The sequence below is a fragment of the Lacinutrix sp. MedPE-SW genome (genome assembly GCF_001874145.1).
Taxonomy (GTDB): Bacteria; Bacteroidota; Bacteroidia; order Flavobacteriales; family Flavobacteriaceae; genus Lacinutrix.
Map to the genome: position 1 here is coordinate 115,343 of NZ_MPCX01000007.1, position 57,671 is coordinate 173,013.

Annotated in this window: 47 protein-coding genes and 1 tRNA gene (2 of these 48 running past the window's edge); 31 read left to right on the forward strand and 17 right to left on the reverse strand. The window is 30.4% G+C overall.

Annotated features, from left to right (window positions below; genetic code table 11):
- On the reverse strand, positions 1-3,003 hold the 5' portion of the coding sequence (locus tag BM549_RS08450; RefSeq protein ID WP_290469871.1) for an MG2 domain-containing protein. 3,261 nt of this gene lie to the left of the window's left edge; the window shows 3,003 of its 6,264 coding nt (coding positions 1-3,003); the start codon lies at positions 3,001-3,003; its stop codon lies off the left edge, out of view.
- Between the two features lie 184 nt (positions 3,004-3,187).
- Between BM549_RS08450 and BM549_RS08455 the strand changes: the two genes are divergently transcribed.
- The 3 genes from BM549_RS08455 (at position 3,188) to BM549_RS08465 (ending at position 6,430) form a co-directional block, all read left to right on the forward strand.
- The gene (locus BM549_RS08455) at positions 3,188-4,144 is read left to right on the forward strand and encodes a tetratricopeptide repeat protein (protein ID WP_290469872.1); all 957 of its coding nucleotides are present in this window, start codon (positions 3,188-3,190) and stop codon (positions 4,142-4,144) included.
- A 147-nt stretch (positions 4,145-4,291) separates the two neighbouring features.
- Positions 4,292-5,647 carry a Mur ligase domain-containing protein gene (murC, locus tag BM549_RS08460; protein WP_290469873.1) on the forward strand — a complete coding sequence of 452 codons (1,356 nt, stop codon included), beginning with the start codon at positions 4,292-4,294 and terminating at the stop codon, positions 5,645-5,647.
- A 132-nt stretch (positions 5,648-5,779) separates the two neighbouring features.
- On the forward strand, positions 5,780-6,430 hold the full coding sequence (locus tag BM549_RS08465) for a hypothetical protein (RefSeq protein WP_290469874.1): 651 nt from the start codon (positions 5,780-5,782) through the stop codon (positions 6,428-6,430).
- 48 nt (positions 6,431-6,478) lie between these two features.
- On the opposite strand, the gene rodA is transcribed toward BM549_RS08465, so the two are convergent.
- The 7 genes from rodA to BM549_RS08500 form a co-directional block, all read right to left on the reverse strand.
- A complete protein-coding gene (rodA, locus tag BM549_RS08470) occupies positions 6,479-7,753 on the reverse strand; it encodes a rod shape-determining protein RodA (RefSeq protein WP_290469875.1) in 1,275 nt (424 codons plus the stop codon).
- Positions 7,754-7,760: 7 nt separating this feature from the next.
- The gene (mrdA, locus tag BM549_RS08475; protein WP_290469876.1) at positions 7,761-9,683 is read right to left on the reverse strand and encodes a penicillin-binding protein 2; all 1,923 of its coding nucleotides are present in this window, start codon (positions 9,681-9,683) and stop codon (positions 7,761-7,763) included.
- The gene (gene mreD / locus BM549_RS08480; protein WP_290469877.1) at positions 9,680-10,189 is read right to left on the reverse strand and encodes a rod shape-determining protein MreD; all 510 of its coding nucleotides are present in this window, start codon (positions 10,187-10,189) and stop codon (positions 9,680-9,682) included. Before mreD ends, mrdA begins: the two co-directional genes overlap by 4 nt.
- Positions 10,182-11,003 (reverse strand): rod shape-determining protein MreC, encoded by an 822-nt coding sequence (gene mreC / locus BM549_RS08485; protein ID WP_290469878.1) that lies wholly within the window; start codon positions 11,001-11,003, stop codon positions 10,182-10,184. Before mreC ends, mreD begins: the two co-directional genes overlap by 8 nt.
- A gap of 11 nt (positions 11,004-11,014) precedes the next feature.
- Positions 11,015-12,043 (reverse strand): rod shape-determining protein, encoded by a 1,029-nt coding sequence (locus BM549_RS08490; RefSeq protein WP_013870149.1) that lies wholly within the window; start codon positions 12,041-12,043, stop codon positions 11,015-11,017.
- Positions 12,044-12,402: 359 nt separating this feature from the next.
- Positions 12,403-13,935, reverse strand: coding sequence for a bifunctional phosphoribosylaminoimidazolecarboxamide formyltransferase/IMP cyclohydrolase (gene purH, locus BM549_RS08495; RefSeq protein WP_290469879.1), 1,533 nt, complete (start codon positions 13,933-13,935; stop codon positions 12,403-12,405).
- Between the two features lie 103 nt (positions 13,936-14,038).
- Complete coding sequence (locus BM549_RS08500; protein WP_290469880.1) at positions 14,039-14,494, reverse strand: GAF domain-containing protein; 456 nt, start codon at positions 14,492-14,494, stop codon at positions 14,039-14,041.
- 82 nt (positions 14,495-14,576) lie between these two features.
- Here BM549_RS08500 and xrtF point away from each other — a divergent pair, with 82 nt between their 5' ends.
- The 7 genes from xrtF (at position 14,577) to BM549_RS08535 (ending at position 23,731) form a co-directional block, all read left to right on the forward strand.
- Positions 14,577-15,128, forward strand: a complete 552-nt coding sequence (gene xrtF, locus BM549_RS08505; protein WP_290469881.1) for an exosortase family protein XrtF — start codon at positions 14,577-14,579, stop codon at positions 15,126-15,128.
- Positions 15,121-15,549, forward strand: a complete 429-nt coding sequence (locus BM549_RS08510) for an exosortase F system-associated protein (protein ID WP_290469882.1) — start codon at positions 15,121-15,123, stop codon at positions 15,547-15,549. Before xrtF ends, BM549_RS08510 begins: the two co-directional genes overlap by 8 nt.
- Before the next feature lie 61 nt (positions 15,550-15,610).
- Complete coding sequence (locus tag BM549_RS08515; RefSeq protein WP_365336394.1) at positions 15,611-16,015, forward strand: hypothetical protein; 405 nt, start codon at positions 15,611-15,613, stop codon at positions 16,013-16,015.
- 83 nt (positions 16,016-16,098) lie between these two features.
- Positions 16,099-16,818 carry a heavy-metal-associated domain-containing protein gene (locus tag BM549_RS08520; protein ID WP_290469883.1) on the forward strand — a complete coding sequence of 240 codons (720 nt, stop codon included), beginning with the start codon at positions 16,099-16,101 and terminating at the stop codon, positions 16,816-16,818.
- Positions 16,819-16,823: 5 nt separating this feature from the next.
- Positions 16,824-19,052, forward strand: coding sequence for a TonB-dependent receptor (locus BM549_RS08525; RefSeq protein ID WP_290469884.1), 2,229 nt, complete (start codon positions 16,824-16,826; stop codon positions 19,050-19,052).
- An 11-nt stretch (positions 19,053-19,063) separates the two neighbouring features.
- On the forward strand, positions 19,064-19,420 hold the full coding sequence (locus tag BM549_RS08530) for a heavy-metal-associated domain-containing protein (protein WP_290469885.1): 357 nt from the start codon (positions 19,064-19,066) through the stop codon (positions 19,418-19,420).
- Positions 19,421-19,723: 303 nt separating this feature from the next.
- Positions 19,724-23,731, forward strand: coding sequence for a LamG-like jellyroll fold domain-containing protein (locus tag BM549_RS08535; RefSeq protein WP_290469886.1), 4,008 nt, complete (start codon positions 19,724-19,726; stop codon positions 23,729-23,731).
- Between the two features lie 83 nt (positions 23,732-23,814).
- On the opposite strand, the gene BM549_RS08540 is transcribed toward BM549_RS08535, so the two are convergent.
- The 8 genes from BM549_RS08540 to miaB all read right to left on the reverse strand — a co-directional run bounded on the left by BM549_RS08540 (position 23,815) and on the right by miaB (position 33,032).
- Positions 23,815-26,163, reverse strand: a complete 2,349-nt coding sequence (locus tag BM549_RS08540) for a hypothetical protein (RefSeq protein ID WP_290469887.1) — start codon at positions 26,161-26,163, stop codon at positions 23,815-23,817.
- Between the two features lie 88 nt (positions 26,164-26,251).
- Positions 26,252-27,886, reverse strand: coding sequence for a chaperonin GroEL (gene groL / locus BM549_RS08545; protein WP_290469888.1), 1,635 nt, complete (start codon positions 27,884-27,886; stop codon positions 26,252-26,254).
- Positions 27,887-27,995: 109 nt separating this feature from the next.
- On the reverse strand, positions 27,996-28,274 hold the full coding sequence (locus BM549_RS08550) for a co-chaperone GroES (protein WP_290469889.1): 279 nt from the start codon (positions 28,272-28,274) through the stop codon (positions 27,996-27,998).
- A 162-nt stretch (positions 28,275-28,436) separates the two neighbouring features.
- Positions 28,437-28,793, reverse strand: a complete 357-nt coding sequence (secG, locus tag BM549_RS08555; RefSeq protein WP_013870160.1) for a preprotein translocase subunit SecG — start codon at positions 28,791-28,793, stop codon at positions 28,437-28,439.
- Positions 28,793-29,746 (reverse strand): tetratricopeptide repeat protein, encoded by a 954-nt coding sequence (locus BM549_RS08560; protein ID WP_290469890.1) that lies wholly within the window; start codon positions 29,744-29,746, stop codon positions 28,793-28,795. The genes secG and BM549_RS08560 overlap by 1 nt, the downstream gene beginning before the upstream one ends.
- Entirely contained in the window at positions 29,746-30,249 is a 504-nt protein-coding gene (locus BM549_RS08565) for an LptE family protein (RefSeq protein WP_290469891.1), read from the reverse strand. Before BM549_RS08565 ends, BM549_RS08560 begins: the two co-directional genes overlap by 1 nt.
- A gap of 39 nt (positions 30,250-30,288) precedes the next feature.
- Positions 30,289-31,551 (reverse strand): sigma-54-dependent Fis family transcriptional regulator, encoded by a 1,263-nt coding sequence (locus tag BM549_RS08570; RefSeq protein WP_290469892.1) that lies wholly within the window; start codon positions 31,549-31,551, stop codon positions 30,289-30,291.
- Positions 31,552-31,592: 41 nt separating this feature from the next.
- Positions 31,593-33,032 (reverse strand): tRNA (N6-isopentenyl adenosine(37)-C2)-methylthiotransferase MiaB, encoded by a 1,440-nt coding sequence (gene miaB, locus BM549_RS08575; protein WP_290469893.1) that lies wholly within the window; start codon positions 33,030-33,032, stop codon positions 31,593-31,595.
- 255 nt (positions 33,033-33,287) lie between these two features.
- On the opposite strand from miaB, the gene topA reads away from it, so the two are divergent.
- The 7 genes from topA (at position 33,288) to BM549_RS08610 (ending at position 42,885) form a co-directional block, all read left to right on the forward strand.
- Positions 33,288-35,813: a type I DNA topoisomerase gene (gene topA, locus BM549_RS08580; protein ID WP_290469894.1), complete on the forward strand. Its 2,526-nt coding sequence runs from the start codon at positions 33,288-33,290 to the stop codon at positions 35,811-35,813.
- A 6-nt stretch (positions 35,814-35,819) separates the two neighbouring features.
- Positions 35,820-36,986, forward strand: a complete 1,167-nt coding sequence (locus tag BM549_RS08585) for a formimidoylglutamase (protein ID WP_290469895.1) — start codon at positions 35,820-35,822, stop codon at positions 36,984-36,986.
- 164 nt (positions 36,987-37,150) lie between these two features.
- Positions 37,151-38,524, forward strand: a complete 1,374-nt coding sequence (gene gldK / locus BM549_RS08590) for a gliding motility lipoprotein GldK (RefSeq protein WP_290469896.1) — start codon at positions 37,151-37,153, stop codon at positions 38,522-38,524.
- A 59-nt stretch (positions 38,525-38,583) separates the two neighbouring features.
- Positions 38,584-39,219, forward strand: a complete 636-nt coding sequence (gene gldL / locus BM549_RS08595) for a gliding motility protein GldL (protein ID WP_290469897.1) — start codon at positions 38,584-38,586, stop codon at positions 39,217-39,219.
- 47 nt (positions 39,220-39,266) lie between these two features.
- Entirely contained in the window at positions 39,267-40,832 is a 1,566-nt protein-coding gene (gene gldM, locus BM549_RS08600; RefSeq protein ID WP_290469898.1) for a gliding motility protein GldM, read from the forward strand.
- Between the two features lie 37 nt (positions 40,833-40,869).
- Positions 40,870-41,769 (forward strand): gliding motility protein GldN, encoded by a 900-nt coding sequence (gene gldN / locus BM549_RS08605; RefSeq protein WP_290469899.1) that lies wholly within the window; start codon positions 40,870-40,872, stop codon positions 41,767-41,769.
- 75 nt (positions 41,770-41,844) lie between these two features.
- Positions 41,845-42,885 carry an FAD-binding oxidoreductase gene (locus BM549_RS08610; protein WP_290469900.1) on the forward strand — a complete coding sequence of 347 codons (1,041 nt, stop codon included), beginning with the start codon at positions 41,845-41,847 and terminating at the stop codon, positions 42,883-42,885.
- Here the strand turns inward: BM549_RS08610 and BM549_RS08615 are convergent.
- On the reverse strand, positions 42,869-43,273 hold the full coding sequence (locus BM549_RS08615; protein ID WP_290469901.1) for a DUF983 domain-containing protein: 405 nt from the start codon (positions 43,271-43,273) through the stop codon (positions 42,869-42,871). The genes BM549_RS08610 and BM549_RS08615 overlap by 17 nt on opposite strands.
- An 86-nt stretch (positions 43,274-43,359) precedes the next feature.
- Between BM549_RS08615 and BM549_RS08620 the strand changes: the two genes are divergently transcribed.
- From BM549_RS08620 to BM549_RS08685, 14 genes are all read left to right on the forward strand, one after another.
- Entirely contained in the window at positions 43,360-45,267 is a 1,908-nt protein-coding gene (locus BM549_RS08620; RefSeq protein WP_290469902.1) for an ABC-F family ATP-binding cassette domain-containing protein, read from the forward strand.
- A gap of 79 nt (positions 45,268-45,346) precedes the next feature.
- Entirely contained in the window at positions 45,347-46,483 is a 1,137-nt protein-coding gene (locus BM549_RS08625; protein WP_290469903.1) for an HlyD family efflux transporter periplasmic adaptor subunit, read from the forward strand.
- Entirely contained in the window at positions 46,483-49,680 is a 3,198-nt protein-coding gene (locus BM549_RS08630; RefSeq protein WP_290469904.1) for an efflux RND transporter permease subunit, read from the forward strand. The genes BM549_RS08625 and BM549_RS08630 overlap by 1 nt, the downstream gene beginning before the upstream one ends.
- Complete coding sequence (locus BM549_RS08635) at positions 49,670-50,989, forward strand: TolC family protein (protein ID WP_290469905.1); 1,320 nt, start codon at positions 49,670-49,672, stop codon at positions 50,987-50,989. The genes BM549_RS08630 and BM549_RS08635 overlap by 11 nt, the downstream gene beginning before the upstream one ends.
- Positions 50,990-51,123: 134 nt before the next feature.
- Entirely contained in the window at positions 51,124-51,942 is an 819-nt protein-coding gene (locus BM549_RS08640) for a Two component regulator three Y domain protein (protein ID WP_290469906.1), read from the forward strand.
- A gap of 79 nt (positions 51,943-52,021) precedes the next feature.
- Positions 52,022-52,204, forward strand: a complete 183-nt coding sequence (locus BM549_RS08645; RefSeq protein ID WP_290469907.1) for a CPXCG motif-containing cysteine-rich protein — start codon at positions 52,022-52,024, stop codon at positions 52,202-52,204.
- 119 nt (positions 52,205-52,323) lie between these two features.
- Positions 52,324-52,396: transfer RNA gene (locus BM549_RS08650), tRNA-Met, on the forward strand.
- Between the two features lie 53 nt (positions 52,397-52,449).
- Positions 52,450-53,805, forward strand: coding sequence for a site-specific integrase (locus BM549_RS08655; RefSeq protein WP_290469908.1), 1,356 nt, complete (start codon positions 52,450-52,452; stop codon positions 53,803-53,805).
- Positions 53,806-54,774, forward strand: a complete 969-nt coding sequence (locus BM549_RS08660) for a hypothetical protein (protein ID WP_013870180.1) — start codon at positions 53,806-53,808, stop codon at positions 54,772-54,774. It abuts the gene before it with no gap.
- Positions 54,775-54,973: 199 nt separating this feature from the next.
- Positions 54,974-55,204: a hypothetical protein gene (locus BM549_RS08665; protein ID WP_290469909.1), complete on the forward strand. Its 231-nt coding sequence runs from the start codon at positions 54,974-54,976 to the stop codon at positions 55,202-55,204.
- A complete protein-coding gene (locus tag BM549_RS08670; RefSeq protein WP_290469910.1) occupies positions 55,197-56,231 on the forward strand; it encodes an AAA family ATPase in 1,035 nt (344 codons plus the stop codon). Before BM549_RS08665 ends, BM549_RS08670 begins: the two co-directional genes overlap by 8 nt.
- Positions 56,232-56,235: 4 nt before the next feature.
- Positions 56,236-56,436 (forward strand): hypothetical protein, encoded by a 201-nt coding sequence (locus BM549_RS08675; protein ID WP_290469911.1) that lies wholly within the window; start codon positions 56,236-56,238, stop codon positions 56,434-56,436.
- A 61-nt stretch (positions 56,437-56,497) separates the two neighbouring features.
- Complete coding sequence (locus BM549_RS08680) at positions 56,498-57,367, forward strand: DUF6371 domain-containing protein (RefSeq protein WP_290469912.1); 870 nt, start codon at positions 56,498-56,500, stop codon at positions 57,365-57,367.
- A 98-nt stretch (positions 57,368-57,465) separates the two neighbouring features.
- Positions 57,466-57,671 carry the beginning of a hypothetical protein gene (locus BM549_RS08685; RefSeq protein WP_290469913.1) on the forward strand. It continues 427 nt past the right edge of the window, so only the first 206 of its 633 coding nucleotides appear in the window; it begins with the start codon at positions 57,466-57,468; the stop codon falls past the right edge of the window.

A 57,671-nucleotide genomic window follows, 5' to 3' on the forward strand; every position in this document is an offset into this window, starting at 1 on the left:
TTCAATTTCTACGGTAACTAAAATATTTTTAGCCGAAGTAGCAAGCGTTATTTCTGCTGTATCGTTAATAGCATATTGTTCTTTATTTGTAGTTATTTGAAACAATTGATTATCTGCTAGAACTTTATCTTTTTCGCTAAAAACACGTGTTCTAGCTTCATCTTTAACGGCTTGACCAAATTTATCTTTAGTTTCTAAAACAATACTATATTGTCCAGAATTCCATTTTTTAATGTTTTTTAAAGTGATAGTTTTAGACTTTTCTGTATCAAACGTTTCATTAAAAACAAGTTCGCCTTTTTTCCAGTGTTCCGGATTATGTTCTTTTTTATAAGCCTCATGAGGGAATAAGGTTTTAAATTCCTCTTTTGTGAAATTTTGATAGTCTGGCGCTTGCCAAGGTCTTGATCTTAAAACATGTTCTGGAGCTTTTAATTTGTAAATTTTAAGTGTGCCTTGCGCAGCAACAAACTCGCCATTTAAATTTTTTGTTTCTATTATAATTTCATGATTTTTTTCAGCTTTATCTAAAGTACTATTTATACTTATTGATGCTGTTAATGCATGATACCCAACATTAACTGTTGTGGTGGTGCTTCGTGTTTCTCCATTTATATCTGTAACGTCTGCAGTCACTTCATATTTAAAAATAGGTAGTCCTTTTTTATCTGCGCTTTCGTCTGGTATGGCTTTAAAAACAACTTTGTAGTTTCCGTCACTATCGGTTGTAGTTTCACCATGTGTAATTTCTTGGCCTTGGTCTTGAAACATTGGACGACTCCAAGAATACCAAAGCGGATATTGCACATTACGTTTAACGCGATAAACAACTTTAGCGTTGCTAATTTTAGAGCCTGCAAAGGCTAACGCTTCACCGTTTACGGTAACACTGTCGTTAACCTTTATTGTTTCGGTTATTGGTTTAAAGTTAGTTTCAAATTTTGGTCTCTTATATTCTTCAACCGAAAAATTAGTATGACCTCGTAAGTTGTTTTTTCCGTTTATTTCAATTTCAAAATCACCTGTTAATCCATTGTTTGGTAAAATAAATTCTCCAGCGACAGATCCAAATGCATTAGTTTTTAAGTTTAAGGTTTTAACTGTTTCGCCATTTACATTATATAAAACAACATCTACCGTAACATTTTCTAAAACTGAAGACTTCTCGTCTTTAGTTTTAATTGCTATGCCTTTAAAATAGACTGTTTGTCCAGGTCTGTAAATACTCCTATCTGTAAATAAAAAGGCGTTATACCTTGTAGTATTTTTATTATTATTAGAACTGTAATAACTGTTTATGTAAAGGTTGTTGAAATAAGCAACATCTCCAGAATTAGTTATTTTTATATTAGCATTATTACGTTTGTTTCGAGCTTTATTAATTGTTATTTTTCCAAACTCATTGGTAGTTTTTGTAGTAGATTCTGTTAATTTATTTCTATAATAATATTCTATTTCAACTTTAGCATTAGTAATAGGTTTACCATTATTTCTATCTATAAATTGTATGTGTTTTTTTTGAGAATCGTCATACTCTGTAATAGCAATGTTTGTAACTAGAATAGTTGTATGTGCAGTGAAATTTTCTTTTAACTCATTAGATTTAGCATAAATTAAATAGCGACCATTATCAAGTTTGGGTATTAAAACCTCGGTAGTATGTGTTTGGTAATCTTGTTCGTTTTTAAGTGTTGCTTCCCAGTTTTTTGTAGCTTTTAGTTTAGCTATAAAGTCTTCTTTTTCGTTTTGTCTGTAAATTTTAGAAAAAGTTTTGTGCTGTTTTTCGGTTAGCTTAAAGATTGAAAATTCTAAATTATTTAAGGCTTTGTAAGTAACTAATACGCGATTATTTGTATTAATTGGCAAAAAGCCTTCAGTAGTTAACTGTAAACTTGGATTTTCAATTTGCTGTTTTAAAACACGACATTTTTGGGCACCTTTACTATTTGGGAACTTATTAATTGTTGTATTACAAATGCTAATAGCATCTTTAATTTTCCATCTTACTTCAGTATTAGTTTCAGTATTATATTCATTACCTTGAGTATTATAGATAGAAGCTAAGTTATAATTGTATAAAGCAGAAACTTCGTGAGTTTTGTTTTTTTCAATTTCAGTTTTAAGTGTATTAATGTAAATAGAATCCTTATCGATAAAAGTAGCATGATTATGTACAAAATTTAAACGTTCAATATTTACATTGGTTAAAGCAAAAGACTCTGTATCTTTTAAATGAAATTTTATAAGTTCTTGATATAGTTTTAATGCATTTAGAGTAAGTGAACTTGAGTCTTTAGAGGTTATGTTTAAATTCGCAAATGTATTTGCTGGAGCTAAATAATTAGTGTCATCAACAATAAATTTGTAAGCAGGTTTGGCAATGTTGTTTTCTTGATGCTTATAAAAATCTAGGGCATTGTGTGCTAATAAATCAAATACAGTAGGTCTGTAAATTTTAGAGTCTTTTTGTGTGGTTAAAATAACATCAAAATCTTTTAAATCTGTTTGCTGTAATATTAAACCATTAGCCAGTGAGTTTTTGTAGTGTAAATTAATTTCTTGAAATAAAGTTTCTAAATCCCAGGTTCTAAAATCTTCGGTATCAACTTTTTCGTTGGTTTTTGTACGGTTATAAAACTTCCAACGGTTTTGTTTAAAATACTGCCAGTACAACGTGGCTAATATATTTTCTAGTACATTTTTAGTGGGAGCCTTACTTGTTTTTATTTCGGTTTTAAAAGTGTTAATAATGTTAAGTTGGGCTTCTTCTTCAAGCACTAACATAAACTTACTTTTAAAAAGTAGCGTTTTAATTACCTGTGGCGAATTGCTTTCTGCCTTCGCTTTATTTTCAATAGTTTCAACAATTTTTAATGCCGATTTTGGCAAACCTTCAATTTCTAGCTTTTCTACATCATTCCATAATTTGGAATAATTATTGGTTTGAGAGAAAGAAGTATTTGCAAAAAGTATAATCATTAATAGGCTAACTAATTTGTTCATTTTATCAATTTTTTAAGCAATTTAAATACATGGTTTTAAAAATAAAACACTAAATATGTAAGGTAAGCGTTTTATTGAGTAAACGATACTAATTTAAAAGTAAAGCTTTTATTTTTGTTTTTTAAATCAAAATTTATACCATTAAAATAATATTACATTAGCTATAATTTAATAAAAATCTTCAATGAAACATATTACATATTTTTTATTATTTCTTCCTTTTTTTTTAATTGGACAAACAGCTGTTAATCAGGCAGAAATATATATAAATAATAAGCAGTTTTCTCAAGCAGAAAATAGTTTAAAGCCTTATGTCGAAGAAAATCCAAATAATTTAAAAGCTATAGAACTGTTGGGCGATGCTTATGGGCATCAAAAAAAATGGGATGATGCAATTACATATTATAAACAATTAGTAGTGCAAAAACCTAATGTAGCAAATTACCATTATAAATACGGTGGTGCATTAGGTATGAAAGCGTTAACAGTTAGTAAAATCTCTGCTTTAATGATTATTGGAGATATAAAAACTTCATTTTTAAAAGCAGTAGAATTAGACCCAAAACATATAGACGCACATTGGGCTTTAGTAGAATTGTATATGCAATTACCAGGCGTTGTTGGTGGTAGTAAAAATAAAAGTTTAAAATATGCAGATGCTTTACAAAACCTCTCTAAAGTTGATGGGTATTTAGCAAAAGGCTATATTTATGAATACGATAATGAACCAGAATTAGCCGAAAAATTTTACAAAAAAGCCATACAAACTGGAGGCTCTGTAACTTGTTACGATAAGCTTACAAAGCTTTACGAAAAAGAAGGAAAAACAAACCTAGCAATATCTAATTTAGAAGCTGCAAACCTTAAACATAAACGAAACGCTATGCATTATCAAATAGGCAAGGTATGCGCAGATTATAACGTGCAACTCGAAAAAGGAGAGTTTTGTTTAAAAATATATTTAGAAAATTATAGCGCTAAAGATGGTGTCCCAAAAGCTTGGGCTTATTATAGATTGGCTCAAATTTACAAGCATAAAAATAATAAAACCGAAGCTTTAAAATGGATAGATAAAGCCATTGTAGATTTACCTAAAATAGAAGTTTTTAAAACCGAAAAACAAAAAATAAATATGCTTTAAATCTTGGGCGTTACCTAAAGGTCGCGCTCGCGCAAGTCGCTATCAAAGATGAGCTCCAACAATTGCTTGATCCCTAACGCATAAATCTCAAATCCATATAAAAAATAGTATTACAATTACTATCTTTGACTACTTCAAAAAAAAACCATGAATGTACATTTTATAGCTATTGGCGGTAGTGCAATGCATAACCTAGCATTAGCCTTACATAATAAAGGATATCAAGTAACAGGAAGCGACGATACTATTTTCGAACCTTCAAAATCAAGATTGGAAGCAAAAGGATTACTTCCAGAAAACTTTGGTTGGTTTCCAGAAAAAGTAACTTCAAATTTAGATGCAATTGTTTTAGGCATGCATGCTAAAGCAGACAACCCAGAATTATTAAAAGCACAAGATTTAGGTTTAAAAATATACAGTTATCCAGAGTTTTTATACGAGCAATCTAAACACAAAACAAGAGTTGTAATAGGAGGAAGTCATGGTAAAACAACAATAACCTCCATGATTTTGCATGTTATGCATTACCATGATCGTGATGTAGATTACATGGTTGGCGCTCAACTAGAAGGTTTTGATGTTATGGTAAAACTAACCAAAGACAATGACTTTATTGTATTAGAAGGCGATGAGTATTTAAGCTCACCAATAGATCGCAGACCAAAGTTTCACTTATACAAGCCAAATATTGCATTATTAAGTGGTATTGCTTGGGATCATATAAATGTGTTTCCAACCTACAAGAATTATGTAGAACAGTTTAAAATATTTGTAGATTCTATAGTTCAAGGCGGAAGTATTAACTATAACGAAGAAGATGCCGAAGTAAAAAAAGTAGTAGAAGCAAGCGAAAACCCTATAAGAAAAATTGCATACCAAACACCAGAATATACTGTAGAAAATGGTGAAACCTTATTAGAAACACCAGAAGGACCTTTACCAATAGAAATTTTTGGGCAACATAATCTTAATAACTTAGCAGGTGCAAAGTGGATTTGTCAACATATGGGAATCGATGAAGACGATTTTTACGAAGCCATTTCAAGTTTTAGCGGTGCAAGTAAAAGACTTGAAAAAATTGCCGAAAATACTAACAGTGTCGCCTATAAAGATTTTGCACATTCACCAAGTAAAGTAGAAGCTACAACAAAAGCAGTAAAAGAACAGTATAAAGACAAAACTTTAGTCGCGTGTTTAGAGTTACATACATACAGTAGTCTAAATGCTGAGTTTTTAAATGAATACAAAGGCGCTTTAGATGCAGCAGATGTGGCCGTTGTATTTTACTCACCACAAGCTGTTGAAATAAAAAAATTAGAAAAGGTTACACAAGAGCAAATAGCAAATGCTTTTAAACGTGACGATTTAATTGTTTATACAAATCCAGAAGCATTTAAAGATTTTTTATTCTCACAAGATTTTAATAATAAAGCATTATTGTTAATGAGTTCTGGAAATTATGGAGGTTTAGATTTCGATGAGGTTAAAAAGTTAATCCAGTAAATTTTCTGTTTCTAATTTAGGTTTTAGATTATACAATAAAAATTTTAGCGTAACGTTTTAAGGTTGAGTAACTTTAAAGCTTATTTTTTTTGAAAAAAATTACGTTCTATTAATCAATTAAAACCAATTTTTATGAAACGTATTATTTTTTCATTATGCATTGCTGCATTCTTATTTTCTTGTGCTTCAGACGATGACACTCAACAAGTAACACAACAACCACCAGTTTCTAATTTTTATGCATTAACCGTAGGTAATACTTGGGTATATAAAAGTTTTGAGTATAACAGTAATACAATGGAGTATGAAGATTCGGGTATTGTAGATACAGTGACAATTATTAATACAGAAATGCTTAATGGAGAAACGTATTTTAAATTTAAAACAGTAACAACAGGTAACGACTCACAAAACCCTCATTTTAATCAAAACGGAGAACAATTTAATCTATATCGTGAAACAGAAGGCAATTTAGTTAATAATACAGGAGATACAGTGTATACAAATAATAATTATCAAGAACGGTTAGTAGCTACAAATACTTGGGGAAACATTTACGATAAACTTAAAGAAAACACTGTAACTATTACTGTTAATGCAGGTAATTTTACATGTTTAGACATGGAACGTTATGCAAAATCGCCAGATAACTCAGAGGTTTTTCCAGGTTTAGACCATATTTATTATTCAGATGGAATAGGTTTAATATCAGAATCAATATCGTTTGTATCTCAAAATTATCCAATAGGAATAAGACGATTAGAATCTTATACCTTACAATAACTAATAAAGCTTCTATTAATTTAGGAGCTTTTTTTAATTAAACACTAACTACCATTCGTTAATTCTATTACTATCTAGCTTTATAAATATAAACAGTAAAATAGTAAATCCCCAAAGTCCAGAACCACCATAACTAAAAAAGGGTAATGGTATTCCAATAGTGGGAATTAAACCCATAACCATCCCAATATTAATCATGAAATGAAAAAAGAATATAGCAGCTACGCTATAACCATATACGCGACTAAACTGTGATTTTTGAAGTTCGGCAAGATGTAGAATTCGTATAATTAAAATTACAAATACAAGAACAACTGCAAAACTTCCTAAAAATCCCCATTCTTCACCAACAGTTGTAAAAATATAATCGGTGTCTTGTTCTGGTACAAATTTCCCAGTTGTTCTAGTGCCTTCCAAAAACCCTTTTCCTTTTAATCCGCCAGAGCTAATTGCTTTTTCAGATTCATTAAGGTTATAAGCGAATGTTTTTTTCATTCGTTCTAATTTTTCAGGATCTTTTTCTAAGCGTAACCAAAGGCTAATACGATCTTGTTGGTGTGGTTGTAAAATGTTATTATAAAAGAATTTTACACTAAAAGACAATGCTAAACAAAGTAATAATAAACCAATAGGTAGCGATATTTTAACCTTTTTTCGCTTAAAAAAGTAAAACCCAAATAGTAAAATAGTGACTACTAATATTGTTGGTAATACATTAAATTTTAATGCTGAAATAGATACAACAGCAATAAATATAATAATCCATAAATAGTACTTAGGTAAACCTTCTCGATATAAAACAAAGAAAAATGCACCATAAACTAACATACTTCCAGTGTCATTTTGTAATAAAATTAATAGGGCAGGAATAGCTATTATTAGTATGGTTCTAAGTTGGTCTTTAAGTTTTGCAATATCTGTATTTAAATCACTTATATATTTAGCCACGGCAAGTGCTGTTGCAGCTTTTACAAATTCACTGGGTTGCAACGTCATTGGTCCAATAGCATACCAAGATGTTGCACCATTAATTGTTTTGCCAAAAAGTAATACACCAACTAATAATGCCAATCCTATAATGTATATTATACTGGAAAAACGTTCGTAAAATTTAGAATCAATTGCTAAAATTAATAAAATAAGTATGCAGGTTAACCCAATAAAAACCAATTGCTTTCCGTAGGAAGTTGTAAAGTTTAGTATTGTAATTTCGTCACCGTTTTGAGATGCAGAAAGTATATTTAACCATCCAAAACCAACTAATAAAAAAAATAGAAATATAGTAAGCCAGTCAAATTTAAAATGTCTATCTGTTTGTCTCATTTAAATTTTACTTTGGTATAATATTATCTGGTAGTGGTTTTACCTCTTCCATTGGAATTATTTGATATTGCGTTTCTCTATTTATTTTAAAAGGTTCTCCAGAATATGGTTTAGCATATTCATTTTCAAGACTATGTGTTAACAACCATTTTTCTAAATCTTTACGTGTAATTTTGTTATTAACGTATTTTTCAATCATTAAACTGGCAATTTTTCCGGCAAACCTACTTCCAAAGTAGCCATTTTCTACAAAAACCGCTAAAGCAATTTTTGGATTATCTTTAGGTGCAAAAGCAACAAAAATGGAGTGATCTGTTAATTGTGTTTTTACACTATCTATTATTGCAAAGTTTTCTACAGTACCAGTTTTTCCACATATTTCAAGTCCTTTAACTTGTAAACCACTAGCAGTTCCTTTTTTATAAACATTTAGCATGCCTTCAATAACAGGTTCAAAGTGTTTTTTATCTATGGTTGTATATTTAGGTGTTGTAAATTTTTTAGGTAAAGATTCACCTTCTATAGCTTTTACAATATGTGGCGTATAATAATAACCTCTATTTGCAATTGCTGCAACCATATTAGCAAGTTGTATTGGTGTTGTTGCAACTTCACCTTGACCAATAGCATTAGAAATAGTATATGTAGAATAAAAACGCTCTGGATATGCTTTTTGGTAGTATGCTTTATCTGGAATACGTCCTTTTTGGCCAACATATAAATCGTTATTTAAAAAGTTGCCTAAGCCAAAGCTTTTAGCATGGTTACTCCATAACTCAATTCCATCTCTCGCATTTCCTGGTTTTTCTAAAATTCTACGATATGTAGTAGCAAAATATGCATTACAAGATTCTTGAATACCTCTACTAACATCGTTTCTTGCACCATAATGGCAGTGGCATTTCATAAACCTATTTCCATATTTATAGCCTGAATAACAAGTTATTTTTTCATCAGTGGTAATTACATTTTCTTGTAAACCAATTAAAGCATTCATTAATTTAAAAGGAGATCCAGGCTCATAGACACCTTGTAAACTTCTATTAAATAAAGGTTTTGCTATAGAGTCGTTAAATAGTTTTGTGTAGTTTTTAGAGCGCTTCCTACCTACTAAATCGTTAGGATTATATGTTGGTGCGGCAATCATAGCTAAAATCTCTCCAGAACTTGGCTCTATGGCAATTACGCCGCCACGTTTATTTTGCATTAACCATTCGCCGTAGGCCTGAAGCTCATAATCTATTGTAATTTTTATATCCTTACCAGGTTTAGGTAGCGTGTCTAAAGTTCCATCTTTGTATGGACCAATATTTCTATTAAATCTATCTTTTTGAATAAATTTAATGCCTTTTCTACCACGTAAGGTATTCTCGTATGACGCTTCAACACCTGCTTTACCAATTAAATCACCACGTTTGTAATAAGGGTCATTTTTAATATTGCGATTATTTACTTCACCAATATCTCCTAACACATTGGCTCCAATTGTAGTTTCGTATTTTCTTAGTGATCTTTTTTGAATATAAAAACCATGATATTTTCTCATTTTTTCTTGTAAAATAGCATAGTCTTCTTTCGATAAACTAGATACCATTACAGATGGTAATCGCCAAGAATAATGTTTTGCTTTATCGATTTGTTTTATAAAATGTTCCTTGTCTATTTTTAAAAGATTACAAAACTCTAAGGTGTCTAGTGGTTCTACTTCTCTTGGTATTACCATGACATCGTAAGATGGTTGGTTGGCAACTAAAAGTTTTCCATTTCTATCATAAACAAAGCCACGTTTTGGGTAGTCGTATACTTTTCTAATAGCATTGTCTTCAAAAATACTATCGTTATTAGATTTGTAAACTTGTAAATAGAAAAGCCTCGCAGTAAAGACGATACCAACGATTATAACAGAAATAAAGAGTAAAAATTGTCTCATTTTTTTTCGTTTCGACTAAAAATAATAGTTACTAAAACACACAAAATAATAGTGAATATACTTGAGAATAACGTGTTTTTGAGGATTAAAATTATCTTAGAAAAGTTAAAAAAGTCTAATGAAAATAAAACAAAGTGGTGTATTATGGTTAATATAGTTAAATAGCTAAGTCTTTGTCCAAAATCGGTATTTCCAAATTTTACAGCTTGATGCTCATAAATGGCACCAAAACTAAATTTAAGTGCTGCAGGACGAATAAAAGCAATAGTAACAGCTGCTGCTGCGTGCATACCACCGGAATCTAAAAACATATCTATAAACAAACCAAGTAAAAAACTTAATAATATAAAAAGCATTCTATTGTTTTTTATTGGATATAGTGCAATAAATAAAATGTACAAATATGGATTTATATAACCTAGAAAATTAACGTGGCTTAACACCCATACTTGTAAAAGTAACAAGACAATAAACCTTACAGTATGTATTGAAAATAGACTAGTCATTTGTTGCGTTTAATAAATTATTAATAGCCTCACTGTCTTTGTTTTCAATTATATATACATGCTCAATATTTGTCATGTCGTTAAAAAGCTTCACATTTATTTCGTAATAATTCTCAGCATTGTCCAATTTAAAATTTGAAACTACACCTATAGGAACACCTTTAGGAAATATTGCCGATCTTCCCGATGTAATAATAGTATCTCCTTTTTGCACAGGAGCTATTTTAGGTATTTCTGTTAATTGTATTTCACTTGGAGAAGCTGTATTCCAACTTAATGATCCAAAATGGTCTGTTTTTTTTAATTGTGCACTAATACGACTTGTTGTATTTAAAATGGATAATACCGTTGCGTATTTAGAGCTTGTACTTTCTATAATTCCTAAAATACCTTTAGAGGTTATAACACCAAAATCTTGTTTAATACTGTCCTTTTTTCCTCTATTAACTAGTAAAATATTATTAGAAGTTGCATAAGTATTTCTTATAACTTTAGCAGGTGTAAACTTGTATTTTTTAGAAAACGTTGTGGTGTCTATATAGGCATTATTTAATTTGTTATTAGAATTAAAAAGTATAGATTTTAATGTATTGTTCTCTTCTTGCAGTAAGTTATTTTGCTCTTTTAAGCCAAAATAAGAACTAACAGAGTTAGAGGTATTATAAAAACCACCACTTAAAAAATTAGCCGAATTTATAAATCTACTTTTATGGTAACTATGCGACTGTATGGTAAGCATTACAGAAATAAACAACAGCAACGCAAACAGTAGAAACGTTTTGTTTCTAAGTATAAAATTTACTATTTGTTGCATTTAGGTTTTGTTTATTTTATCAATACACTTTTGTATTTAGGTAAGTTTTTAAGGGTGATACCTGTACCACGAACTACAGCACGTAAAGGGTCTTCGGCAATGTAAACAGGTAAATCTGTTTTTTGAGATAAACGCTTATCTAAACCACGTAACATAGAACCACCACCAGCTAAATAAATACCAGTGTTATAAATATCGGCAGCTAATTCTGGAGGTGTTTGAGATAATGTTTCCATAACAGCATCTTCAACACGTAAAATAGATTTGTCTAAAGCTTTTGCAATTTCACGGTAAGAAATTTGAACTTGCTTTGGTTTACCGGTTAATAAATCACGTCCTTGAACGCTCATGTCTTCTGGTGGTAAATCTAAATCTTCTGTAGCAGCACCAATTTGAATTTTAATTTTTTCGGCAGTACGTTCTCCAACATATAAGTTGTGCTGTGTACGCATGTAATAAATAATATCGTTTGTAAAAACATCACCAGCAATTTTAACAGATTTGTCGCAAACAATACCACCAAGAGCAATTACAGCAATCTCGGTTGTTCCTCCACCTATATCTACAATCATGTTTCCTTTAGGTTGCATAATATCTACACCAATACCAATTGCTGCAGCCATTGGTTCGTGAATTAAGTAAACCTCTTTACCGTTAACACGCTCGGCACTTTCTTTTACTGCTCGCATTTCTACTTCTGTAATTCCAGAAGGAATACAAATAACCATACGTAGCGCAGGAGTAAATAACTTCTTTTTTAATGCAGGTATGTTTTTAATAAACATACTAATCATTTGCTCAGACGCATCAAAATCTGCAATTACACCATCTTTAAGTGGTCTAATAGTTTTAATATTTTCGTGAGTTTTACCTTGCATCATGTTGGCTTCTTGACCAACTGCAATTATTTTTCCCGAAATACGATCTCTCGCAACAATGGAAGGAGCATCTACAACAACCTTGTCGTTATGAATAATTAATGTGTTTGCAGTTCCTAAATCTATTGCGATTTCTTCTGTTAGGAAGTCAAAAAATCCCATGCGTTAAGTAGTAATTTATGAAGTTATTATTGAATTGCTGTAAAAGTAATAAAACTAAGCAAAATAACAGCGTTTATTATAGATTGTTGTAATATAAATTTTTAGTGTTGAATGTTTTATAAAACTTCTAAAAAAAGATATACGCACAAAGTTTAATTTTAGACGTTTTTACTTTTTTTGTTTTTCGCTGTAGCGGAAAGGCTTTGTAGGTTATTTTTTACTTCTGCTTCTAACATGATTACGCTTAAGTAATTAGCCTTTTTTTATTTTGGTTTATATTGAAACTACCCATAAAAAAACCAGCAACATTAAAAATGCTACTGGTTTATATTAAAGCTATTCTTTAGAAAGAATGCTGTTTAATGTTTAAAATGACGTGTTCCTGTAAATACCATAGCAACATCATTATCGTTACAATAATCGATACTTAATTGGTCTTTTATAGAGCCTCCAGGTTGAATAACAGCAGAAATTCCTGCTTTATCTGCAATTTCTACACAGTCTGGAAACGGAAAAAAAGCATCACTAGCCATTACACTTCCTTTTAAATTAAAATTAAAAGATTGTGCTTTATGTATTGCTTGGTTTAAAGCATCTACACGACTGGTTTGTCCTGTTCCACTGGCGCATAATTGTTTGTCTTTTACTAAAACAATAGTGTTAGATTTTGTGTGCTTACATATTTTAGAAGCAAAAATTAAATCGTCTAACTCGGCAGTTGTTGGTGCTTTAGTTGTTGCGTTTTTAACGTTTTCTTTTTTATCTGTTACGTTATTTCTGTCTTGAACTAACACACCGTTTAAACACGTTCTAACAGTGGTTTGTGCAAGTTCTGCATCTTTTAAAACTAAAAGAATACGGTTTTTCTTTCCTTTTAATATTATTTCAGCTTCAGCAGAAAAAGAAGGTGCAATTACAACTTCGCAAAAAAGTTTATGTATTTCTTCTGCAGTTGCTTTGTCTATTTCGGTATTAGAAATTAATACACCACCAAAAGCAGAAACAGGATCACCTGCTAAAGCATCTGCATAAGCTTGATGTAAAGTATCGCGTTGTGCTAAACCACAAGCATTATTATGTTTTAAAATGGCAAAAGTTGGTGCGTCGTTTTTAAACTCGTCCATTAAATTCACGGCAGCATCAACATCTAAAAGGTTGTTATAGCTTAATTCTTTACCGTGAAGTTGAGTGAATATATCGTCAAAATTTCCAAAGAAAAAACCACGTTGGTGTGGGTTTTCACCATAGCGTAAAACTTTCCCGTTAGTTTCAGACATTTTTAAAGCAGCAATATTATGGTCTGCATTAAAGTAATTAAATATTGCAGAATCGTAATGAGAAGAAACATTAAAAGCCTTAGCAGCAAAAGTTTTTCTATCATCTTCAGATAGATTTCCTTTTTTATCTGTAATTAAATCTAAGAACTCTGCATAATCATTAACTGAAGATACGCAAATAACATCTGCATAATTCTTTGCAGCGGCACGAATTAGAGAAATACCTCCAATATCAATTTTTTCAATTATATCTTGATTTGAAGCTCCAGATGCTACTGTTTTTTCAAAAGGATATAAATCTACTATAACAACATCTATTTGTGGAATGTCAAAGTCTTTCATTTCTTTAACATCACCATCGTGATTTTGTCTGTTTAAAATACCACCAAATACTTTTGGGTGTAATGTTTTTACACGACCACCAAGAATTGATGGATACGATGTAACATCTTCTACAGGTACCACTTTAATACCTAAGTCATTAATAAATTTTTCTGTACCACCAGTAGAATAAATGGTAACACCTTGGTTGTCTAGTTCTTTAACAATAGGTTCTAAACCTTCTTTGCTAAATACCGAGATTAATGCAGATTTAATTGTTTTGTTGTTGCTCATTAGTAGTTGTGTTAATAAGCATGCAAATTTACGAAAAAACGAGTTTACTTTAAGCTAAAAAAAACGAGTCTTTTTTTAACTAAATTAAAGTAGTTGTTAACAACTAAAGTATTTTTGCAACTTTAGCACAAACAAATTCTAAAAAGCGTTCGTCTTCATCTGTAAAAGGATCTGGTGTATTAGAGTCTATGTCTATTTGCCCAACATTTTCTCCATTTACAAAAATAGGAATTACAATTTCGGCCTTAACCGTAATACTACATGCTATGTAATTATCTTGTGCAGCAACATCTGGCACCACAAAATTTTCATTGCTTACAGCAACTTGACCGCAAATGCCTTTGCCAAATGGAATTATAGTATGGTCTGTTGGTTCGCCAACGTAAGGCCCAAGTTTTAATTCATTTTTATCTCCGTTTTTAAAATAAAAACCAACCCAATTATAATATTCTATATTGGTTTCAAGTACTTCGCAAATGTTTAATAATTGCTCATCTTTAGATTTGTTATTATCTAAAAGTATAGTTTCAATTTCCGTTTTTAATTTTTCAAAAATCATAGTAAGATAAAAATTTTGGTAAAAGTATTTAAAAAGACGTAATTTCAACCTTTTAAAAACCATAAATTTTTCTAAAATTAAGTTGAAATCGCTTTTTGTAAAATATAAGTCTGTTATAAAATTTATCCTTACATTTTTGTTGGTTTATATTGCGCTTTCCTATGCTTATAAATTATATTTAGATAATTCTAATAGTCCCGTTTATTATCCAGATTATGTAACACATCAAGTTGCTAAACAAACCAATGCTTTGGTAAGTTTTTTTGGTTACGATTCTCAAGTTGTTAAGCACCCAGACGAACCATCTATGAAAATGATTATTAACGGTAATTACTTAGCGCGAGTAATAGAAGGTTGTAATGCATTAAGCGTGATTATTTTATTTGTTGCATTTATAGTTGCGTTTAAAGGCAAATTAAAAACAACAGTTTTATATATACTTTTTGGTATTCTTATAATCTATATAATTAATATTATTAGAATAGCTTTATTGTCTATTGGTATTTATCACTATCCAGAATATACAACAATATTACATTCTGTTATTTTTCCAACTATAATTTATGGTTTGGTATTTTTACTTTGGATGCTTTGGGTAAACAAATTTTCTAATATTGGTAAAAATAATGGCTAAGCATAGTAAATATATAGTGTTGTTTTTCCTTTTTGGACTTTTGGTATTAATACGCTTGTTTGAAAATGAAATTTTCTACGATCCTTACTTGCAATTTTTTAACAATGATTACTTGTATATTGATTCACCTCGATTTGAATTACTAAAACTTACAGCATCAACAAGTATAAGATTTTTACTAAACACACTTATTTCTTTAGCTATTTTATATGTGTTTTTTAAAGATAAAAGTATCGTTAAATTCGCTTCAATAATTTATGTTTTAAGTTACTTTATATTATTACTACTATTTTTATATTTTGTAATTAACCCAAAACAAGAAGATTATTTGGTGTTTTTTAATATTAGACGTTTTTTAATTCAGCCCATTCTTTTATTACTCTTACTTCCAGCTTTTTATTATCAAAGAAAAGGAGCATAGTAAAACGTTAAAATAGTGATAACACATATAGAGACCTGCTTAAATTTTGTAACTTTGCATTGTGAAAATAAATTTTTTACATACTTTCTTTGCTCCACTAATGTCACTTTTGGTGTTGTTTTCAACATTGTCTTTTACTGTTGAATCTCATTATTGTGGTGATTTTTTAATAGATACAGCTATTTTTACCGAAGCTCAAGGATGCGGTATGAATGCTAAAGAAGAAGCAAAAATTAAAAAGAATTGCTGTAAAGATGAAGTTGTTATAATTCAAGGTCAAGATGAATTAAAGTTTAGCGCTTTTGATGATTTAGATTTTAATGCTCAATTTGTTTTAACAGCTTATGCATATTCTTATAATGCATTATTTAAAGCCTTACCTAAACAAATAATTCCTCATAAGTATTATACTCCTCCCAAACTCATTTATGACATACAAGTAATAAATGATACTTTTTTAATTTGATTTAATTTTTTATGCTCTTTAAAGCTATTAAATAATAGTTTTAAGAAGTAAACTAAAAAGAATTATACATCAAATATATTACAATGAAACATACTTATATGGTTACAGGTATGACCTGTAATGGCTGTAAAGCATCTGTTGAAAAACATTTAAATGCTTTGCCAGAAATTAGCAATGCAATAGTAAATCTTGATAAAAAAGAAGTTGTTGTAGAAATGTCTCAACACCTGCCAACTAATGCGTTACAAGAAGTACTACCAGAAAAATTTTTAATTAAAGAGAAAACAGAAACTAATGTTTTTTCGGCTTCTACAAAAGAAGAAAATAAAAGTATTTTAAAGCAATTATATCCTTTGTTTTTAATATTTCTATTCATCACTGGTGCAGCAGTTTTATTAAATTTTAAATCAAAAAATTTAACTGGTTTCATGTTAGATTTTATGGGTTTGTTTTATATAGTGTTTAGCTTTTTTAAGTTTTTAGATTTAAAAGGCTTTTCAAATTCATTTAAAATGTACGATCCATTAGCTGGTAAAATTTCAGTATATGGGTTAGTTTATCCCTTTATAGAGTTAGCATTAGGTTTATTTTTTTTAATGAGATTTCAAATACCTATAGCTCTAGTAATAACAATTATAATTCTTGGTATAACAACTATTGGTGTAACACAAACACTAATAAATAAAAAATCAATTCAATGTGCTTGTCTAGGTTCGGTTTTAAAACTACCAATGACTAAAGCCACGTTTATTGAAAATTCTATAATGATTATTATGGCAATAATCATGTTAATATCAAATTAAGATTAATGAAAAAAATTATATATATAATAATGCTTTTACCTGTTTTTACAATAGCACAATCTCAACTAGAAGGTGTTGTTTTTGAAAACGGTAATAGTAAAACACCTCTTGCAGGTGCCAATGTACATTGGGCAAATACAAAAGTTGGAACAGTAACCAATTTTGATGGCGAATTTACAGTGCCATATAAACAGGAATATTCGCAATTAGTAATAAGTTATGTGGGTTTTAAAACCGATACAATTACTGTAAAAAACCTAAACAGAATAGAACATTCTTTAAAAGCTACAAGTGATTTAGAAGAAGTTAATATTTCTTCTAGAAAAGCAGCCACTTCAAAGTCCTATTTACAGTCACAAAATATTATAACAGTAAATAGTGATGAGTTATTAAAGGCAGCGTGTTGTAATTTATCTGAAAGTTTTGAAACCAACCCATCTATAGATGTAAATTTTGCAGATGCCGTAACAGGAACTAGGCAAATTAAAATGTTAGGCCTAACAAGCCCGTATTTACTAATAGCAACAGAAAATATACCATCAATTCGAGGTGCATCCCAAGCGTTTGGTTTAAGCTTTATTCCTGGTACTTGGGTAGAAAGTATACAAATAACAAAAGGAGCAGGTAGTGTAGTTAATGGTTTTGAGAGTATTGCTGGGCAAATAAATACCGAACTTGTAAAACCAACTACAGATGATAAATTGTTTGTAAACCTATATGGAGCAAGTAATACACGTTTAGAGCTAAATACACACTTTAATACTAAAGTGAGCGATAAATGGGATACAGGTATTTATTTACACGGTAATACTCATCAAAAAAAACACGATGTAAACCACGATGGTTTTCTAGATATGCCTTTATATAAACAATTTAATGTTATGAATCGCTGGCAATATACTAATCCAGAAAAAGGCTTTGTGAGTTTTATTAATTTAAAATATTTAACAGATGAAAAGCAAGCAGGAGAATTAGATTTTAATCCAGATACCGATAAATTAACAACAAACAATTGGGGTAGTGAAATAGATACAGAGCGTTACGAAGTTTCTGCCAAATTGGGTTATGTAAACCCAGAAATTCCTTGGCAAAGTCTTGGTATTCAAGCAGCATTTAGTGGTCATAAACAGGATTCTTATTTTGGTTTAAACCTTTATAATATAGAACATAATAGTTTATACTCTAATTTAGTTTACAATTCTATTATTAGTGACTCTAGACATAAAATAAAAACAGGAATAAGTTATACACATGATAGCTACAATGAGCTTGTAAATAGTACCAATTTTAATAGAGTAGAAAATTCTGTTGGTGGTTTTTTTGAGTATAATTATGATAGCTTAGATAAATTAAACTTAACAGCAGGATTAAGAGTAGATCATCATAACTTATTAGGTACATTTGTTACACCTCGCTTGCATATGCGCTATACAGCCTGGGAAAAAGGTGTTTTTAGAGCATCGGTAGGTAGAGGAAAACGAAGTGCTAATATTTTTGCCGAAAACCAAAAACTATTTTCAACCTCTAGAGTGATAAATATTCAAAATAACAATGGAGAAATTTATGGTTTAGATCCAGAAATTGCATGGAATTATGGCGTGTCGTTTTTACAAGGCTTTAGGTTGTTTGGCCAAAAAGGAGATATCACTTTAGATTATTATATTACTAATTTTGAAAATCAAATTGTTGTAGATTATGAAAACCCTCAAGAAGTTAATTTTTATAATTTAAATGGAGACAGTTACGCAAATAGTTTTCAAATTGAAGTAAATTATGAGCCGTTTAATCAATTTAATATGCGTTTAGCTTACAAAAATTACGATGTTAAAACGCAATATAATTCAGGGAAATTAGAAAAACCTCTAACTCCAAAACATAGGTTTTTTGCAAATGCTTCATATGAAACAGAGGTAAAAAATAATTCTAAATGGAAATTTGATGCAACATATAATTGGTTAGGTGAGCAGCGTTATTCATCTACATTAAATAATCCTATAGCTTATCAATTACCAGAGTACTCACCAGCTTTAAGTACGTTAAACGCACAAATTACAAAAGTGTTTTCTCCTAGGTTTGAAGTATATTTAGGTGCAGAGAATATATTAAATACTAGACAAGACAATCCAATTGTATCTGCAAACGATCCTTTTGGTTCGAGTTTTGATACTACATTTGTTTATGGCCCAATATTTGGAGCTAATTATTATACAGGATTAAGATTTAAAATTAAATAAATTATAAAAAAATGAAAAAAATAGTAACCGTAGTCATTGTAATGTTTTTAAGTTTCACGGCATTTGCACAAAATAAAAACGCTAGAGCATCCTTAGATGTAGATGGAGTTTGCATGATGTGTAAAAAAAGAATTGAAAAAGCAAGTTTAAATACAAAAGGTGTAAAATCTGCAATTTGGAATGTAGAAACTCATGAGTTGAAGTTGATTTTTGATGAACGTAAAACAAATATTAATACTATAGCAGAAAATATTGCAGAAGTAGGCCATGATAATAAAAAACTTAAAGCTACAGATGAGGCTTACAATTCTGTACATCCATGTTGCAAGTATAGAGATGAAGAAATTAAAGAAGAGCATAAAAAATAATTAAAAACTTATTTCTTTTTTCAACACGCCTATTTTGGCGTGTTTTTTTTTATATAGGCCCGAATGATTTTATATGTTAAAATATTCTTAAAGAAAAGATTATTTGATTTACAGTAACTTACAGTGTGTTTTATCACGTTTTTTTGTGTTTTATTGCTTTTAAACGAAAAATTATGCTTTTTATCGGTTTTGTTGAATAGGTGAGTTGTAAAAATATACTTTAGTCTTTCAGGTAATTACTTTGCTAAAAAATTAACCTAAAATTTAAAGTAATTGGCTGAGCCGCAAATCAATAACTAACCTATGAGAAAAACTACGCTAACTACGCGCGCAATTTTTTGTGCATTTATTATTTTTTGTTTTAACATTTCTTTCGCTCAAACAGCAGATTTTGATAACGACGGTATTGTAGATTATCGAGATGTCGATGATGACAATGATGGCTTAAGAGATACTGTTGAGTGTCCTGCAATAGCAGGTGCTGGAAATGCACAAGCCGATAAAATTTCTTGGTCTAAAAATGGGTTCGATGTATATACCATTGGCGCTAATACAAATGGAAATGGTTATATAGAATCTGGATTTCAAAAAGCAGTTTACGATAAAGGTCAACCTTTAACAGTGTTAAATGGTGCCGCCGATTATTCTTTTCCACCATCATCATTTGCAGGTGGAGGAACCGCTACTTCTAGTGTGGGTACATTTGGAAATGGTACTATGGACTTTGAACATAATTATTTATATAGGTCTTATGAAATTCACCAATTTCGTACAACAACATCAGGAGGTTTTACTTCTGGTGGTGGAGTAAATAATGGTGTGTATGTTTATCCAGAAGTAGGAAATCAAACAGGTGACTATTATACAGTAAATATTAATTTTACAGAACCAGTGGCTTCTTTTAGTTTTGATTTTGTAGATATTTATGATACTAATGTAAATTCTGCAATTGTAAATTACGAAGTATATGCAGATGGCAACCTAGTTGCGTATTTTAGCAATAATTATATTGGAAACGATGTAACTAGTAATATAAATCTTTATGATGCAGATGGTATATTAAAAGGCACTTTGCTAGCTGGACAAAATATAGAAAATACCATTGGGTTTGTAACAGATGATTTTGTTAGTACAGTATCTATTAGACATATAGTTACTTCAGGAGCTTTAGCGGCTTCAACTCACGATCCACACGGTTTAGATACTTTTAGCTATAGTTTTCCTTGTGCACCACAATTAGATATTGATGTCGATAATGACGGTATTCCAGATAATATTGAAGCACAATCTACTGCAGCATACATTACTCCAAGTGGCATAGTAAATACAAGCGGAAGTAATATTGGTATGTGGACAAATTACGGTGCAGGTGTAATACCTGTAAATACAGATGGAACAGATTTGGTAGATTATTTAGATACAGATACAGATAATGATGGTGTATTAGATATAGATGAAAATGGCCAAGCAAATACACTTAGTAGCCTTGATACCGATAGAGATGGATTAGATGATAATTTAGATTTTGTAACAGCTAATTTTGATTCAAATGATGAAGTCACATCTGGTACACTAATAGATAGAGTAAACACTTTTGGAGATTTTGATAACGATGCAGGAACAACTGGCGACTTAGATTTTAGAGATAACAATACTTTATTGTTAGGCTCTCAAACAATAGATTTTGATGGTGTTGACGATTATTTAGATACACCAAATTTTATAAGTAATTGGACAGAAGCAACTATTATGGGTTGGGTGAAAATAGAAAATACTTCTACTGGTAACCTACCAAATTTATATAGTATAGCAGGCCAAGAAAATTTTAGACTTTATATAAGTAATGGCAGGATTCCAAATTTAGTTATATTAACTCAAGCACAAGTCGATAACTCAGGAAATAACTATCCTTCAAATAACATAACTGTAGAACCAGATGTATCTCTAAACCTGGAAATAGAAAACAATATGTGGTATCATATCGCTGGAGTTTTTGATGCGAGTACTTCTTCAGCAAAATTATATGTTAATGGAGAACTAGTTGGTACAGTAATAGACTCAAACTTAAACTCAGAATTGTTAACTAAAAACTTTAATGGTACAAATCACATTTACTCAACAAGAGAATTTACTATTGGTCGTTATCCTACAAATACTAGCATTGCAGGTTTTGGGCATTTTAATGGAAATATCGATGAGGTACGTGTGTTAAAAAAAGCATTAACAACAGATCAATTGCAAAGAACAGTTTATCAAGAAATTGAAAATAATTTAGGATATGTAAAAGGAAGTGTAATTGATAAAGATATTTTAGATATAAACACAGCAGAAAAAATTTCTTGGGAAAGTTTAGAAGCGTATTATCCAATGACAACTATTTTAAACAATAGAACCTTAGATGAATCTAATAAAAGCAGGCATATAGTTTTAAATAATATAAAAACAGTTCAAGAACAAACTGCACCAATGCCATATGAAAGTTTAAATAATGGATTATGGACAGCAGAAAGCACTTGGCTTCATGGTGATGTTTGGGATATAGAAAATTTGCCAAATAAAAACTGGTCTATAGTACATATTAAAGATGTAGTAACAACTAGTGCATCTCATAGCCATATAGGATTAATAGTCGATGCAGGAAAAACGTTAAGAGTTCTCGGTAATAATGAGATTTACAACGATTGGTATTTAGAATTAAATGGAACTATAGACTTAAGAGAAGATTCTCAATTAGTACAGTCAGAAAACAGTGAGCTAGCAACGTCTAGCGCTGGAAGAATCATTAGAAGGCAAGAAGGCCAAACAAGTATTCATAGATATAATTTTTGGGGATCACCAGTTGGAATTCAAAATACTACAGCAAATAATACAGGATTTAGATTAAACATGCTAAGAGATGCTAGTGGAAATATACAATTTACATCGGCTTACAATCCACCAGTTACAACTCCAGCAACAATTAGTACTGCTTGGACATATACTTTTCAAAATGATTTATCTTATTACGATTGGGCACCTATATCACAAACAAGTTTAATAGCGCCTGGAGTTGGTTATACCCAAAAAGGAACAGGACATTCAGGATTAAACTATCAATACCGTTTTATTGGTAAACCTAATAATGGGAATATAGATGTCGTGGCTATAGATAATGGTGGAACAGGTTCTGTAGCAGGATCAACAAAAACCGAATATTTACTATCAAACCCTTATCCATCTGCAATAGATGTACATGAGTTTATAGATGATAATTCAAGTGTAATTGGAGGTGAAATATATTTTTGGGAGCAATGGGCTGGTGATTCGCACGTTACTACAGAGTATGAAGGTGGTTATGCAATTGTAAATAAGTTAGCAGGAGTAAGAGCCTATCAGCATTCAGGAGAATTTGGAAATACAGGCGATCAAAATGGTACTAAAAAGCCTTCAAGATATATACCTGTTGCTCAAGGTTTTTTTACAGAGATAGTTTCTAATGGAACAGTGAAATTTAGAAATGATCAAAGAATCTTTAAAAAAGAAGCAGATGCAGATAACACATACAATAATGGTTCTGTATTCTTTAAAGGAAAAAATACAACTACAGAATCAAAAAATTATACAGAATCAGTAATGCGAAAAATTAGATTAAAATTTGAAGCTTCAAATAATTTATCTAGAGAATTGGTTTTAGGTTTTAGTGAGCAAACATCAGATGCTTTTGATTATGGATACGATGCCGATATAGATGTTTTTAATACTAATGATTTAGCTACTGTAATGAATGGTGATAAATATGTAATACAGGCATTTAGTGCTATTACATTAGATAAAGAAGTTGATTTAGTATTAAATAGTGATGCTAATTTAAGCTATGCTATTTCTATGATTGAAATAGAAAATATAGAAGATTCGCAGGATGTATTCTTGTTAGATACACAAGAAAATATTTACCATAATTTAAAAACAGGAGGAAATTATAATTTTACAGCTGCTGCAGGAGAAGATAATTCAAGATTTAAAATTGTTTTTAATAATGGTACAGATACAAATGAAACATTATCTACTAGTGATTTTGAAGCATCACAAGATGATATCTTGATTTTTGCTAATAATAGTGAAGGGAGCTTATATGTTAAAGGGTTGAAAGAAAACGCTAAAAGTATTACACTAATAAATATGTTAGGTCAAACGGTTTTAACCTTAAAAAACAAAAACGCGGTGCAGTTAAGTTCGGGTGTTCCAATTATAAATATTAGTGCTGGAGTTTATCTAGTTGACGTAAAATTACAAAATGGAAAAAATATAACACGAAAAATAACCTTGAATTAAGTCTAAATTTCTCATGTATAAAAAAACCTCAACTAATAAAGTTGAGGTTTTTTAGTAATTTCACTTTCATTTTAAGTAATAAACTACTTAATAGTTATAGTTTTGATAGTTGAAATTAGGCTGCCATCTTCAGCTATACCTTCTATATAAATACTTAATTCTTTTGTACCTGTATTGTAAAACTTTATATTAGTAGGGTTTTGGTCTACTAACAATAAATTTGGGTGCCAACTTATTGCTCCAAATTTTTTAAAAGCTGAACTTTGAAAACTAGAATATTTAGGTATATAATATTTTTTAATAGTATTAAAACCAACATTGGGTTTAATAACTTGAAAAGGTTTTAGGGAAGAAATACTACTGTCATTAATAAGATCTACTTGGCTCTTAGATTTTAAACGAATAACTCCTCCCGCACCTCTTAAGCCTTGACCTAAGCCGCTTTTATCAATTTCAATTTTTTCAAATTGTGAAGTAGGTAAATTATACAAGTAATTAAAATCTGTTAAAATAACACCATCATAATATACAATTGGTGACGGATTAGTAGCTCCAGTAGTGCCAAAACTTAGAGCTATTCTTGTGGTGATTGAAACGTTCCCCAATTCCTGTGCTACGTAATATCCTCTTGCATTAATATAATCTAATATATTGGCATACTTTAAATGATCGTCTTGAGCTACTTTTTTACTATTATTACTAAATGCAATAGATTCTTCTTCGTCTGCTTTTTTACGAGTTTTAATTTCTACTTCAGATAATACAATACTATTATCGTAAATTAATTGATCAATTGTAGTATTAGTTCCAACAACTCCAGTTTCATAAATACTTAAATTAGAAGAATCAAAAAAAGTGGCCTTATTAGTTAAATCATATTTTAAGTAAATGTTTGGTCTTTTAAGTTTTTTGTTTTTTGAAACGTAAGAAAATTTTAATGTTTCGTTTTTGCTAAAATAAAAATTCTTTAGCTCAAAAGTTTTATCATTTGTTAACGGTATAAATTGTGATTTATGAAATTCTGTTCCATACATAAATATACTTTCAACATTATTATCAGCTTTATTTAATTTACCTTTAATGGTTATGCCGTTATTAAATCTATAATTTTCTTTTGGAGTACTTGTGAAAATATTTTGCCAATTATAGCGACTCCAACCTTGAGTCAACAATAGAACATCTAATTCATATTTTTTTCTATTATCTATATCTGTAAAATAATATTGTGGAGATTGAATGTGTCCATTTACATAAGGACGCAAATAAAATGATGATAAAATGTTATTTGAAGGGTTGTAACTTTTAGTAGTTTGTGGTAATACCGATAAGCTAATGTTTAAATTAGGATTTGTAATTTTATTTATAGATAGTTGAATAGAGTCATTAATTGACTGATTTTGTGTAATATTTATTTCATTAGTATTAATTAAATTGTGATTAAAAAACAATCGCTCTAAAATTGGCTGTTTTTTTGAGTTAAACAATGTTACAGTGTTTACACCAGGGAATAATTCAGTTTTTAAAAGTATTAGTGATTTTTTAGTCTTATTTTCAAAAGAAAATGGTATAGTTTTTATTTTTCCATCTTTATGAACTAAGATTTTAAATTGTTCATCACTAATATTTTGCAATGTATTTTCATTGGTGTTTAATGTTAAAATAACTCGATCTTTTAAGTTGTTTAAAATCAGGTTTAGACCATTGTTGTTGCTTAAAGGAAGGTCTTTAGTTAGTATTTTTCCGTTAGGAAGTAAAATTTCTGCACTATAGGTTTTGTTTGGTGCTGGTTTTAAAGGGAATTTACCAATACCTAAAAAATTACTTTTAAATTTTGTTATTTCTAAACCGTTATTATCTAGTATTTTCCCATTAATATTAATTCCATTTCCATAATTATCTATTATTTTATAGCCTATTACATTATCTGTGTTTTCAATTAAATGTCCACTTTCAGGTAAAAATTGAATGTCGTAACTGTCACCTGTTTTATCGACGTTTGATTTTGTTGAATTTATAACATGAATTTTCTGTACAAATGCATCGTCTTCTTTGAAATTTTTCATCCAATTTGTAGAAGCTTTTACATAATAGTTTCCGGTTGAAAATGTTGAGTCTATTTCAAAACTTCCATTTGTTGTTCCATTAATTCCTAAAAATAATTGTTGCGCAACTTGTTTTCCATTAGTGTCAAATATTTCTATATTAATATTTGAAGTTCCCGTAGAAATTAAATTATTTTTCCTGTCGTACGCATAACCTTTAATCCATAGTTCTTCTCCTTTAATTAACGTTGTTTTATTTAAATGAAGAAATATTGATTCTCTTGGTAATTGAAAATAGTCTATATATTGTTTCTCAATATTTTTTTCGTTTTGACTAATAGAAAGAAAAGTGATAAAGAAAAAAAGAAGTGTAAATAATTTTTTGTTCATTTAGAGTTTTTTATATCGTAAATCTACAAAAAACTAAATCATAAAAAAACGCTTTAATTTTATTATTAAAGCGTTTTTTACTATAATTTTACATCATTCCTGGCATTCCGCCACCCATTGGAGGCATTCCGCCAGCAGGTTCGTCTTCTTTAATATCAATTAAAGCACACTCTGTGGTTAAAATCATTCCAGCAACAGATGCAGCGTTTTCTAATGCTATTCTAGTTACTTTTTTAGGATCTATAATTCCAGCTTTAAGCATATCTACGTAAGATTCAGATTTAGCATCATAACCAAAGTCTTTTTTACCTTCAGAAACTTTGTTTACAACAACACTCCCTTCTCCACCAGCATTCTCTACAATAGTTCTTAGTGGTGCTTCAATAGCTCTAGCAACAATTTGTATTCCTGTAGTTTCGTCTAAATTTTCTGTTGTAATTTTTTCTAAAACAGATTTTGCTCTTACTAATGCAACTCCACCACCGGCAACAATACCTTCTTCTACAGCGGCTCTTGTAGCATGTAAAGCATCATCAACACGATCTTTCTTTTCCTTCATTTCAACTTCACTTGCAGCACCAACGTAAAGTACAGCAACTCCACCAGCTAATTTGGCAAGACGTTCTTGTAATTTTTCTTTATCGTAATCACTAGTAGTTGACTCTATTTGAGATTTTATTTGGTTAACACGGTTTTTAATCATGTCTTTATCTCCAGCACCATTTACAATTGTAGAGTTGTCTTTATCAATTGTAATACGCTCTGCCGTACCTAACATTTCTAAAGTAGCATTCTCTAAAGTAAAACCTCTTTCTTCAGATATTACTGTTCCTCCAGTTAAAATAGCAATATCTTCTAGCATTGCTTTACGTCTGTCTCCAAATCCTGGAGCTTTTACCGCTGCAATTTTTAAAGAACCTCTTAGTTTATTAACAACTAAGGTTGCTAAAGCTTCTCCGTCTACATCTTCTGCAATAATTAATAAAGGTTTTCCTGTTTGTGCTACTGGCTCTAGTACAGGTAATAAATCCTTCATTGTAGAGACTTTTTTATCGTATAATAATACGTAAGGATTCTCTAAATCTGTAATCATTTTTTCGCTGTCTGTAACAAAATAAGGTGATAAGTAACCTCTGTCAAATTGCATACCTTCAACAACGTCTACATAAGTATCTGTTCCTTTTGCTTCTTCAACAGTAATTACTCCTTCTTTTCCTACTTTACCAAATGCATTTGCAATTAATTCACCAATAACTTCATCGTTATTTGCAGATATTGATGCCACTTGTTTTATTTTATCTGAAGAGTTTTTTACTTCTTTTGCTTGCTTTCCTAAATCTTCAACTAAGGCAGTAACAGCTTTGTCAATACCGCGTTTTAAATCCATTGGGTTTGCACCTGCAGCAACATTTTTTAAACCTTCTTTCACAATTGCTTGTGCTAAAACTGTCGCAGTAGTTGTACCATCACCAGCTAAATCGTTGGTTTTAGATGCAACTTCTTTTACCATTTGAGCGCCCATATTTTCTAATGGGTTTTCTAACTCAATTTCTTTTGCAACACTTACACCATCTTTAGTTACAACTGGTGCGCCAAATGAACGGCTAATAATTACATTTCTACCTTTTGGTCCTAAAGTTACTTTAACTGCATTAGCTAATGCATCTACGCCGCGTTTTAAACCATCGCGAGCTTCTATATCAAATTTTATATCTTTTGCCATCGTTAAATTATTTTAATTTTAGCATTTTCGTAAAACGAAACGCTGTTTTATTTAATTGAGAATGTGTTTGTTTTTATATTTCGTATTGCATACGAAATGACATTATTTATTAAATAATTGCCATGATGTCTTCTTCACGCATCATTAAATACTCTTGACCATCTAATTTAATTTCAGATCCAGAATATTTTCCATAAAGTACAGTGTCTCCAACTTTAACGGTAAGAGGTTCATCTTTTTTACCGTTTCCAACAGCGACTACAGTTCCTTTGTGTTGTTTTTCTTGAGCGCTATCTGGAATATATAATCCAGAAGCGGTTTGTGTTTCAGCAGGAAGTGCTTCTACCAATACACGATCTGCTAATGGTTTAATGTTTACTTTACTCATTTTATTGTTGTTTAGTGCTATCTAAAAGATAGACGGTTATATAATAATTTTTATGATTAAGATTTAGCTAAAAATGTGCCATTGAAGTAGGACTGACAAACTTTCAGAAATAAAAAATGCCAACTAAAAAGTTGGCATTTAAATATTATTTAAGGAATGTGATTAGTTTCCTGTTGAGTCTGTTGCTTGTGTGTTGTTTTCTACACTTGGTGCCGGTGTTGCAGGCGCTGCAGGTGTAGTAATTGCGTCTGGATCTAATGCTCTAGAATCTACAGCTGTATTTGTGTCTCTAAACGAAAAGTTAGATAGTAAAATTAAAGCAATTAATATTGCTCCTAAAGTCCAAGTACTCTTGTCTAAAAAGTCTGTTGTTTTTTTAACACCTCCTAATTGTTGTGTTCCACCACCGCCAAAAGAAGAAGATAATCCACCACCTTTTGGGTTTTGTACCATGATTACTACTATTAGTAAAAATGCTACAACTACAATTAAGATTAAAAATATAGTAAACGTGTTCATTATTCTTTATGATTTTGTTCTTGTAATTGTTTTATTGCTTTAATTTGGTCTGCAAAGAAACCACTTTTTTCTGGATATTTCAAAATTAAAATGTTGTAAGATTGAATTGCCTTCTTGTAATTTTTTTGTTCTAAATAAATACGCGCTAAAGTCTCTGTCATCAAGGCTTCCGGCTTTATCATTTGAGCTTTTGCAATATTATGATTCGAACTTTTTGTTTTTTTTGCTTCTAATTTTGGGCTTTTTTCAATAAATTTTTCAATTAATTCAAACTTTTTTGCTCTTGAAAGCGAGTTTTCTAATTGATTATCAACTGGCTTACTTTTTGTCGTGTTAGTTTTATTAATCGAAGTCTTTCTATCTATTGGATTGAATTTAGTTAAGCTTAGCCATTCACTAAAAGAATGGGTTTCAGTTTTGTTAAACTCTAATGGCTTTCCTATTTCTAAAATTGTTTCAGGTGATGAGTTTGCTTCAGAAATTGTTTCTTTTAAAATAGGTTCAACTGGTGTGTGTTCTATTTTTGCAATATCTTTAGTTTTAATCCTTGGTTGAAATAATTCAGGATCTGAAACTTTTGCAGAATTATCTATATACTCTTTTAGTGCATGATCAATATTTACACTTCTATTTATAGAAATATCTTCAGAAACAACATCTATAGCATTTATGTTTGCTGTGTTTTGTTTTATTTGCTGTGAAATTTCATTTTGCGTAAAATTTTCTGAAGTTATAAAATCAAATAGAATACTACGGTCTGTTGTGTAGGCTGCTGTTTTTTTTAATGCTTGATTGTATTGAAAACTACCACTGTTTTTTAATCCTTTTAAATGCATGGCGCGAGCCGATTGAAAATACGGGAACGTTTTTACAATATCTTGTAAAGCACTTGTTTGGTCTTTAGAGATTGCTTGTGGTTCTTGTAATATGCTTGTAAATTCAATTTTATTCATTACCAATCTGCTAGTGAAGCATTAAATATGTCTTGTGTTAATCTTTCAAAAATCTCTTCGAATGCTGTCGCCTTTATACTGGCGCTAGGTAGTGAGCTTCCTGCATAATCGTAAAAAAACGAGAATCTTTTTTCAAAATCTGCATCTTCTTTTGTTTTATTAAAAAACCTAACATTTACGCTTATGGTTAATCTGTTTTGTGCTGCGGTATTGTTTGCAGTTGCTGTGGTAGGAGAGATGCGATATTCTGTAATTTCACCTTCGTACACTAAATCTCCATTAGAGTTTACAAGTTCTAGATTGGTTTGGTCTTGAATTAAATCTTGCAATGCTATAGTAAAATCTCTTTCTAAACCAGGCTCAATTAATTGTGCATTATTTTGAAAATAATTTACTTGAAATGTTTTTGCATCACCAACATCTCCTCCTGTAAATGAGTATGCGCCACAGGCTAATAAGGTTGTTGTGATTGCTAAAATTACAATGTGTTTTAAATACTTCATATTAGATAATAAGTTGAACTTATGAGTTTTAACGGGTTTTTATAAATCAAATTGTTTAATTTTTCTATATAAAGTACGTTCGCTAATTCCAAGTTCTTCAGCAGCTAACTTACGTTTTCCATTATGACGTTCTAGAGATTTTTTAATAAGTTCTAGTTCTTTATCGTGTAAAGATAAAGTTTCTTCTTCTTCAATTTCTTCGGCGAAATGATATTTGTCTTCAGCATCTGTTTTAAACTGTTCTGGAGCATCTGCGTCTTGTGGTATAGCTAATACTTGTAAATCGTCTATTTGCTCTTCGTAGTCATGATTGTCGTCGCCGTAAATTTTTTCAATTAAGCCTTCGTTATTTTTTTGAACGTCTTTTGCATTACCATTTTTCATGAGTTCCATGGTAAGCTTTTTTAAATCGTTTAAATCGGCTTTCATATCAAAAAGTACTTTGTATAAAATTTCACGTTCGCTACTAAAGTCGCTTTCAGATTTTGTGGTTTTTATTACTGCTGGTAAGTTATTGCTACCAGAAGGTAGGTAGCCATGTAGTGTTTGTGCAGTGATCGTTCTATTTTGTTCTAGTACCGAAATTTGCTCAGCCACATTGCGAAGTTGCCTAATGTTTCCGCTCCATCTAAATTTTAATAATACTTGTACTGCATCATCACTTAGTTTTATGGTTGGCATTTTATATTTTAAAGCAAAATCACTGGCAAATTTTCTAAATAATAAATGGATGTCTTCTTGCCTTTCCCTAAGCGGAGGTAAATTAATATCTACAGTACTTAGCCTGTAATATAAATCTTCACGAAATTTTTCTTTTTTAATAGCATCAAACATGTTTACGTTTGTTGCGGCTACAATTCTAACGTTTGTTTTTTGAACTTTGCTAGAACCTACTTTTATAAACTCACCGTTTTCAAGAACACGAAGTAATCGCACTTGTGTTGTTAAAGGTAGTTCTCCAACTTCATCTAAAAAAATGGTGCCACCATCGGCAACTTCAAAATAACCACTTCTTGTTGATGTTGCTCCTGTAAAAGCTCCTTTTTCGTGACCAAAAAGTTCACTGTCAATAGTACCTTCTGGTATTGCACCACAGTTTACGGCAATATATTTATTGTGTTTTCTATGTGAGAGTTGGTGTATAATTTTAGGAATACTTTCTTTACCAACACCACTTTCTCCTGTAACCAAAACAGAAATATCTGTTGGTGATACTTGTATGGCTTTTTCTATAGCGCGATTAAGGCCAGCGCTATTTCCTATTATGCCAAAACGTTGTTTTGTTGCTTGTATTGATTCCATAACTTGTCCTGCAAAGGCAGGAATCTATTTTAGTTAATATTTTATTCTGCTTCTCCAACAGCTTCACCTATAAGTGTTGCTTTTGTACAATCTGTTACTTTTACATTTACAAAATCACCTATTTTATAATTTCCTTTAGGAAAAACGGCAACTAAGTTTTTTTCTGTACGTCCAGACCATTGCTCTTTAGATTTTTTAGATTCACGCTCAATTAGTACTTCTACAGTTTTACCAAGATGTTCTCTTGTTCTAAGCTCGCTATGTTTTAATTGTAGCTCAATAATTTCTTTTAGTCTTCGGCTTTTTATAGCTTCTGGAATATCATCATCAAGTTTACGCTCGGCAAGTGTTCCTGGTCTTTCAGAATAAGTAAACATATAACCAAAATTATATTTTACATATTCCATTAAGCTTAAAGTGTCTTGGTGATCTTCTTCTGTTTCTGTTGGGAAACCGGCAATCATGTCTTGACTAATGGCGCAGTCTGGAATAATAGTTTTTATATTATCTATTAAAGTAAAATATTCTTTACGTGTGTGCAGACGATTCATGGCTTTTAAAATGCGATCGCTTCCACTTTGTACAGGTAAATGTATGTGGTTACAAATATTTTTATATTTAGCCATTGTTTTTATTACCTCTAAACTCATGTCTTGTGGGTTTGAAGTAGAAAAACGAATACGCATTTTTGGTTGTGCCTCTGCGCAAATTTGTAATAACTTTGAAAAGTCTACTGCTGTAGCTTTTTGAATATCTGATGCTTTTGAGAAATCTTTTTTAAGTCCGCCGCCATACCAAAGGTAGCTGTCTACATTTTGGCCTAATAAAGTGATTTCTTTATAACCTTTGCTCCATAAATCGTTTATTTCTTCAATAATACTTTGTGGATCGCGACTACGTTCTCTACCACGAGTAAATGGTACTACACAAAACGTACACATATTATCACAACCACGTGTTATAGAAACAAAAGCAGTAACGCCGTTGCTGTTTAATCTTACTGGAGAAACATCACCATAAGTTTCATCTTTAGAAAGTACAACATTAATAGCGTCATGACCTTCTTCAACTTCGGCTAAAAGATTAGGTAAATCTTTGTAAGCATCTGGACCAACAACGAGATCAACAATTTTTTCTTCTTCTAAAAATTTACTTTTTAAGCGTTCTGCCATGCATCCTAAAACACCAACTTTCATTTTTGGATTAGTACGTTTTACAGCATTGTATTTTTCTAAACGCTTTCTTACAGTTTGTTCTGCTTTGTCTCTAATCGAGCATGTGTTTACTAAAACTAAATCTGCATCTTCTAGTTTGCTTGTGGTGTTATAACCTTGCTTATCTAAAATTGAAGCTACAATTTCACTGTCGCTAAAATTCATAGCACACCCATAACTTTCTATAAAAAGTTTTTTGGTGTTTTTATCGTTTTGGTCTAAAACAAGAGTGTTTCCTTGTTTTTTTTCGTCAATTGTTTTTTCCATAAATCCTACTCAAAAACAGTAACGGTCAAGTATTATGCCTCATTACTATTAGGTGGTTACAAAGATAGTTTATTTTCTAAATTGTGACAATATGACAGTGTGTTAATTTTGTAATAAGAGTTATTTATATATTAAGGAAAGAAAGTTTTTGTGTTAATTTCTTTGATTTTAAAGACTGAAATGTGATAGAATTTAATATAAATTATGCTCATATGTATTTTTTCATATACATTTGTAACCTCAAAAATGATATGAATGGCTAAGAATTTAGTAATAGTTGAGTCACCAGCTAAGGCGAAAACGATAGAGAAATTTCTAGGAAAAGATTTTAAAGTAGAATCAAGTTATGGGCATATTTCAGATTTGCCTTCAAAGGAATTAGGTGTAGATGTAGACGGTGATTTTGATCCAAAATATCAAGTATCCACAGATAAAAAAGCAGTTGTAAAAAAACTAAAGGATTTAGCCAAAAAAGCAGAAATTGTTTGGTTAGCTAGTGATGAGGATCGCGAGGGTGAGGCTATAGCTTGGCACTTAGCAGAATCTCTTGGCTTAGATAAAGAGAAAACTAAACGAATTGTTTTTCATGAAATTACAAAAGCTGCCATTCAAAAAGCGGTAGAAAACCCAAGACAAATAGATTACGATTTAGTAGATGCGCAACAAGCAAGACGTGTTTTAGATCGAATTGTAGGTTATGAGTTGTCTCCAGTACTTTGGAGAAAAGTAAAAGGAGGACTTTCAGCAGGTAGAGTGCAATCTGTATCTGTAAGATTAATTGTTGAACGTGAAAGAGAAATTCAAGCTTTTAATGCAGAAGCGTCTTATAGAATAGATGCCGAATTTTCTAATGAAGAAGGACAATCGTTTAAGGCTAAATTGCCAAAAACCATAAAAACAAAAGCCGAAGCCTTAAAGTTTTTAGAAAAAAATGCCAAAACAACATTTAAGGTTTCAGATTTAGAAAAAAAACCTGCTAAAAAATCTCCAGCAGCACCATTTACAACCTCTACATTACAACAAGAGGCATCACGAAAGTTATATTTTTCAGTAAGTAAAACCATGACAATGGCGCAACGCCTTTATGAAGCGGGTTTAATTACTTATATGAGAACAGATAGTGTAAACCTATCTAAAGAAGCAAAGCAAGGTGCAGCAAAAGAAATTATAGAAGCTTACGGTAAAGAATATGCTAAAGAGCGTAATTATAAAGGAAAATCTAAAGGAGCACAAGAAGCTCACGAAGCTATTAGACCAACAGATTTTTCTGCACATTCTGCAGGTTTAGACAATGATCAAGTTAGATTATACGAGTTAATTTGGAAACGAGCTATTGCATCACAAATGAGTGAAGCAAAATTAGAACGTACAAATGTAAAAATTAAAGCAGCAGACCATAAAGAAGTATTTTCTGCAAATGGAGAAGTAATAACATTTGATGGTTTCTTAAAAGTATATCTTGAAGGAACAGATGATGAGGATTTAGAACAGCAAGAAGGTATGTTGCCTGCCATGAAAGTTGGAGAAACACTATTAAATAATAGTATTACAGCAACAGAACGTTACACTAGGGCACCTTATAGATATACCGAAGCTTCATTAGTTAAAAAACTTGAAGAGTTAGGTATTGGTAGACCATCTACATACGCACCAACTATTTCTACAATTCAAAATAGAAATTATGTAGAAAAAGGAACAGTAGAAGGAACAGAGCGTAACTATACGCAATTAGTGCTTAAAAATGGAGATGTAAAAGACAATCTGCTAACAGAAAAAGTAGGGTCAGATAAAGGTAAATTAGTACCTACAGATATTGGTATAATTGTAACCGATTTTTTAGTAAATCATTTTGAAAGTATATTAGATTATAGTTTTACAGCAAATGTAGAAGATCAATTTGATGATATTGCCGACGGTAAAGCAGATTGGAAAAAAGTAATGAAAAACTTTTATAAAGATTTTCATCCAAGAGTTATAGACGTTCAGGAAAATGCTGAAAGAGAATCTGGAGAACGTATTTTAGGAGAAGACCCTAAAACAGGAAAGCGTGTGAGTGTTCGTTTAGGTAAGTTTGGACCAATGGTACAAATGGGTACGGTAGATGATGAAGAAAAGCCAACTTTTGCAAGCTTAAGCCCTGATCAGCAATTAGGAAGTATTACTTTTGAAGAAGCGATGGATTTGTTTAAATTGCCTAAAAAATTAGGAGAATATAAAGACGAATCTGTTGAGGTAAATAATGGGCGTTTTGGACCATATGTTAAATTTGGAAAAGCATATGTCTCATTGCCAAAAGGAACAGACCCTTTAAGTGTAGAGTATGATTATGCTGTAGAACTTATAAAAGAGAAAGAAAAAGCAGATGCACCAATTTATACATATAAAGATTTACCTGTACAAAAAGGAAAAGGACGTTTTGGGCCATACATAAAATGGAACAATATGTTCATTAACGTTAACAAAAAGTACGATTGGGATAATTTGTCTGAAGATGATATAATAGAACTTATTGAAGTAAAAATCCAAAAGGAAATTGATAAGGTTGTACATAATTGGGAAGATGAAGGAATACGTGTAGAAAAAGCACGTTGGGGAAGACATAATGTAATTCAAGGAAAAGTAAAAATTGAATTACCAAAAACAGTAGATGCAGCAGCACTAACTTTAGATGAGGTGAAAGCGATAATAGAAAAAAACGCCCCTAAGAAAAAAACAACAAAAAGAAAAACTGCCGCAAAGAAAACAACAACAAAGAAAAAAGCCACAGCTAAAAAGAAGTAATACTTTATGAATTTTAATTTTTTGTCTCCTGTATCAGATTCGGTTTTAGCTCATAATGAGCTTTTATCTATGCAAGCTCTAGGACGAAAATTAAAAATTCATTCTGCTCAAAATGGAATTCCAGATTTAGAAGATGTATCTATTGCAATAATCGGAGTTTTAGAAAATAGAAATGATGTTAATTATATAGGTGAAGAATTTCAGCTAAATGAAGTTAGAAAATCGTTTTATGCATTATTTCCTGGAAGTTGGAATACAACCATTGCAGATTTAGGCGATATAAATAAAGGAGAATCTGTTGAAGACACTTACTTTGCTTTAAAAACAACAGTCTCTATATTAATTCAAAAAAAAATAATTCCTGTTATCTTAGGAGGAAGTCAAGATTTGACTTATGCCATTTATCGAGCTTACGATAATTTAAAACCTATGGTTAATATCGTGAATGTAGATTCGCGTTTTGATTTAGGTGATTCAGCAAAACCAATAAAAAATAATAGTTTTATTGGTAAAATTATATTGGATGAACCATATAATTTGTTTAATTATGCAGCTTTAGGATATCAAACGTACTTTAATTCGCAAGAAGAAATAGATTTAATGGAGCGCTTGTATTTTGAAGCCTATCGTCTAGGTGAAATATCTAATGATATTACAATTGTAGAGCCTGCGATGAGAGATGCAAATATTGTGAGTATAGATTTAGGAGCAGTAAAAGCATCAGAAGTAAGTTTAAAACAACGTTTGTCTCCTAATGGATTAGATGGAAAAGAAATTTGTGCAATTGCAAGATATGCTGGAATTAGTAACAAAGTAACATCATTCGGTATCTTCGAGTATAAGCCTTCTTATGACGATGAAGTGACGTCAATGTTGATTTCGCAAATGCTATGGTATTTCATAGAAGGTTATAATTGTCGTGTTGTAGATGATGAATTTGTAAATGATAATAACCATCAAAAATTTACAGCATTAACCAGCTCTGAAGAATTAGTTTTTTATAAAAGCACTAAAACAGGACGTTGGTGGATAGAGATTCCTTTTTTGGCAAATGTTAATAATAAATTAAAAAAGCATACGTTATTATCTTGCACACATAAAGATTATCTTGACGCTTGTAACGATAAAATACCAGAACGATGGTATAAAGCGTACCAAAAAAATAGTGTTTAAAAAGTGAAAAATGTTCAATTTTAACAATTTCTTAATCGTTTAAATGTGAATTTTATACGATGAAATGTAATTTTTTTTAGTTAAAAAGTTGTTTTTTTGAAAATATATAAATATGTTTACGCTCTTAAAAAATTTAAGAGATTAATTAACCTCGAGTTTTTATCATGAATATGAAGAAGTTTGTATTATTAACAGCGGTTTTAGCGCTTTTAGCAAGTTGTGGGTCTAAGGACAAAGGACAACTAGTTGGTGTTAAAGGAAAAAAATGGCATCCAGAAAAACCTTATGGAATGACATTAGTGCCTGGAGGCGCATTTATTATGGGTAAAGCTGATGATGATTTGGCTGGAATTCAAGATGCACCTGCAAAAACAGTTACAGTAAGAGCCTTTTATATGGACGAGACTGAAATTACTAATAGTGAATACCGCCAGTTCGTAGAATGGGTAAGAGATTCTACTATTAGAACAAAATTAGCAATCTTAGCAGACGAAGTTGGAGAAACTGGAGACAGTGGAGAACCTGGTATTGGTCAATATGCTTTTAAAGATGCAAACCCAGACGAAATGACGCCTTACGAGCAATATATGTTAGATAACTATAGTGGTCTAGGAGAAACAGGTTATGAGGGTAGAAAATTAAATCACGATGTAGATTTAATTTTTGATACTGCAGAATATCCAGATGAGTATTACGTAGAGGTAATGGATACTATGTATCTTCCAATAGAAGAGTCTTATAACGGACAACGTACTTGGGATGTTACAAAGTTTAAATTCCAGTATTCATATATGGATATTGCAAAAGCTGCAAAAAACAAAAATTTACGTCGTAAAGATGTTATTATAAAAGAAGAGGTAGAAATCTATCCAGATACTACAGCATGGATTCGTGACTTTGCTTATTCTTACAATGAGCCAATGCATAACGATTACTTCTGGCATGATGCTTATAGCGATTACCCAGTAGTAGGAGTATCTTGGAAGCAAGCTAAAGCATTTTGCCAATGGAGAACTTTAAAGCACAACGCTTATCGTAAAGAAAGAAAAAGACATTACGTAAATTCATACCGCTTACCAAGTGAAGCAGAGTGGGAATACGCAGCAAGAGGTGGATTGCAAGCCGCAACTTTCCCTTGGGGTGGACCATATGCTAAAAACGATAGAGGTTGTTTTATGGCAAACTTTAAACCATTACGAGGTGATTATGCAGCAGATCAAGCATTATACACTGTAGAGGCAGATGCATTTGAGCCTAACGACTTTAACCTGTACAATATGGCAGGAAATGTTTCAGAATGGGTAAACGCATCTTACGATCCTGCATCATACGAGTATGCTTCAACTATTAATCCAAGTGTTAATGATGCCAATAACCAACGTAAAGTTGTTAGAGGTGGATCTTGGAAAGATGTTGCTTACTTCCTACAAGTAAGTTCAAGAGATTATGAGTATGCAGATTCAGCAAGAAGTTACATTGGTTTTAGAACCGTACAAGATTATATGGGAACTGAAGTAACAGCAAACTCTAGAAGATAAATAAAAAACCTACTTAATTAAATTAACTACTAAAAAAAAACAACAAAAACTTAGAAATTATGGCACAAAAAGGCAAAATCACAATCACAAACATGATCTACGGATTAGGAGCAGCAATCGTAATCGTAGGAGCATTATTTAAAATTCAGCACTGGCCTTATGGTTCAGAGATTTTAACACTTGGTATGATTGTAGAAGCATTAGTATTTACATACTCTGCATTCGAGAGACAATCAGCAGATTTAGATTGGTCTTTAGTTTATCCAGAATTAGCTGGAGGAGCAGTAACTAAAAGAGCTAAAAAATTAGAAGAGCCAAAAGATGCAGAAGGTTTATTATCTAAAAAATTAGATAACTTATTAAAAGATGCAAAAATTGACGGAGAGTTAATGGCTAGTTTAGGTAACAGCATTAAAAACTTTGAAGGAGCTGCAAAAGGAATTTCTCCTACAGTAGACGCTATGGCTGCACAAAAGAAGTATGGAGAAGAAATGTCTCTTGCTGCTGCACAAATGGAATCTTTAAACAGCTTATACAAAGTACAAATGGAGGCTGCAAGTCGTCAAGCTGCAATTAACGAAGAGTCTGTAGAAAACGCTTCGAAATTAAAAGAACAAATGCAATCATTAGCATCTAACTTATCTTCTTTAAACGGAGTATACGGTGGTATGTTAACTGCTATGAACAAAAACTAATTAGTAATTAGTATAATTAATATTAATAAATTAAAAACTAATTAGACATGGCAGGAGGAAAAGCATCTGCAAGGCAGAAAATGATTAACCTGATGTATTTAGTATTCATCGCGATGATGGCTATGAATATGTCAAAAGAAGTACTATCAGCATTTGGATTAATGGACGCTAAGTTCGAAGAATCTAATGAAGTTGCTTCAGAAAAAAATAGCGCTTTATTAGCAGATTTAGAAACTAAAGCTGAAGAGAAAAAAGAAGAATTTGCAGTACCTTTTAATAAAGCAACTCAAGTAAACGCAGTTTCAGATAAATTTTTTAAATATATAGGGTCTTTAAAGGCAGATATTCTTAGAGAAGGAAACTATTCTGTAGATCCAGAAACTGGAAAATTACCTTTCGAGGCAATGGATAAAACTGATATCCTTGACGAAATGTGGTTTACAGGAGATCGTGAAACTAAAAAAGGTCAGGAAGTTATTGCTAAAATTGAGCAATATAAAGCAGATATTAAAAACATTCTTGGAACAGACGTAAAATATCAAAAAGCTATTGAGCGTTTAGAAAAGCGTTTTTCTACTGAAGAGGTTAAAACTAAAGAAGGCGTAACAAAAAGTTGGTTAAATTATAACTTTCAAGGTTTCCCAGCTATAGCATCTTACACAAAGTTAACTGCAATGCAAAACGATGTAAAGATGACAGAGGCTAATATGTTTAACCTATTTTTAGGAAACAGTTTAGATGAAGCAGTATCTTTAAAAAAATATCAAGCAATTGTATTAGCAGATAAATCTGCATTCTTTGCAGGAGAGAAGTTTCAAGGTAAAGTTGTATTAGGTAAATACGCTAATGTAACTCCAACTAAATTAACTGTTCAAGGTAAAGAAATTAATGTAGCAGAAGCTGTAGATTCTACAGGAGCTGCGAAATTAGACTTTAACGTTGGAAATGTTGGTGAGCAGGAAATTAAAGGTACTTTTACATTTTTAGAAGATGGTAAGCCTTTAGAAATCCCTATCGTTGGAAACTATGTAGTTGTACCAAGACCAAACTCTGCTACAATATCTGCAGATAAAATGAATGTTGTTTACCGTGGTGTATCTAACCCAATGACTATTTCTTTTGCTGGTGTTCCAGATAATAAAGTAAATGCTTCTGGTGCTGGATTATCTAAAGCAGGAAAAGCAGGTAAATATAATATGGTTCCTACTTCTGGAAAAGAAGTTACAATTAATGTTTCTGCTACTTTAGACGATGGTTCTAGAGCTTCAGATAAAAAGACATTTAGAATTAAAGATATTCCTAAACCTTCTGGTCAAATTGCAGGTCAAACAGGTACAGCTAAATTACCAAGAAACAATGTTGAGATTGGTAAAATTGGAGCAGTATTAGAAGATTTCGATTTCGATTTACCATTAACAGTTACAGGATTTAAAATTAAAGTAGAAGGTCAACCAAGTATATCTGTTTCAGGTAGCAGAATGAATGGTCAAGCTAAAGCGGCAATTCGTAAAGCAAAAAGAGGATCTTCTATTCAAGTATTCGATATAAAATCAAAGTCAAGTGGGCCTAGAATTAAGCCAGCTTCACCATTAGTTATAGAGTTAACTAACTAATCAACTTTATAATTAAATAAATTTTAAAATTAATAATATGAACTATAAATCTTTATTAGCAATCGTATGTGGTGTACTAGTTACTTCTAGTGCTTTTGCTCAAGCTAATATCTTAAATGCTAAATCTCCAGACGAGATTGGTGTTAGAACTGAAGAACAAAAAGCTTTAGATAACGATAAGCCGTTAGAATACGGTTATGTTGATGATAGAGATATCATGTTCGCTAAAATGACTTGGGAGAAAGTTATATTAGACGAGCGTGTAAACTTCCCATTATACTATCCTGTAGATACTAATAATATTGGAAGCAATAGACGTTCATTATACGATGTATTAACTAAAGCTATCGTAGATGGTGAAATTGAAACTGTTTATAACGATTCATATTTTACTGGAAAACGTACACAAAAAGAATTAGCAGACATTACTACTAAAGTTGATACTTTAGATATAGGTTATGATCAATTTAATGCTGAAGGCCGAGTTGATGCAGAATATATTACTACAAGACAAATTTCTTCGTTTGATATAAGTGCATATTTAATTAAAGGATTATGGTACTTCGATAAGCGTCAAGGAGAATTAAAATACCGTTTATTAGGTATAGCACCAGCTGCACCAGATGTAAACTTTATAGATTCTGACGATGAAGCTAATAAAGAACCTAATCCATTATTTTGGATATTTTATCCAGATGCGAGAGAAGTTTTGCATGAAGCAAAATCTTTTAACTCTAAAAATAGTGCAATTCCTTTTTCTTTCGATCATATTTTAAATTCACGTCGTTTTAATAGTGTAATAACTAGAGAAGAAAACGTGTATGGCGATCGTAAAGTTGAAGATTATATTCCAGAAAATGCTTTAATGCAATTATTAGAATCAGAACGTATTAAAGAAAAAATTAGAAATTTTGAATTAGATATGTGGTCATACTAATTTTAAAAATATAAAAATTTAAACGCTCACTTTTTAGTGAGCGTTTTTTGTTATATAAAACAATATCTTCGCAGTATGAAAGTAGATTATATAATTGTTGGTTGTGGATTAGCAGGTATTGCTTTTTGTGAGCAATTAATTGCAAATAAAAAATCTTTTGTTGTTTTTGATAATAGCTCACAACAATCTTCAACTGTAGCTGGTGGTTTATATAATCCAGTTACTTTAAAACGTTTTACACCTGTTTGGGAAAGTAAAAAGCAATTAGCTTTAGCTATTCCTATGTATAATGAAATTGAGAAACGATTAAATAAAAAATTCGATTATAAAGTTTCAGTAAAAAGAAGGTTTACTTCCTTAGAAGAGCAGAATAATTGGTTTGCAAGATCAGACAGAGAAGATTTATCAACGTATATGTCAACCACTATTAATAAAAACACTAACAAAAACATAGACGCTAATTTTGGTTTTGGTGAAGTTTTAGAAACTGGAAGAATAGATACTAAGCGTTTAATTTTAGAATATAAAAATTTTTTAAAATCTAAAAACTTACTAAAAGAACAAGCTTTTCACTATAATAATTTACAAGAAGAAGATGAGTTTATTGTTTATAATTTTGTAAAAGCTAAACATGTTATTTTTGCTGAAGGTTATGGATTAAAACAAAACCCTTATTTTAATCAATTACCACTAATAGGAAGTAAAGGAGAATTAGTTACAATTAAAGCTCCAGATTTAAATTTAGACTTTGTTTTAAAATCTAGTGTTTTTATAATTCCTTTAGGAGAAGATATATATCGTGTGGGTTCAACATACGAGAGAGATAACAAAGACAATACCGTTACAGAGAAAGCAAGAGTAGAACTTTTAACAAAGCTCAAAACTATAATTAATTGTGGATTTGAAGTTGTAAATCAAGTAGCGGGAGTAAGGCCAACAGTAAAAGACAGAAGACCATTAGTAGGTACTCACAAAACACATAAAAAAATACATGTATTAAACGGCTTAGGCACACGTGGTGTTATGATTGGGCCTTATGTTGCAAAGCAACTTTTTGAATTTATAGAATTTAATACAGCTTTAGATCCAGTTATAGATATCAGTCGTTTTGCTTAATATTATTTTTTTTAGCTAGCTTTTTATCATAGCTCATAAAAATATTTATCCAGATATTACGCGATAATCTAACAATAATTGGATATAATATAATTTGAGAAACTACAATTGCAATTAAAGCAACGTTTAAAGAACTATTTAAAAACAAATAGCTAATAATAAAAGCAGCAACAGCAAAAGCAATACCAACACCGTAGCTTACATACATAGAACCATAGAAAAAAGACGGTTCAATTTTATACTTTGTATTGCAGTTACTACAATTTTCATGCATTTCAAACAATTGCAAAACAGCATAAGGGTTTGGGTTTTTATACATAGACTCTTCGTGACACTTTGGGCACTTACCAGTAAAAATTCCGTAAAGTTTAGATCCTTTTTTAAACATATAATTTATGTACTTTTGCAATCATTAAACAATAACACAAAGTTAAACTATAGTAATTAATTTTGTGTAACAAAGGTTACAATTCCATGCTCAATATCCATAATTTATCTATTTCATTTCAAGGCGAATATTTATTCGAAGACATTACTTTTAAATTAGGTAATGGTGATCGCGTGGGCTTAATAGGTAAAAATGGAGCAGGAAAATCTACAATGCTTAAAATATTATCTAAAGAGCTAGAACCAGACTCTGGGCAAATAGCCGCAGATAAAGAGCTAAAAATTGGATTTTTAAAACAAGATATAGACTTTGTATTTGGTAGAACTGTTTTAGAAGAATCTTACGAAGCTTTTACAGAAATTAAAGCACTAGAAGCTAAAATGGAAACGATAAACCAGCAACTAGCAGAGCGTACAGATTACGAAAGTGAAAGTTATAATCAATTAATGATTGATTTAAACGAAGTACAACACCAGTACGAAATTATAGGAGGTTATAATTATCAAGGTGATACAGAAAAAATTCTTCAAGGTTTAGGTTTTAAGCGTGAAGATTTTAATAAACTTACAGATACTTTTTCTGGCGGATGGCGAATGCGAATAGAATTAGCAAAATTACTACTTCAAAATAATGATGTTTTATTGCTTGATGAGCCAACAAACCATTTAGATATAGAATCTATAATCTGGTTAGAAGGTTTCTTAAAAAGTTATACTGGAGCAGTCGCTATTGTAAGCCACGATAAAATGTTTTTAGATAACGTTACAAATCGTACTATAGAAATATCTCTTGGACGTATTTACGATTACCCAAAACCTTACACAAAGTACTTGGTATTAAGAGAAGAGATTAGAACACAACAACTAGCATCTCAAAAAAACCAGCAAAAGCAAATAGAACAAACCGAAAAACTAATTGAAAAGTTTAGAGCAAAAGCTTCAAAAGCAACAATGGCTCAATCACTTATTAAAAAATTAGATAAAATAGATAGAATTGAGGTAGATGAAGATGATAATAGCGTTATGACCTTAAATTTTCCTGTATCAATAACACCAGGAAAAGTTGTAGTAGAGGCAAACAATATATCTAAAAGTTATGGTGAAAAACAAGTGCTATCAAGTGTAAGTTTAATGATTGAGCGAGATGCTAAAACAGCTTTTGTTGGTCAAAACGGACAAGGAAAAAGTACACTAGCTAAAATATTAGTTGGCGATTTAGAGCATAAGGGTAATTTAAAACTTGGACATAACGTTCAAATTGGATATTTCGCACAAAATCAAGCCGAATATCTTGATGGTAATAAAACCGTTTTAGATACCATGATAGATGCGGCAAATGAAACTAACAGAAGTAAAGTTAGAGACATTTTAGGATCATTTTTATTTAGAGGTGAAGAGGCAGAGAAATATGTTCGTGTACTTTCTGGTGGTGAGCGTAATCGTTTAGCGTTGGCAAAATTAATGCTACAGCCATTTAATGTGTTAATTATGGATGAGCCTACAAATCACTTAGATATAAAATCTAAAAATGTTTTAAAAGAAGCACTTCAGCGTTTCGAAGGAACATTAATATTAGTATCTCACGATCGTGATTTTCTTCAAGGTTTAACCTCTACAGTCTATGAATTTAAAGATGAAAAACTAAAAAAATATCTTGGAGATATAGATTATTATCTGGAAAAACGAAAAGTAGATAGTTTACGCGAAGTAGAAAAGCGAACTGTAGTTAAAGAACAACCAAAAGAAACTAAAAAACAAAGCTACGAGGAGCAGAAAAAACTAAAATCTTTAAATAACAAGCTAAGTAATACAGAATCTAAAATAAACCAGCTAGAAAAAGAGATAAAAGAAATAGATGTAGAATTAGCTACTAATTATGACGAAACCGTAGCAAAACCAGACTTTTTTGATAAATATCAAGCTAAAAAAGATGAACTAGCTAGGTTAATGGATACTTGGGAAACTATTACAATAGAACTAGAAGAGTACGCGTAAGCTTTTTAAGATTTTTTTAAGATTGTTAGACTAAACTATAGGCTAGATTTGTAGTCTAAGTATTTTAACCGTCAACCAAATGCGCAAAATTATCCTTATAATAATTGGTATTGCACTAATTATCGTTTCTTATTTCTTTGCTAAAAGTTTAATAGCAAACAAAAACAAACCAAAACCTGTAGTACCAAAAGTAGTAAAAACAGTATTAATAGACACTGTTAAAAACACTACAGTACCAATTGTAATTTCTGCCAACGGAAACCTTACCGCAAAGCAAAGAGTAGAATTATATTCTGAAGTTCAAGGCATATTTAAATCTGGTAGAAAACTTTTTAAACCTGGTCAAGAGTATAATAGAGGAGAAACTTTAATAAGTCTTGATGCCGCAGAATATTACGCGAGTGTACAATCTGCAAAAAGCAATTTATATAATAGTATTGCAGCAATAATGCCAGATTTAAGATTAGACTTTAAAGATGTTTACCAAAAATGGCAAACCTATTTAAATAATTTCGATTTAAATAAAACCACTCCAAAATTACCAGAAGTATCAAACGAGAAAGAAAATTATTTTATAACAGGTCGCGGTATTATAAGTGCTTATTATAATGTAAAAAACTTAGAACAGCGTTTAGCTAAATATAGAATTACAGCACCATTTTCTGGAATATTAACCGAAGCTTTAGTGACTGAAGGTACACTGGTGCGAAACGGTCAAAAACTAGGAGAGTTTATAAATCCATCTGTTTACGAAATGGAAGTTGCTATTAGCAAATCTTTTGCAGATGTTTTAAAAGTAGGAGAAAATGTAAGTTTAAATAACTTAGATAAAACAAAAACCTACTCAGGAAAAGTCTCAAGAATTAATGGAAGTATAGACGCTACAACACAAACTATAACTGTTTATATAGAAGTTAAAGATAAAGACTTAAAAGAAGGCATGTACTTAGAAGCTAATTTAGATGCAGAAAAAGTAGAAAATGCAATAGAAATTGATAGAAACCTATTATTAGATAGTCAAGAAGTGTATGTAATAAATGATAGTTTGCTAGATGTGATAAAAGTAAAACCTGTCCATTTTTCTAACGAAAAAGTGATTTTAAAAAATATTCCAAATGGCACTATTTTATTAAAAAAGCCAGTGCCAGGAGCTTATGCAGGTATGCGAGTGTCTCCAGCAAACAGTAATACAACTGCTAACGAAACCGTTCAATAATGAAAAAAATAATTGAATACTTTATTAGGTATCACGTTGCAGTAAACGTTATCATTCTTGCTTTTTTTGTATTTGGAGTAATAGGTGCATTATCTTTAAAATCATCTTTCTTTCCTTTAACAGAATCAAAAATAATTAATGTTTCAATTACATATCCTGGAGCTTCACCATTAGAGATAGAAGAAGGAATTGTACTTCAAATAGAAGATAATTTAAAAGGATTAAAAGGTGTAGATCGTGTTACCTCTGTATCTAGAGAAAATAGCGGAAGCATAACTGTAGAAATTGAAAAAGGAGAAAGCTTAGATTTTATGCTGCTTGAAGTTAAAAATGCAGTAGATAGAGTGCCTTCTTTTCCAACAGGTATGGAACCTTTAGTAGTATCTAAACAAGAAGCTGTTAGAGAAACTATTTCTTTTGCGCTAAGTGGTAAAGACATTCCTTTAGTAACATTAAAACAGTTAGCACGACAAGTTGAAACAGATTTACGGACGTTAGACGGTATTTCACAAATTGAAATCTCTGGATTTCCAGATGAAGAAATAGAAATTGCAGTTAATGAAAACAGTCTTTTAGCTTATAACATTACATTTAGTGATGTTTCTCAAGCGGTTGCAAATGCAAATATTTTAGTAACTGGTGGTAATGTTAAAACTGAAGCCGAAGAATATTTAATTAGAGCAAATAACAAACAATATTACGGTAGTGAACTTTCTAATATTATTGTAAAAGCAACTACAGATGGTAAAGTTGTTAGACTAAAAGATGTTGCAACAATTAGAGATCGTTTTTCCGAAACGCCAAATGCAACATATTTTAATCAAGAATTAGCGGTAAATATTTCTATAACAAGTACTAATAATGAAGACCTTATTTCTTCAGCAGATAAAGTAAAAGAATACATAGAAAGTTATAACCAAAAGTATGACAATGTAAGACTAGATGTTGTTAGAGATTTATCTATAACCTTAAACCAACGTACTCAATTACTAGCAGAAAATGCAATAGTTGGTATGTTATTGGTATTAATTTTCTTATCTATTTTCTTAAACACACGTTTGGCACTTTGGGTGGCATTTGGTTTGCCAGTATCGTTTTTAGGAATGTTTGTATTTGCTGGACAGTTTGATGTAACAATAAATGTATTATCCCTTTTCGGGATGATTATAGTTATTGGTATTCTTGTAGATGATGGTATTGTAATTGCCGAAAACATTTATCAGCATTACGAAAAAGGAAAAAGTCCAGTTCAAGCTGCAATAGATGGAACTTTAGAAGTTATTCCACCAGTAGTTTCAGCTATAATCACAACCTTATTAGCCTTTTCTTTGTTTTTCTTTTTAGATAGTAGAATAGGTGAGTTTTTTAGTGAGGTTTCTGTAATTGTAATATTAACACTAGTAGTATCTTTAATAGAGGCATTAATAATTTTACCTGCGCATTTAGCACACTCAAAAGCACTACGTATTAAAAAGGAAGAATTAAATGCTAAAAAATCTAAAGGCTTTTTCTCTATAATGCGAAATATAAATAAAGCCGGAGATAAGTTCATGAATTACCTTAGAGATAAGGTATATACACCGGTTTTAAATTTTGTACTAAGTTTTAAAATTTTATCATTAGGTATTTTTGTATCACTACTTATTTTAACATTTGGTTCTATTGGTGGTGGTATTATAGGTACTGCATTTTTTCCGCGTATAGCTAGTGATTCTGCAAATATAGAATTGGTTATGCCAGCAGGAACAAATGTGAAAATCACAGATTCTATAATATCTATGATAGAAGAGAAATCTTTTATTGTAAATCAAGAACTTACAGATAAATATTTAAAAGGAACAGGAAAACAATTATTCGAGAATACAATTGTAAATATTAGTAGTAGTTCAAGTGCCTCATTACGTATAAATTTATTACCTGGAGAAGAACGTCCAGATGCTATTCAGGCATTTTTAATTACTAAAAGACTAGAAGAATTAGTTGGTCCAGTAATTGGTCCAGAACGTTTAATTTATGGTTCAGGAGGTAATTTTGGCGGAAGTCCAGTTTCTGTATCACTTTTAAGTAATAATATAGAAGAGTTAAAAGCCTCTAAAGCCGATTTAAAAAAACACTTAGAATCTAATCCTTTATTAAAAGATATTGGAGATAACGACCCAGTAGGAATTAAAGAAATAAGACTAGAACTTAAAGAAAGCGCATACCTATTAGGGTTAGACTTGAGAACAGTAATGGCACAAGTGCGTTCTGGTTTCTTTGGTGCTCAAGCACAACGTTTTCAACGTGGTCAAGACGAAATTAGAGTTTGGGTACGTTATGATAAAAACAACCGTAATTCTATAAACGATTTAGATGCTATGCGTATTTTAACACCAACAGGTGAGCGCGTAACACTTAAAGACATCGCAAATTATAGCATAGTTAGAGGAGATGTTGCAATAAATCACTTAGAAGGTAAACGTGAAATTCAAGTATATGCAGATTTAAAAGATCCAAGTACTAGTAATACCGATATTTTAGATGATATAAAAACTAATTTCATACCGCAATTAAAATCTAAATACCCAACAATTAATGCATCATTCGAAGGCCAAAATAGAGAATTCAACAAGCTTTCAAGTTCTTTAGGAGTTGCGGGACCAATAATTTTATTGCTCATTTATATTACAATTGCATTTACTTTTAGAAGCTATTCGCAACCACTTTTACTAATACTATTAATACCATTTAGTATTACAGCAGTAGCTTGGGGACATTGGATTTCTGGATTTCCTTTAAATATTTTATCACTTTTAGGAATTATTGCTTTAATAGGAATAATGGTAAACGATGGTTTAGTTTTAATAGGAAAGTTTAATAGTAATTTACGTGAAGGTATGACGTTTGATATGGCAATATCTGAAGCTGGAAAGTCAAGATTTAGAGCCATATTTTTAACCTCTCTAACTACCATTGCTGGTCTTGCACCATTATTATTAGAAAAAAGCCGACAAGCACAATTTTTAAAACCAATGGCAATTTCAATATCTTACGGTATTGGTTATGCCACAGTATTAACCTTATTAGTACTTCCGTTATTTTTATCATTTAGTAATAGTTTTAAAAAGAATAGTAAATGGTTAGTAACAGGAAAAGACGTTACTAGAGAAGAAGTTGAAAGAGCAATTATAGAACAAAAAGAAGAAAATGAACACTAAATTTCAATTTTTATTAGCCATAAGTTTTTTGTTTTGTGTTAGTAGTTTTTCACAAGAATTATTAACTAAAACCGAAGCAATAGCTAAAGCTTTAGATAATAATTACGGTGTAAAAGTTGTAAAAAACGATGTGGAAGTAGCCCAAAATAATGCGAGTATATTAAACTCTGGTTATCTACCAACATTAACAGCAAATGCAGGAGCAACCTATAATATAGATAATACCGAAGCAGAATTTTCAGACGGTTCAACAACAACATTAAATGGCGCCGAAAGTTCTCGCTATAATGCAGGATTAACTTTAAACTATACATTATTTGATGGTTTTGGGCGTAGTTACAATTACAAACGCTTAAAAGAGCAACATCAATTAACAGAGTTGCAAGCAAGGGAAACTATAGAAAATACAATAATTCAAATGTTTTCTGTATACTACAATGTAGCGCAATTATCACTAAATTTAGAAGCTTTACAAGAAACTTTAAACATTACAAAAGACCGTTTAACACGTTCCAAATATCAATTTGAATATGGGCAAAACACAAAGTTAGAAGTCTTAAATGCTGAAGTAGATATTAATAACGATAGTATTAATATTATAAATGCGAAGCAGGAATTAAAAAACGCAAAACGTGATTTAAAAGTTGTTTTAGGTGAATCATACATAGATAATTTTAATGTAGAAACCGAAGTGAATTTTACCTTAAAATTTCAAAAAGACAGTTTATTTAAAAAAGCAAAAGAGCGAAATGTAGCTTTACTTCAAACAGAAAAAAGTATATTAATTAGTGAGTTAGACATAAACTCTGGGAAATCTGCTTATCTACCAACCTTAGGTTTAGTAGGTAGTTATGGTTGGAATAGAAGTAATAATAATGCAGCATCATTTGTGGCAGTATCAACAAACACAGGTTTGTCTGGTGGTTTAAATTTAAGCTGGAATTTGTTTGATGGAGGTTCTACAATAACTAGAGTTAAAAATGCTAAAATTAATCTTGAAACTCAAAAATTACTTAGAGAAGATATCTTACTCTCTATAGAACGTGATTTTAATAATGCTTGGGATAATTTTATTAATAAATTAGAGATATATAATATTCAAGAAAAAAATATTATTACCGCCCAAAATAATTTCGACAGAACACGTGAAAAATTTAAAATCGGGCAAATTAACTCTATAGAATTCAGGCAAGCACAACTTAATTTATTAAACACAGAATTGAGTAGAAACCAAGCTAAATTTTCTGCAAAGCTTTCAGAATTACAGTTACTACAACTTAGTGGTGAATTACTAAACACGACATTTTAACGATAAAAAAAACCGTTAAAAGTGTTTTGTTGCTATTTATTAGAATTCAAACATGCATTTCATCGAAAAAAATTGCATTAAATGGTACATTGTCATATATTTACATCATAATTAGTTCCAAAAACTAAACCATTATGAAAACTTTAAATCTTACAATAATCTTCTTATTTGCAACTTTATTAAGTTTTGCAAGTATTTCTCAAACAGAAAAAGAAGCATTGTTAGCTTTGCATACTTCAACTAATGGTGAGCAATGGACTAAAAAATGGGATTTAAATAAAGCAGTTTCTAACTGGCATGGTGTAACTGTTGAAAATGATAAAGTTGTAGCATTAAATTTATCTTTCAATAACTTAACAGGAACATTACCTCAAGAATTAGGAAACTTAACTAACCTAAAAGCAATTAACTTTGGTTTTAATAAATTAACTGGAGCATTACCAAATAGTATTTCAAACTTAAAAAACTTAAAATCTTTAGAGTTGTTTTTAAATAAATTTGAAGGATCAATTCCAGCAAGTTTAGGAAAATTAAAAAACCTTGAAGTTTTAGCTTTATATAGTAATAGTTTTACTGGTGAGATTCCAACAGCTTTAGCTAATCTTGAAAATTTAAAAGAATTACAATTAGGAAGTAACTTTTTAACAGGAGTTATCCCATCAGAATTAGGTTCATTATCTAATCTTAAAATATTAAGTTTAATTGATAATAATTTAGCAGGAGATATTCCTTTAGAATTAACAGATTTAGAAAACTTAGAAGAATTAATTCTTTCTGAAAATAAATTAACAGGAAATTTACCATTACAATTTAGTCAATTAAAAAACCTAAGTACCTTAATGGTAAGTGACAACAATATGGATGTAGAATATGCTACTGTTGTAGAAGACAGAACTAGCCTAAGAAACTCAATAGTAACTTATAATGATACTTACGTGGTAGAGAGAGACTAAATTAATCTTAAAATATAATTAAAGAGTCAACTATTTTAGTTGACTCTTTTTATTTTTACATAAATATAATAATTCATTTATGTACGAGCATTTTTTTCAATGTCCATATTGCTGGGAAACCATATCAATGCTTTTAGATAGTAGTGTTAGAACACAAACTTATGTAGAAGATTGTGAGGTTTGTTGTAACCCAATTCAAGTTACACCGCAGTTTGAGGAGTTTCAACTTGTTGGTTTTGAGGTGGTAAATATTGAGCAGTAAATTTTATTAAATAAATGCTTGTTATATCTAAAAATGATTGTATATTTGCAGTCCTAAATAATTGGTCGGCATTATGAACCGAAAGTTAAAAGCTAAGTATATTATTTAAGAGATTAAATCGCGGGATAGAGCAGTAGGTAGCTCGTCGGGCTCATAACCCGAAGGTCACTGGTTCGAGTCCAGTTCCCGCTACTAAGCTTCAAGCTAATAAAATCAACGGATTGTGTCTCACAATCCGTTTTTTTATGTCTTCAATTTTCTTACATTTACAGAAAGTACACGATTTCGTACACGATTTCCCAATGAAGCTTAACTATTCTAAACCTAAAATTTATACAGGTGGTGTAGATATACATCGGTGGTCTAAACTGTCCAAAAAAGAACAAAAAGATGCGTTGTCTAAATATTGGTATGTTTATTATTCTTATAGAAATCCAAAATCTGGCAAGCTCGTAAGGCAGTCTAATATAAAAGGAGGTGCTAATCAATATAAAGATAAGCAAAGTAGGTACCATGTGCTTAAAATGCTAAAGAAAGGATTAGAAATTGTACTACAAGATGGTTTTAGTCCGTATAATATAAATGTATCACTAGAAGAATATATTCAGCAAAAACTTCAAAACAAATCAAACAGTAAAAATAAAAGTACAACTAGATTAGAAGCTATTCAAGACAGTAATGAAACTGAAGAAAATACTGTTGTATTAAATATTGAGGATGCTTTTAAACTTGGGCTGGACACTAAAAATAAGGTGTTAAATGAAAATTCTTATCCTAAATTTAAAAGCCGAATAAATAGGTTTAAAAAGTGGTTGCTTGAGAGTAATTTTGAAATGCAAAAATGTATTACAACAATTACTAAAAAGCATGTTATAGAATACCTTAATACTGTATTACAAAATTCAAGCCCTAGAAATAGAAATAATACAAGAACAGATTTATCTTCTCTTTTTCAAGTTTTAGAAGATAACGATGTAATACAAGAAAATTTTATAAAAAAAATTAATGTATTAAAAGCTATTCCAGAAAGAAACAAAACCTATAAGACAAGTCAATTAAAAGAAATACATGATTATTTAGATAAAGAAGATCCAATTTTAAGCTTGTTTGTCAAATTCATAGCCTTTAATACCTTGAGACCAATAGAGGTTTGTAGATTAAAAATAGGAGATTTAGATTTAGTTGATAAAAAATTATATGTTAGAGCTAAAAATAAGCCTGTAAAGGTTAAAATAATACCTGATATTCTGTTGAGTGAATTAGAAATTTTACATGGTAAAAAAACAGACTTATTACTTTTTACACCAAATAATATTGGAGGTGAATGGGATACGAATGAAAGTAATAGACGTGATTATTTTACTAAAAAATTTAAAAAAGTAAAAGACCATTTTGGTTTAGGTAAGAATTATGGATTGTATAGTTTTAGGCATACCTATATAACAATTATGTATCAAAACTTAGCCAAAACATTTACTCCTCACGAAGTAAAAAGTAAATTAATGTTAATAACCGGTCATGCAACAATGAATGCTTTAGAACAGTATTTAAGAGATATAGATGCTGTTTTACCAGATGACTACTCAAAACTTTTAAAATAAATGAAGCTTAAATATTTTGGTTTCTTAGACGAAGCACAAATAAAAAATCTTGATGAAGATTCTATCGTAAACTTATTAAAAGAAAAGAAGCTAATAACTTTTAGTGCTTCTATAGTTTCTAATGATTCAGTAAAAAGAGGTATATCTAAACTCTTCTATAAAAAGAAACACAAATTAAAAACAACTAATTATAATTACTCTAAGCATGTAGCTAAAGATTATATGTGTTTTTTATTACAACACTATTCTAGGCTTATTGAGAGTGATGTTTATAAGTATAAAAAAGACTTTGTTTTACAAACAAACCTCTTAACAGATAAGAAAATTAAAACGTTCGCTTCTAAAGACTTTAAAAACATCTTCGAAACAATTGTAGATGTAAAATATATTCCTTTAATGAAAAATCGTCATGGAGAAATTGGCATAAATAGGTTTGAACTAATAGATAGGGAAAGGGAATACAAATATATTGATAGGTTAAGAAACCAAAAAGAATCCATATATCATTATTTAGTTGGTAATACAGAATTTTTTGATATTACTTTTTTTGATGAAAATCCATGGTTACAAGAAATTATAGATTTTGAAATAGGTTCAAGAATATTAAAATACTTGAATGATAAGTTTCTGTTTGAAGTTAAGGATTCATCAAAAAATAATGAAAAGGCAAAAATTATATACGGACAATATAAAAGCGAATTTGAATCACTGGAGCTAATAAAATTTATCGTGACTCAAATTGAAAGTCAAGAAAATACGAATAGAGCATTTTATATTTCTTTATTTTACTTTTTTAAAAAAGATCTTAATTTGCAAATGCCGAATGCTGACTTATTTACTCAGATAATTAATAATAATTTTAATGAAGACATAGGTACAATTAAGGAACCAAGTTCTTCATCGAAAAAACACATAGAAAGAAAAGAAACTCTAAAAAAAGAGTGGCAGAAATTCAATTCTAGAATGTAGAAATTATAAAATTCCCCAAAAATCAAAAATTTCCCCTAAAAATAAGTGGATTTCCCCAAAATTTCCCCTTTTTTTTCCCTTTTTTAGAGTTGAGATGTTTCACAATTTGCAACTAGTTAAATCTTATTAGCTAGTGCTAAATGATATATACTTTTTAATAAGCATTTAACTATTAAATGATTAATTAATATAAGTATAAATGAAAACAACAATCAATTTTAGAGTAACGTGTGACGTTAAAGAACAGCTTGAAATTTTATCAGAAGAATATGACGAATCCATTTCAAAAGTCATAAGGGATATAATTATTCATAATTTAAGAAGGCGAGGCTTATTAGAAGAAGAGGAGCGAGAAGTGTTCTATATCAATTTAAGTGATTTAGATCTTTCTGAGGCTGTTACTAATAAAAATTTTAAGGACGATGAATGATTCAGCAATTCAAAAGATTGCTGATGATATTCAGAGTAACGAAAGTAAATTAGAACTTTCAGCAGCTACTCAAGGTTGTCTTATTATTAAAAAGACAAAAAAATGGATAGAAGAGGCAAAGAAACGACCAATACCAAATATGCTATTTAGTGAATTCTGGTATGAAAATGAACTATGTATATTATTTGCAGATACCAATTTAGGTAAATCAATATTAGCAGTACAAATAGCTGATAGCTTGAGTAAGGGTAAGCCAATTTATGGTTTTAAATTAGAAGCTAAACCCAAAAAAGTACTTTATCTTGATTTTGAGCTATCAGATAAACAATTAGAAAATCGCTACTCTCTAGATTATACTAAGCACTATTCTTTTAGTGATAATTTTTTACGTGCAGAGTTAAATTCAGAATTAACACTTCCTAAAGGTTGTAATACAATTGAAGATTATATATGTGATACTTTAGAACAAACTGTCGATCATAACGAGGTTGAAGTATTGATTATAGATAATTTAACGTATTTGAATAATGATAATGAGAAAGCTAAATATGCTTTGCATTTAATGAAGGTTTTGAAAAAGCTAACTAAAAGTGCATCCATTTCAATTTTAGTACTATCTCACACTCCAAAGCGTGATAATTCAAAACCATTAACAAAAAATGATTTAGCAGGGAGCAAAATGTTGATGAATTTTTGTGACAGTTCATTTGCAATTGGTGAAAGTTCTCAAACTCATAACTACAGATATTTAAAACAAATTAAACAACGTAATACAGAGCAATTATATCATTCTAGTAATGTAATTGTGTGTAGTATAGAGAAAAACATCAATTTCCTAACATTCAATTTTATTGAATTTGATGAGGAAAAGTCTCATTTAAAATCACCTGTTTTAGGCAGTCTTGAGGATAGAGACGATAAAATGATTAAACTAATTAAAGATGGGTTAAGCAATGTTAAAATTGGGGAAGAATTAGGCATTAGTGAAAGTACTGTAAGAAAACGTCGCAAAAAATTAAACCTATAGTTTAATGCAGGCTACCGATGTATATAATATTGCTAAAGCACTTCCAAAAAAAGAGCTTAATAAGCTATATAAATTACTAGGTAGTTTACCAGAGATTAAAGAGAGTTCACCTATAACAAAAAGCAAACGTAAGAAGTTGCCAGATTTTACAGTAGATGATGCAATTGAATTTTTAATCGAAAATCATTTCAATAAAATAAAATAAGAAAAACTCGTACCATTCGTACTCCTGTAATAGTACGAGTGGTACGAACATAAAAAAGTGTATGAATTTTAAATATCAACTTGACAAATCAAGTAAAAAATATTATTGTCCAAATTGTAATAAGAAAACTTTTGTAAGATATGTTGATACTCAAAATCAACATTATATAAATGCAGTTGATGGTAGATGTGATAGGGAAAGTAAATGCGGTTATTTTAAGAAACCTAATAACAATAAATGTGTAACTTCTGTAATTTCTGGTAATACATTTATTAATAAACCAACGTATCACAAAGCAAGTTCTGTTTTACAAACTATAAATAATTGTAATACAAATAATTTTATAAACTATTTACGTCAACATTTTGTACCTATAGACATAAAACGAGTAAGTGAATTATACAAAATAGGTAATACAAATTATTGGAGAGGAGATACGGTGTTCTGGCAAATTGATAATCATAGAAAAGTTAGAGCAGGGAAAATAATGCTGTATGATTGTAATACAGGCAAAAGGATTAAAAAACCGTATAATCATGTTAATTGGATGCATAAAAAACTAAATCTAAATGATTTTGTATTACAACAGTGTTTATTTGGATTACACTGCATTACAAAACAAGAAAGCTACAAAACAATTTGTATTGTAGAAAGTGAAAAAACTGCAATAATAATGAGTATTATATTTCCTTCTAATATATGGATGGCAACAGGAAGTAAATCTAATTTTAAAGAGTCATTATTGTTGCCAATTAAAAATAGGCAAATTATAGCTTATCCTGATAAATCTGAATATAAAGCATGGTTAAATGTTTGTAGTCAATTAAATACTAAAGGATTTAAAATTATATGCAGTAAGCTAATAGAATCATCTAATATTAATGATGGTGATGATTTAGTTGATATTTGTCTAGAAAACTTAACTAAATAAAATATTGATGCAATATGAACTAGGTATATCTATTAACAACCTATTTATATAGAATGTTTTTTTGTACAACCGTAATAGGAATTTATTAGGTTGATAATATGTCTTTTAAAAAACTAAAAAGTTGCGATAACCTGCCAAAAATAAAATATATACAAACTTTAATAAAAGTTGGTATATACCGCCAAATTTGTTTGCTAACCGGTACAAAAATGATTATGTTTGGTATATATAATAGTTGGCATGCATTTAAACCCAAAACTCTGAAAGGAAATTTGAAACGAATTTTAATCATTATTGCTGTTCT

Coding starts and splice junctions, on each gene's coding strand:
- BM549_RS08455 (WP_290469872.1), top strand. CDS start 3,188: ATGAAACATATTACATATTTTTTATTATTTCTTCCTTTTTTTTTAATT.
- murC (WP_290469873.1), top strand. CDS start 4,292: ATGAATGTACATTTTATAGCTATTGGCGGTAGTGCAATGCATAACCTA.
- BM549_RS08465 (WP_290469874.1), top strand. CDS start 5,780: ATGAAACGTATTATTTTTTCATTATGCATTGCTGCATTCTTATTTTCT.
- rodA (WP_290469875.1), bottom strand. CDS start 7,753: ATGAGACAAACAGATAGACATTTTAAATTTGACTGGCTTACTATATTT.
- mrdA (WP_290469876.1), bottom strand. CDS start 9,683: ATGAGACAATTTTTACTCTTTATTTCTGTTATAATCGTTGGTATCGTC.
- mreD (WP_290469877.1), bottom strand. CDS start 10,189: ATGACTAGTCTATTTTCAATACATACTGTAAGGTTTATTGTCTTGTTA.
- mreC (WP_290469878.1), bottom strand. CDS start 11,003: ATGCAACAAATAGTAAATTTTATACTTAGAAACAAAACGTTTCTACTG.
- BM549_RS08490 (WP_013870149.1), bottom strand. CDS start 12,043: ATGGGATTTTTTGACTTCCTAACAGAAGAAATCGCAATAGATTTAGGA.
- purH (WP_290469879.1), bottom strand. CDS start 13,935: ATGAGCAACAACAAAACAATTAAATCTGCATTAATCTCGGTATTTAGC.
- BM549_RS08500 (WP_290469880.1), bottom strand. CDS start 14,494: ATGATTTTTGAAAAATTAAAAACGGAAATTGAAACTATACTTTTAGAT.
- BM549_RS08510 (WP_290469882.1), top strand. CDS start 15,121: ATGGCTAAGCATAGTAAATATATAGTGTTGTTTTTCCTTTTTGGACTT.
- BM549_RS08520 (WP_290469883.1), top strand. CDS start 16,099: ATGAAACATACTTATATGGTTACAGGTATGACCTGTAATGGCTGTAAA.
- BM549_RS08525 (WP_290469884.1), top strand. CDS start 16,824: ATGAAAAAAATTATATATATAATAATGCTTTTACCTGTTTTTACAATA.
- BM549_RS08530 (WP_290469885.1), top strand. CDS start 19,064: ATGAAAAAAATAGTAACCGTAGTCATTGTAATGTTTTTAAGTTTCACG.
- BM549_RS08535 (WP_290469886.1), top strand. CDS start 19,724: ATGAGAAAAACTACGCTAACTACGCGCGCAATTTTTTGTGCATTTATT.
- BM549_RS08540 (WP_290469887.1), bottom strand. CDS start 26,163: ATGAACAAAAAATTATTTACACTTCTTTTTTTCTTTATCACTTTTCTT.
- groL (WP_290469888.1), bottom strand. CDS start 27,886: ATGGCAAAAGATATAAAATTTGATATAGAAGCTCGCGATGGTTTAAAA.
- BM549_RS08550 (WP_290469889.1), bottom strand. CDS start 28,274: ATGAGTAAAGTAAACATTAAACCATTAGCAGATCGTGTATTGGTAGAA.
- secG (WP_013870160.1), bottom strand. CDS start 28,793: ATGAACACGTTTACTATATTTTTAATCTTAATTGTAGTTGTAGCATTT.
- BM549_RS08560 (WP_290469890.1), bottom strand. CDS start 29,746: ATGAATAAAATTGAATTTACAAGCATATTACAAGAACCACAAGCAATC.
- BM549_RS08565 (WP_290469891.1), bottom strand. CDS start 30,249: ATGAAGTATTTAAAACACATTGTAATTTTAGCAATCACAACAACCTTA.
- BM549_RS08570 (WP_290469892.1), bottom strand. CDS start 31,551: ATGGAATCAATACAAGCAACAAAACAACGTTTTGGCATAATAGGAAAT.
- miaB (WP_290469893.1), bottom strand. CDS start 33,032: ATGGAAAAAACAATTGACGAAAAAAAACAAGGAAACACTCTTGTTTTA.
- topA (WP_290469894.1), top strand. CDS start 33,288: ATGGCTAAGAATTTAGTAATAGTTGAGTCACCAGCTAAGGCGAAAACG.
- BM549_RS08585 (WP_290469895.1), top strand. CDS start 35,820: ATGAATTTTAATTTTTTGTCTCCTGTATCAGATTCGGTTTTAGCTCAT.
- gldK (WP_290469896.1), top strand. CDS start 37,151: ATGAATATGAAGAAGTTTGTATTATTAACAGCGGTTTTAGCGCTTTTA.
- gldL (WP_290469897.1), top strand. CDS start 38,584: ATGGCACAAAAAGGCAAAATCACAATCACAAACATGATCTACGGATTA.
- gldM (WP_290469898.1), top strand. CDS start 39,267: ATGGCAGGAGGAAAAGCATCTGCAAGGCAGAAAATGATTAACCTGATG.
- gldN (WP_290469899.1), top strand. CDS start 40,870: ATGAACTATAAATCTTTATTAGCAATCGTATGTGGTGTACTAGTTACT.
- BM549_RS08610 (WP_290469900.1), top strand. CDS start 41,845: ATGAAAGTAGATTATATAATTGTTGGTTGTGGATTAGCAGGTATTGCT.
- BM549_RS08615 (WP_290469901.1), bottom strand. CDS start 43,273: ATGTTTAAAAAAGGATCTAAACTTTACGGAATTTTTACTGGTAAGTGC.
- BM549_RS08620 (WP_290469902.1), top strand. CDS start 43,360: ATGCTCAATATCCATAATTTATCTATTTCATTTCAAGGCGAATATTTA.
- BM549_RS08625 (WP_290469903.1), top strand. CDS start 45,347: ATGCGCAAAATTATCCTTATAATAATTGGTATTGCACTAATTATCGTT.
- BM549_RS08630 (WP_290469904.1), top strand. CDS start 46,483: ATGAAAAAAATAATTGAATACTTTATTAGGTATCACGTTGCAGTAAAC.
- BM549_RS08635 (WP_290469905.1), top strand. CDS start 49,670: ATGAACACTAAATTTCAATTTTTATTAGCCATAAGTTTTTTGTTTTGT.
- BM549_RS08640 (WP_290469906.1), top strand. CDS start 51,124: ATGAAAACTTTAAATCTTACAATAATCTTCTTATTTGCAACTTTATTA.
- BM549_RS08645 (WP_290469907.1), top strand. CDS start 52,022: ATGTACGAGCATTTTTTTCAATGTCCATATTGCTGGGAAACCATATCA.
- BM549_RS08655 (WP_290469908.1), top strand. CDS start 52,450: ATGTCTTCAATTTTCTTACATTTACAGAAAGTACACGATTTCGTACAC.
- BM549_RS08660 (WP_013870180.1), top strand. CDS start 53,806: ATGAAGCTTAAATATTTTGGTTTCTTAGACGAAGCACAAATAAAAAAT.
- BM549_RS08665 (WP_290469909.1), top strand. CDS start 54,974: ATGAAAACAACAATCAATTTTAGAGTAACGTGTGACGTTAAAGAACAG.
- BM549_RS08670 (WP_290469910.1), top strand. CDS start 55,197: ATGAATGATTCAGCAATTCAAAAGATTGCTGATGATATTCAGAGTAAC.
- BM549_RS08675 (WP_290469911.1), top strand. CDS start 56,236: ATGCAGGCTACCGATGTATATAATATTGCTAAAGCACTTCCAAAAAAA.
- BM549_RS08680 (WP_290469912.1), top strand. CDS start 56,498: ATGAATTTTAAATATCAACTTGACAAATCAAGTAAAAAATATTATTGT.